Here is a 57,671-nt window from a genome sequence, read left to right as displayed (position 1 = left end):
TACCGGACCGGGGACCTGGTGCGGTGGGACACCGACGGCCTATTGCACTACGTCGGCCGCGCCGATGAGCAGGTCAAGATTCGCGGCTTCCGCATCGAACTCGGCGAAGTACAAACGGCTTTGGCGAGCCTCGACGGCGTGGAGCAGGCGGCGGTGATCGCCCGCGAGGACCGCAGCGGCGACAAGCGTCTCGTCGGGTACGTCACCGGGACGGCCGATCCCGCGGCGTTGCGCACCCAGCTGGCCGAGCACTTGCCGGCCCACGCTGTCCCTGCCGCCATCGTCGTGCTGTCCGCGCTGCCGGTGACGACCAACGGCAAGCTCGACGTCCGCGCGCTACCGGCGCCGGAATACCGGGCCGGCACCTACCGCGCGCCGGGCACTGCTACCGAGGCAGCGCTGGCCGCCAGCTACGGCGCGGTGCTCGGCGTCGAGCGCGTCGGTGTTGATGAGTCGTTCTTCGACCTTGGCGGCGACAGCATCTCGGCCATGCACCTGGTCGCGGCGGTCCGCGCGGACCTCGGCATCGAGCTGTCGGTGTCGGCCGTGTTCGAGACGCCCACCGTGCATGAACTGAGCGTGCGGCTGGCTGCGAGCTCCATGGACAGTGCGGCCGTACCCGAGATCGCTCCGATGCAGGTACTCAAGACCGGTACGGGCGTCCCACTGTTCTGCCTGCATGCGGTCAGCGGCGTCAGCTGGCCTTACCAGGTGCTCGGCGGCTACGTCGACGCCCCGATCATCGGCATCCAGCAACCCGCCACCGACCAACCGCGGTCCATCGGCGAGATGGCAGCGACGTACGCCGACCGGATTCAGGCCGAGCAGCCGTCGGGCCAGTACCACCTGCTCGGCTGGTCGTTCGGCGGTGTGGTGGCGCACGCGGTCGCGGTCGAGCTGCAGCGGCGCGGTGCCGTGGTCGCCCGGCTCGTACTGCTCGACGCCGAGCCGAGCCTGCGTGTGGCCAACCAGGCCGTCGACCGGGACCAGCTCATCGGTGTTGTGGACGACGGGCTGCTGGACCTGCTGGTGCACAACTTCGACACCAACGTGGCGCTGTACCGGGAGCACGAGGCCGGGCAGTTCCACGGTGATGTCGTGGTGGTCGCGGCCGTCCGGGACGACGCTGATCGCGGCACGTTCCTCGAGCAGAGCTGGCGCGGGCGGGTGATCGGCGACGTTGCCGTGCACGCGGTGGCGTGCGGCCACCATGAGATGCTGACCGTCGAAGCGCTTGCCGAGTACGGCGAGCATCTGGGCGGTGAGGCAACGTGAAGGTTCGGTCGGGCATGGGTGTGTTCACCGGGGCTTTCGAGCTGCTGGCGCGGCTGGTGCTGCGCCGGCCGTGGGCGGTGATCGGCGCCTGGCTGCTGCTCGTCGTGGCGCTGTCGGTGACCGTGCCGCCGTTGATGAAGCTGGCGAGCGACCGCAACCAGGAATTGCTGCCGGCCAACTCCGCGGTGATGGCGGCGACCCGGGACATGACGTCCGCGTTCCACGAACCCGGGATTCAGAACATCGCCCTGGTGGTGCTCACCGACGAGAGCGGGCTGACCAAAGCCGACGAAGACGTCTACCGCACCCTGGTCGACAGTCTGCATCGCGATACGCACGACGTCGTTATGGTGCAGGACTTCATCTCCCAGCCGCCGATGCGAGAGGTGTTGGCCAGCAAGGACAACAAGGCGTGGTTCATCCCCGTCGGCATCCGGGGCGAGCTCGGCTCACCGGAATCCAGTGAGGCGTACAAGCGCGTCGTCGGCATCGTCGACCACACCGTCGCGGGCTCCACCCTGACGGTCCACATGACGGGACTGACCGCCACTGTCGCCGAACGAGAACAACTCGGGTTGCGCGACCTGCGGGTCATCGAGACCGCCACGATCGTCATGGTGCTGCTGATTCTCTTTGTGGTGTACCGCAATATCGTCACCATCCTGGTGCCGCTGGCGACCATCACGCTGTCGCAGGCCGCCGCGACGCAGGGGGTGGCGGCCCTGGCGACCTGGGGCCTGCCCATCTCGCAGCAGACCGTCGTCTTCATGAGCGCCATGATGATCGGCGCCGGTGTGGACTACGCCGTCTTCCTGATCAGCCGCTACCACGAATACCTCAGGCAGGGACTGACTTCCGACGAGGCCGTCGCACGGGCGCTGACCGCCATCGGCAAGGTGATCGCGGCGTCCGCGGCCACCGTCGCGGTGACGTTCCTTGGCATGAGCTTCACCACCCTCAAGGTGTTCTCGACCACCGGGCCGGCGCTGGCCGTCACGATCGCGGTGGCGTTCCTGTCGTCGATCACGCTGTTGCCGGCGATCCTGACGCTGGTGGGACGGCGCGGCTGGGCTAGGCCGAGGAAAGAACTGACCAGCCGCTTCTGGCACCGGTCCGGGATCAACATCGTGCGGCGCCCGGTCGTGCATCTGGTCGGCAGCCTTGTGGTGCTGATCGCGCTGGCCGCCGGCGTGGCCTGGCTGCACACCAGCTACGACGCGCGCACCGCGCTGCCGGCCTCGGCCGAGAGCAACATCGGCATGGCCGCGATCGAACAGCATTTCCCGGCGAGTGTGACTGCACCGCAATACCTTTTCGTCCAGTCCCCGCATGATCTGCGGACCACCAAGGGGCTCGCCGACCTCGAACAGATGGCGCAGCGCGTCGCGCAGCTGCCCGATATCGCCGCGGTCCGCGGTGTCACCCGGCCGACCGGCGCCCCGCTGGAACAGGCCACGCTGAGCTTCCAGGCCGGCGAGATCGGCAACAAGCTCGCGGAGGCGACCAACAAGATCAACGGCAGCGTCGATCAACGACAGGCTCTGGTCGGCGGGGCCGGCAAGCTCGCCGACAGCCTGGCCACCGTGCGCGCCCAACTGACCAAGACCATGGGCGTGCTCGACAACCTGAACAAGAGCATGGCGAGCATCAAGGACCAGCTCGAGAGCTCGCAGGAATTCCAGGACGCGCAGCGGGAGATGGATGCCGTGCGCAATTCCGGCGACGTGCCGAACATCCCACCCAGGTCGGGCAGCCAGAACTTCCAGGACATGGTCGCGATGGCCGATGCCCTGCTGGCGCAGCGGAAGGACAACCCCGGCTGCGACAACGATCCGGATTGTGCGGGCCAGCGCGACCAGCTGCAGCGGCTGTCCGACGGCCTGCACAAGATGCAGCCCTCGTTGGACTCGGCGGCCAAAGCCCTTCGCTCCCTTGGCGGGAGCGGCGGGAGCGGTGCGAGCAGTAGCCCGGGTGGGATGAAGCAGAACATGGCGGCCCTGCAGGAGGGCGCCAACGCGCTGGCCGAGGGCAGCCGGAAGATCGCCGAAGGGCTGCGGGTCCTCGACGACCAGACCAAGCAATTGGGCGAGGGTCTGTCGCACGCCTCTGCGTTCCTGCTCGCGATGAAGCTGCACGCATCCGAGCCGGGCGCGGCGGGCTTCTACATCTCGCCGGAAATCCTGGGCAACGACAAATTCAAAGACCTGGCACGGGTTTTCATGTCGCCGGACGGGCATTCGGCGCGGTACCTGGTCGAGTCGACGCTGAACCCGTACGACACCAAGGCCATGGATCAGGTCAAGGCGATCCTCGCCGCCGCGCAAGGCTCGCAGGCGAATACGTCGCTCGCCGACGCGAAGATCGCGATGTCGGGCATGACCCCGTACTACGCGGAGCTGCGGGACTACTTCAACAAGGACCTGCGGTACATCGTGCTGATGACCGTCATCGTGGTCTTCCTGATTCTGGTATTGCTGCTGCGCGCCATCGTCGCACCGCTGTACCTCGTTGGCACCGTGATCCTTTCGTGCCTGTCGTCGCTCGGCATCGGGGTGATCGTGCTGCAGATCTTCGGCGGCCAGCCGATGGCGGCGAGCACACCGGGCATGGCGTTCATCGTGCTGGTGGCCGTCGGCGCGGACTACAACATGCTGCTGATCTCCCGTATCCGCGACGAATCCCCGAATGGCATCCGCTCGGGCGTCATCCGCACCGTCCGGAGCACCGGCAGCGTGATCACCTCTGCCGGAATGATTTTCGCCGCACCCATGTTCGCCATGCTGTTCAGCAGCATCGGCTCGATGGTGCAGGGCGGCTTCATCATCGGCGTCGGCCTGCTGATCGACACCCTGATCGTACGCACCGTCACCGTGCCGGCACTGGCCGTCCTGGTCGGCAAGTACAACTGGTGGCCGTCGCGCCGGACGGCTGCTACGCCGTAACGGTGAGCTCGACGCGGCCGTCGGTGCCGAGGGTTTCGCGTTCGGCCGTCACCGTCGTCTTGGCGACCAGCCGGACGCGGTCCGCCCGGAACAGGTCCTCGGAGTACTCGAACGCCTGACCGTCGGCGTCGCTGGTGACGCGCGTCATCGCCAACAGGGGAGTACGCGTGGGGATTTCGAGCCACGCGGCCTCACGCGGATTGGCGCTGACGACCTCGATGCTCTCGACCGACGATGCCGGGGCCAGGTTGTAACGGACCGCCAGAATGTCGTAGATCGAGCCACCGAGGGGCTGCTCCAGCAGGTCGGGCACCCGTTCGGCGAGCAGGTGCGCGCAGTCGACCGACAGCGGGAAACCGTCGGCGTACCGCAGCCGCTGCACGACGACGAGTTCGGTGTCGGGCTTGACGCCCAGGCGCTGTGCCTCGGTGGCGGTGGCACCGCGCAACGCCGTGGCGAGCACCCGGCTGCGGGTGGTGGAATGTCCGCCCTGCTTGAGCCGGTTCGGCAGGCCGGACAGTTCGGCGACATTGCGTTCGACGAGCACGGTCTTGATGAAGGTGCCGCCCGCGCGGCCGCCCCGTCGTTCCAGGATTCCGGCACGGCTCAGGGGAACCAGGGCACTGCGCAGCGTTGCACGGGACACGGCGAACCGCTCGGCCATCTCGCGTTCGGAGCCGAGGCGATCACCGGGCCGGAGGGCACCGGCATCGAGCATGCTGACGATACGGCGCCGCACATCCTCGGCGACCGGGCCGCCCTCGGACTCGTCCATGTGGTTCACCGTACCGACCGACTGTCAGCCCGCGAGGGCGTCCAGGGATTCGGGCAGGATTTGCCCGCCGTCGACAACGATGGACTGCCCGGTGATATAGCGGGCCTCGTCGGTGGCGAGGAACGCGGCGAGGTGGCCGATGTCTTCGGGGGTACCGAGCGTGCCGGCCGGGATGGACCGGGCCATGCCGGCGAGGTAGTCCTCGCCCATTTCCTGCAGTCCCTCGGTGAGGATGTTGCCGGGCAGCACGGCGTTGACAGTGATGCTCTTGGCGGCGAGTTCGATTGCGGCGGTGCGCATGAAGCCCAGTTGCGCGGCCTTGGAGGCGCCGTAGTGCGACCAGCCGGGGAACCCGGTGACCGGGCCGGTGATCGACGAGGTGATGACGACGCGTCCAGAGCCGCTCTTGGTCAGTGCGTCGAGGCAGGCCTGCACGCTGTAGACGGTGCCCTTGACGTTGACGTCGAGCACCGTGGCCAGGTCCTCGGGCGTCATGGTGGCCAGCGGTGCCTCGGGGAAGATGCCGGCGTTGGCGCACAGCACGTCGATGCCGCCGAAGGCGTCGACGGCGGCGGCGGCCATGGCCTGGCAGGACCGGGGATCGGCGACATCGACGGAGACGCCGATGACCTTGCCGGACCCGAGGCCGTCGAGGCCGGCGACAGCGGTGTCGAGGTCGTGCAGCGACCGGGCGGCGACCGCGACGTTGGCCCCGGCGGTGGCGAAGACGGCGGCGATGCCGTAGCCGATGCCCTTGGTGCCGCCGGTGACGATGACGTTCTTGTTGGTGAGATCGAACACGGGTTGTCCTTGTCGTCAGTGGATGAGAGTCGGTGCAGCGGCGGGAACGTCGACCCGGAACCAGGACGGGTCGGTGAGGTAGGCCTGCGCCAATTGCGCTGTGCCGGAGGCATATCGGCCGCCGAGGGTCTGTGCAGGCCCGGATTCGGGATGGGAGCCGATCCAGGCCGTGAGCATCAGGCGGCGCAACATGACGAAGGTGGGGATCTCGACGAGGTCGGTGGCGGGAATGTCGCGGACACTGCGGTAGCCCGACAGCCACTCGTCGACGATGCGCGCGGCGCCGGGGGAGTCCTCGACGAACGACACCACGGCACCGAGGTCGGCGAGGTACCACGACCAGCCGCAGTCGTCGAAGTCGATGACGGTGATCTTGCCGCCGTGCACCATCAGGTTCGACATCCTCAGGTCGGCGTGGACCAGCCCGAAGCGTTCGGGCCCCATGCCGTACTCGGTGAGCCGGTCGATGACCTTGCGTTCGGCTGCTTCGATGACGGCGGCGTCCTCGGCGGTCAGGGCCGGCGCGTCACGCCAGTTGCCCCACCGGCCGGCGGCGCCGAGCATGGTGTCGAGATCCCAGCGGAACCGCGTGAAGGTCTCCGGTCGCTGCCAGCGCTGGACGTGCTCGTGCAGTGTCGCGGTGATGGCGCCCAACTCGCTGAAGCTGATGTCGGAGGCGTCGTCCTCGGCGATGGTGCCCTCCACGAACGTGAACAGATCAACCAGACAGCTCTCGTCGCCGATCTGAGCCTCCACCACGCGGCGGCCGTCGGGAGCCGCGATCACCTGCGGCGTCGTGATGGACGAGTCGGTGCGCAGGCTCTCCATCCAGTCGAGTTCGGATTCGATGGCGGGCAGCGAGTGGTAGCCGGGTCGGTGCACGCGAAGGACCTGTCGCTCGTTCCCTGATTCCACGAGGAAGGTGCCGTTCTCCGAGTAGCTGAGTAGCGTGACGGTCGCCGCGTCGAGCCCGTAGTGCGGGAGCGCGGCACGCGCGAAGCGTTCGTAGTCGGCGGCGGCCATGTCGCTCATTGTGGCTCTCCTGAACTGGCGGTGTGGGCACGGTCACGTTTTGGTCTGGTCAGTTGTACCGCACTTCGAGCCGAAAGTGAACCAAATCCAAAAATTGGTAACGACAGGTTTACGCGCCGGAAACGCGGCAAAATTGGGGTATTGACCACGCTAAACCGGTCTGGTACCAATAGCGCTGTGCCGATGGCCTGGGGGTCCATTGGTCCACTGGATAGCTGAACTGCCGCTCGATAGAGCAGACCAAATAAACCAAAACCAGATCCGGATCGGTTGGCACCCATGAGTGAGATCGACGATTACCCACGAACTGCCCCAGTCACGGCGGCGCCGGATGGCGCCCCCGGAGTGCAGCGACTCAAACGCGACGCCGTCGGCTTGGTCGGCGTGCTTTTCATGGCGGTGGCCACTGCCGCCCCCATCACCGCGATGGTCGGCAACGTGCCCATCGCCATCGGATTCGGCAACGGCGCGGCGGCCCCCGCGGGGTACCTGATCGCGACGATCGTGCTGGGGCTGTTCTCCGTCGGCTACGCGGCGATGTCAAAGCACATCACCGCGACCGGCGCCTTCTACGGCTACATCTCCCACGGCCTCGGCCGGGTCGTTGGCCTGTCGGCCGGTTTCCTGACCATGCTGGCCTACGTCGTGTTCGAACCGGCTCTCGTCGGCATCTTCGCGTTCTTCTCCCGGGACCTGTTCACCTCGCTGTTCGGCGTCAAGCTGCCGTGGCTGATGTTCGCGGTGGCAATGATCGTCGCCAATGCCGTCCTGACCTACTTCGATGTCAACCTGGCCGCGAAAGTGCTTGGCGGGCTGCTGGTTACCGAGATCGTCATGCTGACCCTGATGGCCGGGTCCGTCGTGGTCAGCGGTGGCGGCCCGGAGGGTTGGTCGTTGGGCTCGCTCAACCCGATCAACGGGCTGAAGGGCCTCAATGCTGTCGTGCCGAATGTCAACGGCGTCGGCACCATGGCCGTGGTGGGGTCGGCGGGCGTCGGACTGTTCTTCGCGTTCTGGTCCTGGGTCGGTTTCGAATCCAGCGCCATGTACGGCGAGGAATCCAAGAACCCCAAGAAGATCATCCCCATCGCCATCATGTCGTCGGTGCTGGGCATCGGTGCCTTCTACGTCGTGGTGTCCTGGCTGGCGATCGTCGGCACCGGACCCGCCAAAGCCATTGCGCTGGCGCAGGATACGAACACGGCCGGTGAGATCTTCTTCGGTCCGGTGCGCGACCACCTCGGCGGGTGGGCGGTGACCATGTTCCAGATCCTGCTGGCCACCGGCTCCTACGCGTGCGGCATGGCCTTCCACAACTGCGCGGCGCGTTACATCTACGCGATCGGCCGCGAAGACATCATCCCCGGGACCGCGAAAACCGTTGGGCGCACGCACCACATCCACGGCTCGCCGCACGTCGCCAGCTTCGTGCAGAGTGGCCTGGCGCTGCTCATCGTCGTATGGTTCGCCGTCTCGGGCCGCGACCCTTACAGCGGGCTGTACGGCCTCGGCGCCCTCCTGGGCACCGCTGCCATCCTGATCGTGCAGGCGCTGGCGGCGTTCTCGGTGGTCTCGTACTTCCATGTGCGCAAACAACATCCGGAGACTGCGCACTGGTTCCGCACCTTGGTGGCGCCCGGACTGGGCGGTGTCGGGATGCTCTACGTGATCTACCTGCTGATCAAGAACGCGTCCTTCGCCGCCGGTACCGCCTCCGAAGACATCGTCTTCACCTCGATCCCGTACGTGGTCGGCACCACCGCCACCGTCGGAATCGTCATCGCCCTCGTGCTGCGGGCCCGATCCCCGCAGCGCTACGAACGGCTGGGCCGCGTCGTACTCGACGACGAACGCTGACGTCACACCCGCACCCATCGCAGATCGCTTCTATCGCAAGGACAACGAACATGGCTTTCTCCACAATCATGGACTCCAACAGCTACACGGGCGGGGAAGCGCTGGACCCCACCACCGATGCCATGGTGGAGAAGCGGCGTTCGACGCTGGGTCCGTCGTACCGGCTCTTCTACAGCCGGCCGGTGCACCTGGTGAAAGGCTCCGGCGCCCACCTGTTCGACGCCGAGGGCAACAAGTACCTCGACGCCTACAACAACGTGGCCAGCGTGGGGCACTGCAACCCGCGGGTGATCGAGGCGGTGACCCGCCAGATGTCGGAGCTGAACACCCACACCCGCTACCTGCACGGCGGCATTCTCGACTACTCCGAGCAGTTGCTCGCCACGTTCCCCGCAGAAATCTCGTCGATCATGTTCACCTGCACCGGATCTGAGGCCAACGACCTCGCCGTCCGGGTGGCCGAGCAGTACACCGGCGGGACCGGGATCATCGTCACCGAGGAGGCCTACCACGGCAACAGCGCGCTGATCTCGGCGATGTCGCCCTCGCTGGGCGTCGGGCTGCCGCTGGGCACCAATGTCCGCACCGTGCCGGCCCCGGACTCCTACCGGATCGATCCGGCGGAACTGGGCCGCTGGTTCGCCGACCAGGTCAGCGGCGCGATCGCCGACCTCGAACGGCACGGCCACAAGTTCAGTGCGCTGCTGCTGGATTCGATCTTCTCCTCCGACGGCATCTACGTGGACCCGACGGTGCTGGGGCCTGCAGTCGAGGTGGTCCACCGCGCCGGTGGCGTGTTCATCGCCGACGAAGTCCAGCCCGGTTTCTCCCGGACCGGAGAGGCGATGTGGGGTTTCCAGCGGCACGGCGTCGTGCCCGACCTGGTGACCATGGGCAAGCCCATGGGCAACGGCATTCCCGTCGCCGCGATGGCCGCCCGACCGGAGATTCTCGATGCCTTCGCGCGGGAGACCCCGTATTTCAACACCTTTGGCGGAAACCCGGTGTCGATGGCTGCGGCGCAGGCCGTCCTCGACGTCATCCAGGGTGACGGGCTCGCCGCGCACGCCGTCGAGGTCGGTGATCAACTGCGCGCCGAACTGCGCGCGCTGGCCAAGGACCACCCGTTCGTGGGTGACGTGCGTGGTACCGGGCTGTACACCGGCGTCGAGATCGTCACCGACCCCGACAGCAAGGAACACGACCGGGCCCAGGCGCAGCGCATCGTCGACTTGATGCGGGAAAACCGGGTTCTGATCTCTGTGTGCGGTGGACATGGCAACATCCTCAAAGTGCGCCCACCTCTTGTGTTCTCGATGTCGGACCTGGACTGGTTCATGACGGTGTTTTCCGCCGTGGCCAAGGAGGTCTCGTGAGCGCCTATCGCGAGGCGTTCGAGGCCGCTGCGCAGCGGCCCGACGACTTCTGGCTGACGGCCGCCGAGGCCATCGACTGGACCGTCCCGCCGACCCGAGCGCTCGACGATTCCGCGGCGCCGCACTACCGCTGGTTCCCCGACGGGCAGCTCAACACCTGCTACAACGCCCTCGACCGGCACGTCGAGGCCGGCAACGGGGACCGCACCGCGCTGATCTACGACTCGGCGATGGTTGGCGTGCAGCAGTCCTTCACGTACGCCGAGCTGCTCGACCGCGTGGCGCGCTTCGCCGGAGCGCTTGCCGCACAAGGCGTCACCAAGGGCGACCGCGTCGTGGTGTACATGCCGATGATTCCCGAGGCGGTCGTCGCGATGCTGGCCTGCGCCCGCATCGGCGCCGTCCACTCGGTGGTTTTCGGCGGGTTCGCGGCCAACGAGCTCGCGGCCCGCATCGACGACGCGCAGCCGGTGGCCCTGCTGACGGCTTCGGGCGGGCTGGAGCCGGGGCGGACGGTCGAGTACCTGCCCGCCGTCGCCAAGGCGCTGGCGTTGTCGTCTTCGGCGCCCGCGACGGTGATCGTGAAGAACCGCGGCGAGATCGCCGGTGCGGCCGCCGACTACCCGGGTTACCTGGACTGGGACGAGCTGGTGGCGGACGCCGCGCCGGTGGCTCCCGTGCCTGTCGCTGCCACCGACCCGCTCTACATCCTCTACACCTCCGGGACCACCGGGAAGCCCAAGGGCGTCGTGCGCGACAACGGTGGGCACGCCGTCGCGCTGGCCTGGTCGATGAAGAACGTCTACGACATCAGCGCCGGCCAGGTGATGTGGACCGCCTCGGACATCGGGTGGGTCGTCGGCAGCTCGTACATCGTCTACGGACCCCTGATCGCCGGCGCGACCACGGTGCTCTACGAAGGCAAGCCCGTCGGCACCCCCGACGCCGGTGCCTTCTGGCGAGTCATCGAACAGCACGGGGTGGCAGCGCTGTTCACCGCACCGACCGCACTGCGCGCCATCCGCAAAGCCGATCCGAACGCGTCGATGCTTGCGGGACATGATATTTCGACGTTGCACACGCTGTTCGTCGCGGGCGAACGCCTGGACCCCGACACCTACGAGTGGGCGTCGGAGGTCCTGCACTGCCCCGTGGTCGACCACTGGTGGCAGACCGAAACCGGCTGGGCCATCTGCGCCAACCTGCGCGGGCTCGAACCGATGCCCATCAAGGCCGGATCGCCGACCGTGCCGGTGCCCGGTTACCAGGTCGGCATCGTCGACGCCTCCGGTAACCCGGTCGCGTCCGGCGTCGAAGGCAACATCGTCATCAAGCTGCCGCTGCCGCCCGGCACCCTCGCCGGGTTGTGGCAGAACCCCAAGGGATTCGTGCAGTCCTACCTGACCGCGTTCCCCGGCTACTACCTGACGGGCGACTTCGGCTACGTCGACGACGACGGATATCTCACCGTGCTGGGCCGCACCGACGACGTCATCAACGTTGCGGGACACCGGCTTTCGACCGGAAGTATCGAGGCGGTCATCGCCGGGCACCGGGCTGTGGCCGAGTGCGCCGTCATCGGCATCCACGACGACCTCAAGGGGCAACGGCCGAGTGGCTACGTCGTGCTGAAAGCCGGCGCGGACATCGACGGCGCGGTACTGCAACAGGAACTCGCGGCGATGGTGCGCGACCAGATCGGGGCGGTCGCCACCTTCCGCGACGTCACCGTCGTCGGTGCCCTGCCCAAGACCCGGTCGGGGAAGATCCTGCGAAAGACCATGCGGCAGATCGCCGAAGGCGTCGACTACGTCGTCCCGTCCACCATCGAGGACAGCTCGGTGATCGACGCGCTGATCCCGGTGCTGCGGCCGAGCTGACAGCCCGCGGCGCCAGGTAAGTTGGCGGCAATGTGGGGTTCTGTGGCGGTGCTGGCGCTGCCGATCGCGTTCGATCCGGTGCGCCTCGGCGTCAACCTGTTGCTGATTTCCCGGCCGCGCCCGGCGCAGAACCTGCTGGTGTACTGGATCGGCTGCGTGACCGCGAGCGTCATGCTGCTGTTGCTTCCGCTGCTGGCGCTGCACGTCACCGATGTCGCCTGGGTGCACGACCTGGCCAACCCCCGGACCACCGCCAGCGCCACGATGCGGTACGTGCAAGTGTTTGTCGGGGTGGTGCTCCTGGCCATCGCGGCGGCGATGGCGGTGCGGATGGTGACGCGCAAGCGCGCTCCGGACGCGGACGTCTCGCCCATCTCAAAGTTGTTGCAGCGGGACCCGGACGCGCCTGCGCGGGGTGGATTTCTGGGACGCGCCCAAAGAGCCTGGGAGAGCGGGGCATTGTGGGTCGCGGCGGTGATCGGCTTCTGGGCCGGCCCGAACCCGTCGCTGGTGCTGTTCGCCCTCACGACCATCCTGGCGTCGGGCGCCGCGATCGGCACCCAGCTCGGCGTCGCGGTGGTGTTCATCGTGGTGAGCCTCGCGGTCGTCGAGGTGGTGCTGCTCTGCAACGTCGTCACCCCCGCGAAAACCCAAGCGGTGCTGCGAAAAGTGCACGATTGGGCACGTGGCTATCAGCAGCAGATCGTGGTGGCGATCATGACGCTCGTCGGCCTGGCGTTCGTCGCCAAGGGTGCGGGCTGGCTCGCCTAGTTGCACAGTGTCGACCCGAGGAGTACTACGGAGCGCGACAGAGGGTTGAAGGCGGCTCCAACTGGGAAAAGAGTGTGGATGACTGTTCACGAGGTCCACCACGACGGATATCCGACACATCGCCGAAAAGTTCGCTTCGACTGGTCGGACACGCCGCTGCACTGGGTCCCCGGAGACCCGTTCTCCACCCACATGCTCAACGTCTTGCATCTGATGTTGCCGGCCGGCGAGCGCTGGTTCATCCAGGTCGTCAACGAGGCGGAACCGCTGGTCGACGACCCAGAGATGAAAGCCGCCATAAAGCCGTTTGTTCAGCAAGAGGGCTGGCACGCCCAGGCACACCAGATGGTTCTTCAGCATCTGGCGGAGCAGGGCATCGACACCGTGCCGTTCACCGGCACGATGTCCACGGAACTGCCGACGCCGGGTGACAAACAGTCGCGATTGCCACGGGTATTCCAGCGCTGGTCCCTGTACCAGCGCTTGGCGGTTGCCGCGGCGCTGGAACCCTTCAACGCGGCGTTGGGTCAGTGGACGATCCAGAACCGCGGCCTCGATTACGCCGGAGCCGACCCGACCATGCTGGATCTGCTGCGCTGGCACGGGGCGGAGGAAATCGAACACCGTGCGCTGGTGTTCGACATCTATCAGTACCTGTGCGGCAACTACGCCATGAGGGCAGTGACCATGCTGCTCACCGCGCCCGGCTTCCTGTTCACGTGGCTGCGGGGAGTGCGGTATCTGATGGACGCGGACCCGACCATCTCAGCCAAGCCACGGTTTCGCGACTGGTTGCGAGCCTCCCGGGAGTATCGGGTACCGGGTCCGTGGTTGCTCATGGTGACGGTGCCGTTCCGCTACATCCGGCCGGGCTATCACCCCAGTAACGAGGCATCCACCCAGATGGCGATGGATTACTTGGCATACTCGCCGGTGGCGCGGGCCGCCCGCGAGCGGGCCGACGCCGCGTCGAGCGGCGACGACGGAGGTCAGTAGTCGAGCTGCGCGTCCAGATCGAATTCGTCGAGGGCTCGCGACACGATGTCCCGCAGCTCAGCTCTGGTGTTGGGCCGACCGGGAAGATACGCAGAGATTCTGATCGACATCTTCCCGCAGGCCCGCCCCGAGGACAGGAACAGTTGTCCACCCATGGCCTCGAGCAAGCCCTTCGTGATATCGGGCTCGACGGATCGCATGTACAGGTAGTCGGCGTCGGTGCCGTCGGGCCGGTTCGTCGCCGGCGGCATGTCGCCAACGTTGGAGCACGTGACGGGCAGGATGGCGCCGCCTGCCGCCATCGCACCGAACTTCCTGACCGCCCACTTCGGCGTTATCGACGCAAGTGCGGTCGGCGCCAGGGACTCGTCGTCGGGGTTCTCCATGGTCTCGAGCGTGGCGCGGGTGATCTTGGCGCGCAGCTCTGCGAGGTCCTTCGCCACGTGCGTGGGATCGACTGCGACGTCGACACTCGTCAGCGCATTGGCACGGGTATCGCCTTCGGCCCGAAGCGATATCACGAATCGCAAGGTGGCCGTTCCGTTCTCCTGAACGCGCCCGGTCTCGATCGCGAGTCTGCACGCGATTCCTGCCACCAGCGAATTACTGGTCCCACCAAGCGTTTTCGCGCGTTCGTCCCATTCCCTCAGGTCGATTTGTGCGGTGATACCGGGTACGTCGACCGCCTGATCGGCGTCGGTATCCGCGGGGGAGGCGGGTACTGTCCCGACCGGTGACCGGAGTTCGCCCCGTTCGCGCCGGGCCATTCGAGCCACGGCGGCCACCGCGTGCGCCATGTCAGGCAGATCCTTGACGGCTTGCCGCAGATCCGCACGCAGTGCGCGACTGCGGGGGCGCGATCCCCGGGGCAGATAACCCAGATCGTGTGTCGTGCCCTCGACAGCGTCGGCGACCGCCTGCCCGAAGGCGATGGCGTCGACGATGAGATGCGAAGCCACCAGACTCACCGCGGTTCCGCCGTCCTCGAGCGGGAGAACCCCGAGATGCCATCCGGGTCCCCACTCGGGATCAAGAGGCAGCCGCACCCGTTCGTCGGACCATGCGCTCACCTCAGCGCGAGTCCGTGCAGTGACGGCGAAATCGATGTCCGGCGACGCCTCGGCCTTGACCCAGCGATCCCGCGCGAACGGCACCGACGAACGCTCGATCCTGCGCCCCAGCAAGCCATGCCCGAGATTGCGGTGGAACCGCCGTAACCCGTCAACGTCGACGGCGCGGTCGTACAGCCACGTCATCTGCAGGATCGTGCCGTGACTCGCGCGCAGCGCGAGGAATGCCGCTTGATCGAGGTGGGCAAGCCTGTCGTCGACCACGTCACCGCCACGTGAGTCGGCGTGAGCGACCACGGGCACCGCGGGCGCAGCGCCATCGGTGAGCGAGCCGTCCAGATGGACGGCGAGTGCGGTAGGGGTGGGGTGGTCGAAGATGAGAGTGGGCGGCAGGGCCAGCCCGGTCACGGATTTGAGGCGGTTGCGTAGTTCGACGGCGGTCAGCGAGTCGAACCCCAGATCCTCGAAAGTGGCGTCGCGGTCGATGTCCTCGGGCGTGGGGCGGCCCAGGACCGCCGCCGCTTGCGCGCACACCAGCCCTGCCAGCAACTCGCGTTGCTCGCCCGGAGCCAATCCTTTCAGGCGTTGGGCCAGTGCCGATTTCGATTCGGAGGTGCCGACGGTGTCGTTGCTCAGTCGCCGCCGCGGGACGCGCACCAGCCCGCTGAACAACGCGGGCAGCCCGCCGCTGCGGGCCTTGGTGTTCAGCGCAGCCCGGTTCATGCGGGCGGTCACCGACACGGGATGATCGATCGTCAGCGCGTCGTCGAACAACTTCAGCGCCTGCCCGGGGTTCATTGCCACCAGCCCACTGCTGCTGATCCGGGCCAGGTCGCGGCCAGTCAGATGAGCGGTCATCCCGCTGGTCTGTTCCCACAAACCCCACGCCAGGGACGTGCCCGTCAACCCCATCGAGCGCCGGTAGGCGGCCAATCCGTCCAAGAATGCGTTCGCTGCTGCGTAATTGCCCTGACCCGGTGCGCCCACGGTGCCGGCGATCGACGAACACAACACGAACATCGACAAACCCAGATCACGGGTGGCCTCGTGCAGGTTCCATGCCGCATCGACCTTGGCCCGCAACACCGCATCCAGCCGGTCGGGGGTCAGCGAGGTGATCACCGTGTCGTCGAGCACCCCGGCGGCATGAATCACTCCGCGCAGCGGCGGGCAGCGGTGCGCCAACTGCGCCAACATCGTTGCCACTGCGTCCCGATCGGCCACGTCGCAGGCCAGCACCTCCACGTGAGCGCCGGTCCGTCCCAATTCGGCGGCCAGCGCAGCGGCCCCTTCGGCCCGGTCGCCGCGCCGACTGGCCAGCACCACGTGGCGCACCCCGTAGGCACTGACCAGGTGGCGGGCCAGCACCGCGCCGACCATCCCGGTGGCACCAGTGATCAGTACCGTGCCATGGGCCAGCTGGTCGGCCAGCACGGTAGGCATGGTCAGGACCACCTTGCCGATGTGGCGTGCCTGGCTGATGAACCGGTAAGCCTCTACGGCACAGCGCACGTCCCAGGTCGTGACGGGCAGCGGCTTGAGTACCTGAGTATCGAAGAGCTCCCGCACCTCGCGCAGCATCGCCTGCATCCGCTGCGGTGCTGTGTCCGAGAGATCGAACGCCTGGTACCGCACACCGGGATACCGGTCGGCGACCGCCTCCGCGTCGCGGATGTCGGTCTTGCCCATCTCGATGAAACGTCCACCGCGCACCAACAATCTCAGCGACGCATCCACGAACTCACCGGCCAGCGAGTCCAGCACCACATCGACTCCCCGGCCTCCGGTGACCGCCAGGAACTTGTCCTCGAAGTCGAGCGTGCGTGAATCGCCGATGTGGTCGTCGTCAAAACCCATGGCGCGCAGCGCATTCCACTTACCGCGGCTGGCGGTGACGAAGACTTCCGCCCCCCAGTGGCGAGCCAGCTGCACTGCCGCCATGCCCACCCCACCGGTACCGGCATGCACGAGCACCGACTCCCCGGCACAGATGCCGGCGAGATCCGACAAGCCGTACAGAGCTGTCAGAAACGCCACCGGCACTCCCGCGGCGTCGATGAACGACCAGCCCTGCGGCATCGTGGTGAGCAGTTGCTGGTCCACCACCGCCAACGGACCCGTGCCGGCCATCAAGCCCATCACGGGGTCACCGACCGCCACGCCTGAGACACCGGGGCCGGTCTCGACCACCACCCCTGCGCCTTCTGCACCCAGCACCGGGGCCTGACCGGGATACATCCCCAGTGCCGCCAGCACATCCCGGAAATTGACCCCAACCGCCGCCACTGTCACCCGCACCTGGCCCGCCTGCAGCGGAGCCTGCGCCTCGGGGCAGGCTCGAATCGCGAGATCCTCCAGCGTGCCGCCGGCGCCGACTGCCAACCGCCACGCCGACTCACCCGCCGGTAGCTCCAAAAGCGCAGGGGCCGAGGCCAACCGGGCGACGTGCACCTTGCCGGCCCGCACCACCAGTTGAGATTCCCCGACGGCAACCAGCGCCGCGGCTTCCACCGCCGTATCGGTGTCGAGCAGCATGATCCGGCCTGGGTGTTCGGCCTGCGCCGATCGCACCAGACCCCACACGGCCGCGGCGGGCAGATCGCCGACGGCCTCGCCGGCCAATCCCACCGCACCACGGGTCGACACCACCAACGTGCCCATCCGGTCTTCGGCCAACCAGTGCTGCAACACCTGTAGAGCGGCGTGGGTGGCGTCATGCACCGCGCCCACCACATCGTCACCGGCCGACTCGCACCGCCACACCACCACCTGTGCCCGGTCCGCACCGACACCGGCCCGGAAGTCTTCCCACGACTGCGCCGAGAGCTTGGTCTGGTCAATGATGTTGTGGTTCAGTGGTATTGGTGTCCAGGCTACTTCCAGCGGTCCTTCGTTCAAGCCGCCGGCCGCGGTGGGTAATTGCGCGGCAGTCATCGGACGGGTCGTCAGCGAGCGCACCGTCAGCACCGGCGAACCGGCACCATCGAATACCTCCACGGACATCTCATCGGGACCCGGTGCGGTGATGCGGGCCCGCACCCGCCCGGCGCCGCCGGCATGCAGCGACACACCCCGCCAGCAGAACGGCAGCATCGTCTGGGGGTTATCGACGGCAAGCCCAGTGGCGTGCAGCACCGCATCCAAGACAGCTGGATGGATCCCCATCTTGTCGACCTGCATGCCGGCCTCGGCGGGCGCGGCGACCTCGGCGAAGATCTCCGATCCGCGCCGCCAGAGCGCAACCAATCCCTGGAACGCCGGTCCGTACTCGTAGCCGCGTTCGGCCAACCGCCCGTAGCTGTCCGAGATGTCCACGGGCACCGCACCGGACGGCGGCCACACCGACAGTTCCGCGGGATGCTCCGCGGCGGGCACCACCAGCGTGCCCTCGGCATGCAGCACCCACTCCGTTTCGGAGTCATCGCGACGTGAATACACCGAGACCGCCCGGCTGCCCGTCTCCGTTGCAGCACCCACCACCACTTGGAGTTGAACCCCGGCGTCCTCGTCCAATACGAGCGGTGCGGCCAGCACCAGCTCCTCGATGGCTGCGCACCCCACCTCGTCGCCGGCCCGGATGACCAGTTCCACAAAACCGGTCCCGGGAAACAGCGCCACCCCGCCGACCACGTGGTCGGCCAACCACGGTTGATCTGCCAGGGACAACCGCCCGGTCAAGACCACCCCGCCAGAGTCGGGTCGCTCGAGCACCGCGCTCAACAGCGGATGATCTGCCTCGCCCAGACCCAGATCGGCCGTGTCGGCGGGCCCGGCGCCGGTCGGCGTCGTCCAGAAGCGCCGCCGCTGAAATGCGTACGTAGGCAACTCGATCCGGCGCCCACCCGACCCGGCGAACACCGCAGGCCACTGCACCGGCATACCGGTGGTGAACAACCGGGCCGCCCCGCCCAGCAGTGCAGCCACTTCCGGGCGACCTTTACCGAGCAGCGACACCACGACGGGATCGGCCGGCGACAGCGACTGTTCGATGGCGGCCGTCAGCCCGCTACCGGGACCAACCTCGACGAAGTGGGTTACTCCGTGTGCGTGCAGAGTGCGGACACCGTCGGCGAAACGTACGGCTTGGCGAATGTGCTTCCCCCAGTACTGCGCCGAGCCGAAATCGCTGTCGGCGTCGACCGCCTGGCCCGTCACGTTCGAGATCAGCGCAATCTGGGGCTCCCGTGGTTTTACCTGGGCCGTGATCCGCGCGAACTCCTCGAGCATCGGCTCCATCAACGGCGAGTGGAAGGCATGCGAGACCGCGAGTGGGTGCACTCGGAGGCCTCGGTCGGCCAGCCGCTGCGCGGTCGCGTTCACGGCGCTCTGTGCACCCGAGATGACGACGGATTCGGGCGCGTTGATCGCCGCGATCGCCGCCCCCTCTGCCAGTAGCGGCGCCACCTCGTGCTCGGCGCCACTGACCGCAGTCATGGCGCCACCGGCCGGCAGCGCTTGCATCAGCTGTCCCCGGGCCGCCACCAACATGGCCGCGTCGGACAGCGTGAACACCCCAGCGACGTACGCCGCTGAAAACTCGCCCACCGAATGGCCCATGACGTAGGTCGGGGTCACCCCCCAACTCCGCAGCACCGCGAACAACGCGACTTCCACCGCGAACAGCGCCGGCTGCGCGAATTCGGTCAGCTCGAGCAGGCCGCTGTCAGAGCCCCAGAGCACCTGGCGCAGCGGCAACCGCAGATGCCGGTCCAACTCATCGGCCACCGCGTCGAAAGCCTTGGCGAACACCGGCAATTGGTCATACAACTGCCGGCCCATCCCGAGGCATTGCGACCCCTGCCCGGGAAAAACCAGCACCGACTCTCCCGCCGCTCCGGCGCGACCGGTCACCACCGCCGCATGCGGCTCGCCGTCGGCCAACCCGGCCAATCCCGCCGCGAGCGCCTGACGGTCGGCACCCAGCACCACCGCGCGATGCTCGAACACCGAACGCCGCGCGAGCGAGTACCCGACGTCGATCGGATCGAGCCGCGGATCGGCTCGCAGCTGGGCCGACAATCGGGCCGCCTGCGCGGTCAGCGCCTCGGGCGATTTGGCTGAAAGCACCCACGGAATCACCGACAAGCCCGGCACCGTGGGGGATTCAGCTGCACCGAGCGGGCCTTGCTCCAAGATCACATGCGCGTTGGTGCCGCTGATGCCGAACGACGACACGCCCGCCCGGCGCGGATGCCCATCGAGCGGCCAGGCCCGGGCCTCGGTCAGCACCGACACCGCACCGCCGTCCCAGTCAACTCGAGGGGACGGCACATCCACGTGCAGCGTCGCCGGCATCACGCCGTGGCGCATCGCCTGCACCATCTTGATCACCCCGGCCACACCTGCGGCGGCCTGGGTGTGACCCATGTTCGATTTGATCGAGCCCACCCACAACGGCCGATCAGGCGGGCGATCTTGTCCGTAGGCGGCCAGAAGTGCTTGCGCCTCAATGGGATCGCCCAATGTGGTGCCCGTGCCGTGCCCCTCCACCACATCCACATCGGCTGCGGTCAATCGCGCGCTCGCCAGGGCCGCCCGAATCACCCGCTGCTGCGACGGCCCGTTGGGTGCGGTCAGACCATTGGAGGCGCCGTCCTGGTTGACCGCGCTGCCGCGCACCACCGCCAACACCGAGTGCCCCAACCGCTGGGCATCCGACAACCGTTCCAGCACCAGTACGCCGGCGCCCTCACCCCACGCCGTCCCGTCGGCGGCTCCCGCGAAGGCCTTACACCGACCATCCGGGGCCAGCCCCCGCTGCCGGCTGAACCCGACGAAAGTCTCCGGCGACGTCATCACCGTCACGCCACCGGCCAACGCCAGGCCGCATTCCCCCGACCGCAACGACTGCACCGCCCAGTGCAACGACACCAACGACGACGAACACGCAGTGTCCACCGATACCGCCGGCCCGTGTAGCCCGAACACATAAGAGACCCGGCCCGAGGCCACGCTCAACGCCGAGCCGGTCAGCCCATAGCCTTCCAACCTGTCGGTGCCCGCGGGGCCGTAGCGCTGCGCGAAGATTCCGGTGAAGACCCCGGTGGCTGATCCTTGCAACGATGCCGGGTCAATTCCGGCCTGCTCCAAGGCTTCCCACGAACATTCCAGCATCAACCGCTGTTGCGGATCCATTGCCAGCGCCTCACTGGGCGCGATGCCGAAAAACCCGGCGTCAAAGCCGGCGACGTCCTCCAGAAAGCCACCCCAGCGGGTATAGGTCTTGCCCGTCGCATCGGGGTCCGGGTCGAACAACCCGTTCACATCCCAACCCCGGTCGGTCGGAAACTCCGACACCACATCGCGAGCGCCCGCCACCATGTCCCACAGTCCCTGCGGCGTCTGCACCCCGCCGGGGAACCGGCACGCCATCCCCACGATGGCGACCGGCTCGTCGACCGCCGTCGGCGAGGGTGACGCTGTCGGGCTGTTCCCTTGGGACAGTTGCGTTTCCACATGCTGAGCCAGTTGTGAGATGGAGCCGTAGTCCCATCCAACCGTGTCCGACAGTCGCAGCCCGGTGACCGCTGCCAATCGATTACGAAGCTCGACCGTCATCTGCGAATTGAAGCCGAGTTCGGAAAAAGCGAGATCCCGATTCAGCGACTGTGGTTCGGGCACACCCAACATCGCCGCGACCTCGGCGCAAATCGAATCCGCCACCAGTCGGTGCTGTTCCCGCTGCAGCACCGCGAACCGCTCGCCGAGGGTCACGTCGCCGGTGTTCCGGTCGTTCGATGCGCGTTCGGGATTCGGCGCCGACGTCTCCGCGGTGGGCTCAGCGGTGGGCGCCTCCCAAATCGGCGGGACCGGGCTCTCGGCGCGAAGCACAGTGCGTCGGAGCTTGCCGGTCGGCGTTCGAGGGAGTTGCTCGACAACGGAAAATCGGTGTGGCACCTGGAAGGCGGACAACTGTAATAGCAGCCGCTGGTGGATTTCTCGGACGACAGCGTCGTCGATGACCGCATCTCCGGTCGGGACGAGGAATGCCTGCAGTGCCGAGACGCCGCTCGACTCGGTCACCGCGGCAACCGCGGCATGCGCGACTCGGTCGTCCTCGGTGATGAGTTGCTCAATCTCCCGCGGATTGATGTTGACGCCGCCGACGATCTCGGTGTCGTCCGCGCGGCAACGGTACGTAACCCATCCGTCGGCGTCGACAGTCACTCGGTCCCGCGTATTGAGCCAATCACCATCTCGCAGCAGAAGACCGGGCGGGCGGTTCCAGTAACCCGGCGATATCGATGGGCCGCTGACCCAGAGATCCCCCTCGATCCCGGGTCCGACGGCGGTGCCCTCGGGCGTGACAACCCGAATCTCATAGGGAGGAAGGACTTTTCCCAGGCTGCCGGGCCGCCAGTCCTCGATGGTGTTCGATACGAATGTCTGCCCGACCTCGGTCGAGCCGATTCCGTCGAGGATCGGGACACCGCCGAAGAAGTCCGTCATTCGCGCCGCGAGACGAACGTCGAGCGCCTCGCCCGCGGATACCACGCAGCGCAGCGAACGGAATGACTCCGGGGAGCAGGTATCGACAATTCGCGCGAAAAACGTTGGCACGGCGTACAGCACCGATGGGCTGAATGTCGCGCTCAGGTCGGCCGTCGCTTCCGCGGTCACCGGCCTCGGGTTGATGACCGCGGAACCACCTGTCGCAAGGGGGAACCAGACGGAATTCCCGAGACCGTACGCGAAATACATTGGTGCGCTGCACAGCCCGGCATCGTCGGAGGTGAGGTGCAGCGCTCGGTGGCACATGGCGTCGACGTAGGCCCACACGTCGCGGTGCCGGTGGATGGCGGCTTTCGGCGCGCCCGTCGTGCCGGACGTGTAGGTGGCGTAGGCGTGCGCAGCACCATCGACCTGCTCGTAGCCGGCCGGCTCGGCACCGACGGCGTCGGACACGAGCTCTGCGGACTCCGCGACGCTCGACTGCTGAAACCGGTCGAGCAGGGCGCCGGATGTGACGACAAGTGCCGGCTCCGTGTCGGTTTCGGCGAATGCGTGATCGGCGCGATTGAGCTCAGGGTTCACCAGAAACGCCAGGATGCCACGGCTGAGGCAGGCCAGTAGCACCTGTACCAGCTCCGGGGAATCCGGAAGACACAACAGGACGCGATCTCCACTGGACAGGCCCCGGTGCGACAACACCGTCCCGAGACGTGCGGCACCGTCGTGGATCTGGCCATGGGTCACGACGTTCGACGCCAGGTAGGCGGGCCGCTCACGCCACCCGGTATCCAACGCCCGCTTGGCCAACAGTTCTGCCAGATTTCCGTTCGGTACTCCGGCTCCGTCATTCGTCATGATGACGTGTCCTGGCAGAAGTCGAGGAAATACTCGGTGACGATGATGGCGGGACGTCCTCCGATGAGGATGCGATACCGGCGGCCAACGGTTTTCGGCGGCGCAGTCTGACGTGTCGCTGCGGCGAGCCAGTCGGGTGATTCCGCGATCCAGACGTCAGCCGGCTCCTTGAACGTTTCGAGGCGGCTGGCGGCCATGATCTCGCCGATGGGCGAATTCGTTGTCATCAGGTCTGCCGCAATTGAATCCGGTAGCAGATCAATGGCTATGAGTGACTCGGCCCCTACGAATCGGCGCCCCGAGTTCCGGCCATTGAGCAGGATGCGACGTTGCAGAATTCTGCTGTCTGGCAACTGCTCCCACTGCGCCAGTTCTCGCGAGTGAATCTGCTGAGCGATGATCTGCACGACGATCTCTTCGTCGGTGACGACTCCGAGAATCCGGGTGAGGGTGCCGTTCGTCGCGATGAGTATCCGCAGATCCCGATTGAGCTGGTGGATATCGTCACCAGCTAGAAAGCACTCAGTCATGTGGCCGTTCCTAGTCGTGGCTGTGCCCGCCCGCGTCTGCCGATCAAGAGGTGCGTCTAGGTTCCCTTCCGTCAGCCGGAACGCGACAAATGTGGCTGAGCTCGACCCTTGGACTTGGCTACGTGGTCGTATCTCGCCGTGCGGTTCATGATGCTCCACGACCGCGTGCGGCGCATAGCGAACTCGCGGGAATGAACCAGGGGGTACGACTTTCCGTGGACTGGAAGGGTTGCCTAACCATGCCGGCAATCCGCGGAATTTCGACGACGGACGGCGTGAAATCGGTATTGCGACACTGTCTTTCGTGTGGCTCGGGCAGACTCGGATGCTGCCGACCGCAGAAGTCAAGCATGCGGCGCGCCTCTCTGACGGGACAGTAGTGGCTCGTGTTTACCCGGCTGCCCGAACCGTGAAACCGTGTTTGCGCGCGTTGCCAGTCAGTTCACAGCAACGCCGCTGAGGCCCTTGGTGCAGGGGTCAGGCCCGACGGGGCGCGGCGAGGCGCTCGGTGCGGAGCAGGTCGACCTCGGGCAGTTCCAGGGGCGGCAGGTCGCCGACCACCTGGGCCAGCAGGTAGTCGGCCAGCTCCGGATTGCGGGCCAGGCATGGGCCGTGCAGGTAGGTGGCTACCACGCTGCCCTGCACGACACCGTCGTAGCCGGATCCCGCGCGGTTGCCGGCGCCCTTCTCCACGCGCGCCAACGGCTTGGCCAGGGGGCCGAGATCGGTTCCGCCGCGGTGGTTTTCGAAGCCGGTCAGTTTCTGGGTGAGGCCGTCGATCACCGGCACCGACGCCACTTCGCCGATGGTCCGCTCGGGCTGCGGTGAAGTCGTCACGTCCAGCAGACCGACGCCGTCGACGCGCTCACCCGACGATGTCTCGTACCAGTGTCCGAGCACCTGGATGGCGGCGCAGATCGCCAGTACCGGAGCGCCGCGCTCGACGGCGCGCTGCAGGCCCGGGTACTGCAGCAGGTGGCGGGTCGCCAGGCGCTGCGCGTAGTCCTCGGCGCCGCCGAGGGTGTAGAGGTCCATCGAATCCGGCACCGGGTCGTTGAGCGTGATCTCGACGATCTCGGCGTCAATTCCCCTGAGCCGCAAGCGCTGTCGCAGGACGACGGCATTGCCGCCGTCGCCGTAGGTGCCCATCACGTCGGGCAGGACGAGGCCGATCTGCACCGTACTCATGCCAGCTCCCGGTTCAGCTGCAGGAACGCCGTGTAGTTCGCGATGACCTCGACGTGTCCGGGCGGGCAGGACTTGATGGCGGCCAACGTGTCGTGCACCAGCGTGTGGTCGACGCCCGCGTAGCCCAGGCGCACCGCGAGATCGGTGCCGCGCTCGCCCGCCGACACGATGGGCGCCGGGAAGTCGACGAAATGCTCGAAGTTTACGTCCCACAGCCACGACAGGTCCTCGCCGTCGGGCACCTGGCCGTTCACTGAAATGACTGCTCCCGCAACATCACTGGAGACCATCGACAGCGCCTCCTGCCAGCCGGCGGGGTTCTTGGCCAGCAGCATGCGGACGGTGTGCTCGCCGACGTGCAGGGTCCGGTAGCGGCCGGCGACCTCATCGACCGTCGACACCGCGGCCACCGCGGCGGCCGGCGACGCACCCAGCGCGACCGCCGCAGCCACGGCCTGCGTCGCGTTGCCGCGGTTCACCGTGCCGGGCAGGGCCAGCGTCATGGGGGCGGTAAAGCCGTCCGGCCCATAGATGTTCGTCTCGTCATACCACCACTGCGGGGTCGGACGGGAAAAGTCGGTACCGGTCGAATGCCAGTGGCCGTTCTCGCGGACGATCACCTCGCCGCTGCGCGGACAGCTCACCGAGTCGTTGGACCAGCCGCCGCCGGCGGCGACCCAGACCACGTTGGGGCTGTCGTACGCGGCCGAGGTCACCAGGACGTCGTCACAGTTGGCCACGACGACGGCCTTGGGGTGGCGGGCCAACCCGGTGCGCAGCGTCCGCTCGATGTGGTTGATCTCGCCGACCCGGTCCAGCTGGTCGCGGGACAGGTTGAGCAACACGATCACCGACGGGTCCACCGCGTCCGAGACGTGCGGCACGTGCATCTCGTCGACCTCGAGCGCGGCGAGCGTCGCCTTGCGCGACCCGGCCAGCGCGGCGATCAGCCCGGCGTCCATGTTGGCGCCCTCGCTGTTGGAGGCCACCGGCCCGATGGTCGCCAGCGCGGCGGCAGTCATGCGCGTCGTCGTGGACTTGCCGTTGGTGCCGGTGACGACGACCGAGCGCCGCCCGGAACCCAGCTGTCCCAGGATCGACGGGTCCAGCTTCATGGCGACGAGCCCGCCGATCATGGCGCCGGCACCGCGGCCCGTCACGCGCGACGCCCAGCGGGCGGCGGCGCCCGCGCCCAGCGCGACGCGTCCTCGTGCGGTGATCATCCCGCGAATTCTAGGAGGACCGCCCCGGATGTGACGACACGTGTGAGGGCGCCCACTCGCGCTCCTATGGCAGACGGATGCTGGGCCGCCGCCGCACGATGCCGTCGTCGAGCATCTGCTGGAAGTGGTCGGTGACGGTCTGCTCGATGGGCCGGTACACCAGCCCGAGCTCGCTCTGGCTGCGGCTGGCGTCGAAGACCAGCGGGTAGCCGACGTTGGTGTCGACAAACTCGCGCGTCAACCCGATGACCGGCGCGACGACCTTCACGGCCACCTTGGGCACGTTCAGCCAGGGGAACGGGTACAGCACGCCGAACTTGCCGCGCAGGATCTGGCCGATCTCCAGCAGGCTCAGCGAGGCGGCGTTGACGAGGTAGCGGTCGTGCGCTGTGGGAGTGAAGCCGGCGCGCACATGGGCGTCTGCGACGTCGCGGACGTCCACCACACCCATGGTCAACTCCGGAGCGCCCGTCAGCATGGTGCCGTCGGCGAACTGCTTCATGGTGGCCAGGCTGGCCGAGTCGCTGGCGCTGGTCAGCGAGGGGCCGAGCACCAGGCCCGGATGGATGGTGACCAGGTCCCAGCGGTCCTGCGCCTTCTGGTACCGCCAGGCCTCTTGCTCGGCCACGGTCTTGGAGTACGAGTACGGCTGGTGGTCGACGCTGCTGGTGGTGTTCCACTGGTCCTCGGTGAAGACGCCGCCGGGCACGTCGCGTGATTCGCGGGCGTCGCCGTAGATGGCCACCACGCTGCTGGTCAGCACCACGCGCTTGACGCTCTCGGTGCGGTTTACCGAATCCAGCACGTTGCGGGTGCCTTCCAATGCGGGGCGCACGAGCGCCTCCTGCGCGTCGGTGACGCCCTGCAGCAGGAACGGCGACGCGGTGTGCATGACGAGCTCACAGCCCGCCATGGCCTCGTCGAAGCTGCCGCTATCGAGCAGGTCCGCCTTGAACAGCTTGAGCTTGCCGGGGTGGTCCGCCGACAGCTTGTGCAGGTGCTCCAGGCCGGTTGGCTTCTGCGGATTGCGCACCGTGCCATGCACGGTGTGGCCGGCTTCGAGGAGGTAGCGGACGATCCAGCTGCCGATGTACCCGCTGGCGCCCGTGACGAGTACCGGTGCGCCCGGGTCGATCGTGGTCATGCCCGTGACGATAACTCGGCCACCTCGTTGAGGGAGAGCATCGCCTGATTCGGGCGGCGACACGCTGCGGTGCCCGCCGAATCTGTCAGGGGGCCGTGCCATCCTTGCCACGTGGACGAAACCAACCTCGGCTGGGGCCGACCGGCCACCGAGCCGGGCGCGGGTTGGGCTGTCGTCGACGTCGAGACGTCGGGTTTCGATCCCGGGCACGCCCGCGTCATCAGCGTCGCGGCGCTGGCCTTGGGGGACGACGGGAACGTCGAGCACTCGTTCAGCAGCCTGCTCAATCCGGGCGTCGATCCCGGCCCCACACACGTGCACGGGCTGACCCCCGAGATGCTGGCCGGCCAGCCGACCTTCGGTGAGGTCGTCGGCGATCTGGCCGCCGTGCTGTCCGGCCGCACCCTGGTCGCCCACAATGCCGGCTTCGACTACGCCTTCCTGGCTGCCGAATGCGAGCGCGTCGGCGCCGTGCTGCCCGTCGACAACGTCATGTGCACCGTCGAGCTGACACGCCGCCTCAACCTGGGCACCGAGAACCTGCGTTTGGAGACCCTGGCGACGCACTACGGCGCGACGCAGATCCGCCCGCACGATGCCCTGGACGACGCCATGGTGCTGGCCCAAATCCTCAAGCCGGCTCTGGCCGCCGCGCGCGAGCACCGGCGTTGGCTGCCGATCCGCAACGTGGGCCGTAAGCGCTGGCCCAGCGGCGCCATCACCCACGACGAACTGCGGCCGCTGAAGGTCCTGGCGTCCCGGCTCCCGTGCGCCTATGCCAACCCCGGCCGGTTCGTGCCGGGACAGCCGCTGGTGCAGGGCATGCGAGTGGCGCTGTCGGGCGAGATGCTGCGCACTCACGAAGAAGCGATCGAGCGCATCGTGCACGCCGGACTGTCCTACTCCGACAGTGTCGATGCGCAGACCTCGCTGGTCATCTGCAACGACCCGGCGCCCGCGCAGGGCAAGGGCTACCAGGCCAGGGAGCTCGGCGTGCCGCTCGTCTCCGACGCGGACTTCATGGCGCTGCTCGGCCATGTGGTCGGCGGGTCGGACGTCGAGGAATTCGTCGACCGGACACCGGCCGGCGACCAGTTCATGTTGTTTTAGCGGTCACTCGCCTAAAAACTTTGGTCACTTTGTTTGCGCTGGTCACAGTAGGTAACTAGCGCCACATTTCCCGCAGTTTCCTGTCGGCGTCTCGAACTAATGTTCGAGTATGAGCATCGGCACGGCCACCCTCGTGGAGGAGGTCTACGCGGACCTCGACACGGCACAGGCCGGTGCCGCCGCGGTGGACTACACGACCTTGTCGGTGCCGGAGTTGTTGGCGTTGCAGTCGCACCGTGAACGTCTGGCGTGCGCGGCGGCCGCGGTCGATCACGCCATCGTGGCGGCGTTGCAAGCCCAGACCACCGCCCGCGAGATCGGGGCGAAAAACTGGGCCGAGGCCCTGCGCTTCCGGGACCGGCTCAGCAGCGAGGAGGCCCGCCGCCGGGTGCGGCACACCGAACTGCTGGGGCCGCGCTGGTCCCTGACCGGGGAGCTATTGCCGCCGCTGCGCCCGCATGTCGCTGCCGCCGTCGCCGAGGGCGCGATCAATGCTGATCATGTTGATGTCATCGAGTCGTTCTTCACGAAGCTGCCCACCTGGGCGGCACTGACCAGAGTCGACGATGCTGAGCAGGCGTTGGTGGCCGCGGCCCGCAATCTCACCCCTGAATCGCTGCGGTCGGTGGTCCGGCGCAAGCTCTACGAGTTGGATCAGGACGGCCCCGAACCCGACGACCGGGAACCGGACTGTGATCGCGACCGGGCGCTGGTGTTGTCCAAACAGCGACCCGACGGCAGCAGCGAGTTGCGTGGTGTCCTGACCCCGACCGCCCGCGCCGTCTACGAAGCGTTGATGGTCAAATACGCCGCGCCCGGCATGTGCAACCCCGCCGACCCGCAGCCCTGCACCTCCGGGACACCCACCCAAGAGCAGATCGACAATGATCAGCGCACCGCCGCGCAGCGTCAGCATGATGCCTGGGAAACCATCGGCCTGCTGCTGCTGTCCACCGATCTGGGTGAGCACAACGGTTTCCCGGTCACCATCGCGGCGAACTGCACCCTCGAGCAGCTCGAACAACGGGCCGGGGTCGCCGTGACGCACACCGGCAGCCAGCTCCCCGTCAAGGACCTGCTCAACCTGGCCGCCCACACCGGGGCGTCCTGCTACCTCACCGTCTTCGACAACCATGGTGATGTGCCGTTGTATTTGGGTCGGGCGCGGCGCACCGCCACCACCGGACAACGCCTGGCCCTGTTCACCCGGGATCTGAGCTGCACCCGCCCCGAGTGCACTGTCCCGGCCGCGGGCTGTCAGGCCCACCACATTCCCGGATGGACCCGCGACGGTCAGACCGACGTCACCACCATGGCCCTGGCCTGTGGCTGCGACAACCGCCTGGAAGACACCACCGGCTGGACCACCACCATGAAAAACGGCCGCCCCCACTGGACCCCACCACCACTGCTGGATGTCGGCCAACCAAGAACCAACCAATACTGGCACCCAACGCTGTACCCACCCGAGGGTGGAAGCGACGATGATGGCGAAAGTGACAGTCCGACAAACTGATTGGGCGCCGCGGACAGCGCGCGCCAAGTGGACCGCTGCCCGGCGTGGGCAGCCGGGTTCAGCCTGCGATGCGCCGGCTGAACGTGCCGTGGAACCCGATCGGCAGATGGTGCTCCAGGTGCGCGGTGGCCAACGGGCCGTCCTCGATGGTCTGGGCATCGAAGATCGCCAGTTGCGAACGGTGGCTCGGCAGATCGTGATTGAGCACCAGCAGCCAGCCGTCGTCCTCGGCAGCCGTGCGGGAGCGGGGCACGAACAGCGGCTCGCCGGTCTGGGCCAGGCCGAAATCGAAGGTGGTCCGCGTTCCTGCGGCATGGTCGAACTTGGTCACGGCGTTGTAGTGGCCGACGTCCTCCGTGGCTGCGGCGGCATACGTGAAATTGTGTTCGCGCGTTGACCGACGCCAGTCGTACTGCGGGAATTCCATTGGCGCACTTTCGGATAACACGGTCTCGGTCACCCGCCCGGACTTGCTGATCCGGAATCGGGACAGCTGCCCCGATGGCCATTGATCGATGGTCAGGTGAGCGCGCGGGTTGGTCGGATCCGCCGGTTCCTGCCAGGTCTTGCCCAGTTGCCCGAAGATGTCCGGGTCATCGAACCGGACGAACTCGACCACGGTGTCCGTGCCGTCTTCAAAAGCGTTGGTGACGTGAATGTGCGCCATCGGTTCGTGCTCGATGACGCGAGGTCTGGAGCCATCACGCGGAACGATGGCGAACCGCGTCGACCCGTTGCGGGCTTGGTAACTCAGGGATTGCTCCAGCGACCGGGTTCGCAGAAACGTAGGAATGTTGGGCCGCAACGGATCCAGGACGAACACCAGGTTGTGCTCGGTGAGGGCGAAGTCGTGATTCCAGACGAAGTCCCACAATGGAAGTGAATTGACCTCGGTATTCCGGCCTTTCGCGTCCACGCGATAGCACCGCAGCCGTGGGGTGGGCAAGAGGTCGAAGCCGAAGTTGAACACCTCGCCCGTGCGTGGATCCCATTTGGGATGGGCGGAGAACGCGCCGAGGTATCCGAAGCGATCGCCCTCAAAACGCTTGTACCCCAGGGTTTCCAGGCTGTCGGGATCGATCTTGTACGGCGGGCCGCCCTCCCACAGTGCGAGCAGGTCGCCGCAGATGTTGGCCATGTTGGTGTTGCCGGTGTTGGCCGGCGGTTGGAGATTGCCGCGCAGCGTGGGGGCGTTGGTGGTGATGCCGCGCTGGCTCATCTGGTTGCCGCTGCGGTACTGGCGCGTGCGGACGTAGCGGTTGGTGAAGCGGACGGTCTTACCGTCGAGCACGAACCGCGACACCATGCCGTCGCCGTCGAACATGGTCTTGAGGACGGTGTCGCCGACCTCGAACTTTCCGGGGCCGACGCGGAACAGGGTGCCCGTCAGGTCGGTCGGCAAGGTCCCGTCGACGCGTTTGACCTGGTAGTCCATTTCGTCATAGAGGGACTCGAACGGACGGCCGTGCAGTTGCTTGAGCGTGGGCTCTACGGTGGCGGTCATGCAAACCCCAATCTGAGGACGGATGTCCTCAGTTTCGTGTCGCACCCCGACGATGTCAAGGTTTCACGCCGAATGGCCACCTGTGACACGGAAGTCTCGGGAGTTCGTGCGATAGGTGGCCACTCGGCGGAGCGGGCGGTGAGCTATCCGCCGAAGAGCAGGTACAGCCCGGTGAACGTGTAGCCGACCATCACCAGCATCATCGCCAGCTGCCCGGTGAGCTGATGCCGCTTGGGCAGGATGCGCAGCGCACAGTCGTGGGCGGCGACGACGCCGGCGATGTGCCCGGCCACCACGAACAGCACCTTGGTCGTGGCCAGCACCGAAGGGTGCAGGGACAGTACGTAATAGACATGTGCGTCGTGCAGGCCGAGGAGCAGATAGACGGTCTGCTGGCCCTTCTCCGCGAGATAGGTCAGGTAGTGCGCGAACACATAGCCGATGACGATCGGAATGAGGGAGTGCGCCAGCAATCCCGGCAGCTGCCGGCGCCGCGCCCGGTCCACCCCGCCGGTGGCGCGGGCGGCGAGGCTGAACGACAGCGCGACCGTCGTGACAAACACAGCCAGCCCAACGGTTTTGAGTGCAGTGGCCTGCCAAGCGCCGTTGGTGTGCGCATCGACGAACTCCCGCCACGCCGGCGTCGCCGAGAAACTGTCGAAGGCCGTCGAGCCCAGCAGCACCGCGAGGACCGTCACTGTCGCGGGCCGGATGGGCAGCGTGGGCAGGTGGTTGAACGGATTGCCGATGGCGATCTGGCCATCGGCGTTGCGCCGCACCGGCGCGCACCGCGACGCCACGACGCTGTACACCTCGAACGGGTCGGCGTGCGAGCACCAGCGCGTGCCACACGCCATGGCCCCGGCCAGTGTCACCGCAAGGTAGGCCAGCAACCAGATACGCACGGCGCCAACGGAACCCGGGTCGGGACTGGCCAGCTCGAGCCAGACGAACGCGAACAGCCCGGCGGCCGCAGGCCAGTAGCCGAGGCGTGCGGGATACGCATCCCGGCTCAGTCGAAGCAGCCGGGCGATGGTCCGCACCGGAGACAGCACTCGCCACACCGGGCCGAAAAGCACTGACAGCGCGACGATTCCGACCCACAGCAGCACGTAGAACACGCCGGGTAGCGGGTTGCCGGATCCGGGCGGTCCGACGATCGACGCCACGATGACCCACCCCGCGAACGTCAGCGCCAGCAGGCCGACCGTCCACCGGGTGACGGGCGCGTCCACGGCCGTCGTCACCCAGCGCGGCAATGCCCGCCCCGGTGTCTCTGGATCGAACCGCGGCTTGCGCCAGGCCAGCGCCACCACCGCGAAGGTGAAGGTCAACGCCCACGCCGCGCCGATCAGGGCATAGGTCAGCGGGATCGGAAGATCACTGGATCCGCCCAGCCCGTGCGCCAGGACGGCCGAGGTCACTGCACCGTGATGGTGGCGACGGTCTTGTCCAGGTGATGCAGTTCGACGTCAACCTTGCCCGGCACGTCCACCGTGAACTGGAACTGCTGATCCTTCTCCGCCTTGATGGTGAAGGTGTGCTCGGGATTCGAATGCACGTGCAGCTGGTCGGCGGCGTCACTGTTGACGCGGACGATGATCGGCTGGCCCAGCTTGGCCTCCACCTGCTGGTTGAGCGGTGTCGCGGTGCCGCCGGCGATGGTCACGTCGATGTAGACGCGCGCGGGCGGGGCCTGCGGGTTGCTCAGTTGCGTTGTGGCCGTTGCCGAGGCGCTCGACGAGCCGCTGGGCGCCGTCTCCTTGTTGCTGCAGCCGGCGAGTGCCAGGGCCACGACGCCTGCCACGGCGAGGGTCTTCACAAACGTCACGCGGAACCGTCCTCATCGGTCGAAACTGCTGTCTCCGAATCGGTTTCGTCACCGTCGGAGCCGGCGTTGTCTTCTGCTCGTCGGTCCTTCATGGCCACCCAGGCCACGACCCCGGCGACGACGAACGCAGGGGCAAACGCCGGCAGTGCCAACAATAGCGAGTGATCGGCCAGATAGGTCACGGCTGTCCGACGGGTTCCTTCGTCTCGGCGGCGCTGAACTGCTCACGCGAATTGATCCGTCCTGCACCCCAACTCAGCAACGCGATCAGGATCAGCGAGCACACGAGCACGATCAGGGAGGCCGCGGAGTACAGCCACGACGGCACGTCGAGGTTGCGCTCACGCTGCAGGACCTGGATCTCCTCCATGAAGTCACGGGTGGTCGAGAGCGCCGGCGTCTCCTCGGCGCCGATGCCGGGGTCGGCGGGCAGGAAGATCGGGACAGCGGCCATGGTGCGTCCATCTTGCACGCGCAGCACCGTCTTCCAGGTGCCCCATACCGGGATCGGCCGCGTGGACCGGTAGTGGCCGGGGCCGACCTGCTGCAGGTGATCGACCACCAGGCCGCGGTCATGGGCGAGCTTGCCCTGCCACGCCATCAGGCTGACCCACTCGGGGTCGTCGCTGACCAGGTTGGTGGGCGTGATCTGGATATCGGCGTTCACCAGGCGCTGACCAGCCGGGCTCGGCGCCTCGGTGAGGGTGATCTGCGCCCGGGCGTGCTCCGGGACGGTGATGTTCAGGCCGTTGGCGACGGCGCCGCCGACGACCAGAACCGTCGCGACCACGACGGCGATACCGATCGAACGCGCGGGCAGGCGCTGGCCGGACAAGACGACGGCCAGCAGCGCGCCGCACATGCCCATACAGATGGCGACTGGTGTGGACATCGCCAGCGCCTCACCCCACATGCTGGTGGGCCACGGGGTGCGGAACACGGCATCGACCCAGAACGACTCCAGCCACATACCGACGGTGCCCACGCCCAGACCGGCCACGGCGCCGAACAGGATGGGGCGGTTGACCAGTGGGGTCAGCCCGATCAGCTCGACGACGATCGCGGAGCCGAGGTAGAGCGCACACCAGCTGTACGGGGAACCCAGGATGGGGCCGACGGCCAGCGCGACGAGCCCGCGGATGAACAACGCGAACGCGATGGCGCCGAAGGTGGAGTACCGGCCCAGTGTGAGCCGCGTGGCCACCAGCGACATGGCTGCTGCGCCGGCGATCAGCATGGGGTGCAGCACCAGCCGGAACTGTTCGACGCCGAAGTCGTATTCGACCGGGAACACCGACAGGCCGATCACCAGGCCGCCGAAGGCGAAGTACGGCAGCACCTTGTTGCGGGCGGGTGGTGCGTCGGCGCCCATCGCGATATCGCCCTCGCGCTCCAGCAGCAGCATGGCGACCAGGGACAGGCCCGCGCCGCCGATGAGCATCAAATGCGTTGGGCCCCAGAGGGTGACGTCCTGGCCGAAGATGCGGTGCCAGATGTCGTCGAGCGGGAAACCGATCAGCGCGTACAGGCCGCAACCGGCCATCAGGATGCCGCCGACGGGCGCGTACCAGGTTTTGGTGATCTTGATGGCGGCCGGGCCGGGCTTGTCGTACGGCAGGATGATCGCCAGCGATCCGGCGATGAACAGCAGGAACAGACCGACCAGGATGAAGTAGTGCGCCGGGTTGGCCAGCGGCCCGGCGTCGCGGCCCTTGCCGATGTGCAGGCTGACGTCCCAGATGAAGCCGAACATCGCGCAGATGATCGTCGAGATGAACAGCAGTGAGGGCAGGGCCACCCAGCTGGGCCGGTTCATCTTGTGGCCGGCCGCTTCGGCCAGGTCCTGCAGCCAGGTGATGCGGCGTTGCCGATGCAGATACCCGATCCACAACAGACCGGCGGTGATGATGCCGGTCGCGATGGACATCCCGAGAACCTGGTCGAGGGCCGCGCCCCCACCTTCGGTTCCGGCCGCGGCCACTACGGTGACCTGCTCGGCGAGCTGTGCTGCCATGTTCCACCCCGCTGTGTAGATGAAGCCTGAACCTTACTCGTCGGTAATGTTGCCAGAAGACGGTGTTTGAAACGGGAGTACGTCTTCCTTCCTCGGATTTTGACATCATGAGCCAGTCGGGGGGAGGGGTTGCACCAGATGGCTGACAACGGATCGGGCAGCGCGCCGGAGCGTAAGTACTCCGGCAGGTCCGCGGAGCAGCGGCGGGCCGATCGGCGACGGCTGCTGCTGGACGCGGCCGAAGCACTGTGGCGCGAGGGCGGACTGTCGGCCCTGAGCGTCCGGGCCGTCGCGGCGCGCGCCAAATTGACCGACCGCTACTTCTATGAGCAGTTCGCGGGGTTGGCCGCGCTCATCGGCGCGGTGATCGACGACGTGCTGGAGGGACCTTTCGCCGCGATGCTGGCCGGCGGGAGCGCGCCCGCGTCGGCGACCGTGCAGACCCGGCTGACGCTCGGCCTGGCGGGATTCATCGAGCACGCCGAGAGCGACCCACTGGCGGTGCGAATCTTCCTGACCGATGCCCGGCACATCGAATCGGTGGCCGCGCACATCCGGATCGCGCAACACCGCGTGGCCGCCGCAATCCTGGCTTTGCTGCTGCCCGACCGAGACGCCGACCAGGAGAGCTTCGACGCGGCGCTGTTCTGCGTCGGCGGAGTGGCCACCCTGATCAATGAGCGGCTCCTCGACGAGACGAAAACCGTTACCGCACACGACTTTGCGGAACAGGCGGTCAGCTGGTGCGCCCGGGTACTACGGGTGGCCGAGGCGCCGGGCGCGCCAGACTGACCGTTAGCCGCGCGCGGCCCGGTTGACGGCCGAGACGACGGCCCGCAGCGACGCCGTGGTGATCGACGGCGCGATGCCGACGCCCCACACCGTCTTGCCGCCGATCGATGCCTCGACGTAGGCCGCGGCCTGCGCTTCCTCGCCGGCTGACATGGCGTGCTCCGAGTAGTCCAGCACGTTGACGTGGAAGCCGACGGCGCCCAGCGCATCGGTGAAGGCCGCCAGCGGTCCGTTACCGGCGCCGACGATCTCGCGCTCTTCCCCGTCGATCTTGACGATGGCGGTGATGGTGTCGGTGCCGCCGTCCTCTTCGGACGCGTCGACCTTCTGCCGCATGCGCTCCAGCGGCGTGATGGGCGCCAGGTACTCCTCGTTGAAGACGTCCCACATGACCTTCGGGGAGACCTCGCCGCCCTCGCCGTCAGTGATCTTCTGGATGGCCTGGCTGAACTCCATCTGCAGCCGGCGCGGCAGCACCAGTCCGTGATCGGCCTTCATGATGTAGGCGACGCCGCCCTTGCCGGACTGCGAGTTCACCCGGATGACGGCCTCGTACGTGCGGCCGACGTCCTTCGGGTCGATGGGCAGGTAGGGCACCTGCCACAGGATGTCGTCGATGTCCTGATCGGCCTCGTCGGCGTCGACCTTCATCTGGTCCAGGCCCTTGTTGATGGCGTCCTGGTGGCTGCCCGAGAACGCCGTGTAGACCAGGTCACCGCCGTACGGGTGCCGCTCGGCCACCGGCAGCTGGTTGCAGTACTCGACCGTGCGACGAATCTCGTCGATGTTGGAGAAATCGATCTGCGGGTCGACACCGCGGCTGAACAGGTTCAGGCCCAGCGTCACCAGGCAGACGTTGCCAGTGCGCTCGCCATTGCCGAACAGGCAGCCCTCGATGCGGTCGGCGCCGGCCAGGTAGCCCAGCTCAGCGGCCGCGACGCCCTCGCCGCGGTCGTTGTGCGGGTGCAGACTCAGGATGATCGAGTCGCGCGGCGTCAGGTGCCGGTTCATCCACTCGATCGAGTCGGCGTAGACGTTGGGCGTGGCCATCTCGACGGTCGCCGGCAGGTTGACGATCAGCGGCCAGTCGGGAGTGGGCTGCACGATCTCGGCGACCGCGTTGCACACCTCGACGGCGTACTCCAGCTCGGTGCCGGTGTACGACTCGGGCGAGTACTCGAACCGCCACAGCGTGCCCGGGTACTTCTTGGCCTCCGCGACGCACAGCTTCGCGCCGTCGGTGGCGATCTTCTTGACGGCCTCGCGATCCGCGCGGAAGACCACGCGGCGCTGCAGGATCGACGTCGAGTTGTAGAAGTGCACGATGACGCGCGGGGCGCCGGCGCACGCCTCGAAGGTGCGCTCGATCAGCTCGGGCCGGCACTGCGTCAGCACCTGGATGGTGACGTCCTCGGGGATCGCGCCCTGCTCGATGATCTCGCGGACGAAGTCGAAGTCGGTCTGGCTGGCCGATGGGAAGCCGACCTCGATCTCCTTGTAGCCCATGCGGACCAGCAGGTCGAACATCCGGCGCTTGCGCTCCGGGCTCATCGGGTCGATCAGGGCCTGGTTGCCGTCGCGCAGGTCGACCGCACACCAACCGGGTGCGACGGTGGCGACCTTGTCGGGCCAGGTGCGGTCGGGCAGCTTGATGTTCTCGACCTCGTCGGCGAACGAGCGGTACCGGCTGACGGGCATCGACGAGTTGCGCTGGGTGTTCCAGGACGGCTGGCCTTCGCGGCGCGGGCCGGACGGGGTGCTGATGGCGCGTACCGACGAGAAGGAGTCGGCAGATGAATCGGGGGAGTAAGTGGTCACGGTTTTTTGCTCCGGTCTGTCTGGATGGGACCTGGAAGGTCAGGACCGGCGCATCTCAAACCCCCGCGACGGGAGGCCGGTCGGATCAGACCCCGTCGCGGCGTCCGAGGAGGAGCACCCGCGCGATAAACATCACTGGCGAGTTTACTCCGGTCCAGTAGTTCGCCAAAACCCGGTCGCGCTGTCCGGGGTCAACGTCCTGGCCAGCCGTAATGGGCACGGCGCTAGCTGTGCCGATACAGTTCGAGCGTGTTGACGAGATGGTTGTTGAGCCTGGACCGCAGCTGGAAGATCGGCATCGCGGTCGCGCTCGCCGTCGTCATCGGCCTGGTGGTGTGGCAGACCGAGTTCCGCGGGCCGACGCCGGAGTGCAAACCGGTGCGCGACATGCTCGATTACAACAAGGCCCAGGCCGTGCAGATCGAGTCGAAGATCGACAAGAACTCGGGCGGGGTCCCGACCATCGCCGAAGAGACGGCCTACCGGGCCTGGGCCGACGGTATGGCTGAGCGGGCGCAGAAGGTGACCGGCGACAAGGTCGCGGCCAACGCGGTGCAGTTGGCGACGCTGGCGTCGCAGTTCGCCTCGGCGCTGGACTCCTACCGGATCGCCGCGCAGGGCCGGGCGCCCGGCGCTCCCGCGCCGACCGAGGCCTACCAGCTGTCGGCGATCAACGTGCAGATCACCGATCAGATGAAGGCGCTGAGCGACGCCTGCCCGGCGCAGCGGAAGCTGACCGACCTCTTCTGACGCGGGCGAGAGTGACGAACGTCTCGCGCGTTGCAGGTCCGGCAGACGACCGGGCAACAAAAACGGCTTCGGCCCTCCCTTATCCTTGGAGCAGCATTGATGCGAATGCTTGCTGCCAATTCAGAGAAGGAAACGCGAACAGTGGCGCTCGTCGTCCAGAAGTACGGCGGATCCTCGGTGTCGAACGCCGAGCGGATCCGTCGAGTCGCCGAGCGGATCGTCGAAACCAAGAAGGCCGGCAATGACGTTGTCGTCGTGGTCTCGGCCATGGGCGACACCACCGATGATCTGCTGGATCTGGCCCGTCAGGTCTCCCCGGCGCCACCTGCCCGGGAGATGGACATGCTGCTCACCGCGGGTGAGCGCATCTCGAACGCGCTGGTCGCCATGGCCATCGAGTCCCTCGGCGCGCAGGCCCGGTCGTTCACCGGTTCGCAGGCCGGCGTGATCACCACCGGCACGCACGGCAACGCCAAGATCATCGACGTCACCCCGGGCCGCCTGCGCGACGCCCTCGACGACGGCCAGATCGTGCTGGTCGCCGGCTTCCAGGGTGTCAGCCAGGACAGCAAGGACGTCACCACGCTGGGCCGCGGTGGCTCGGACACCACCGCCGTGGCGCTGGCCGCCGCGCTGAACGCCGACGTCTGCGAGATTTACACCGACGTCGACGGCATCTTCACCGCCGACCCGCGCATCGTGCCGAATGCCCGTCGCCTGGACACCGTCTCCTTCGAGGAGATGCTGGAGATGGCGGCCTGCGGTGCCAAAGTGTTGATGCTGCGTTGCGTGGAATACGCCCGCCGCTACAACGTTCCGATTCACGTCCGGTCGTCGTACTCCGACAAGACCGGAACCATTGTCAAAGGATCGATCGAGGACATCCCCATGGAAGACGCAATCCTCACCGGAGTCGCCCACGACCGCAGCGAGGCGAAGGTCACCGTTGTCGGCGTCCCCGACGTTCCGGGATATGCCGCCAAGGTGTTCCGCGCGGTCGCCGATGCCGACGTGAACATCGACATGGTGCTGCAGAACATCTCGAAGGTGGAGGACGGCAAGACCGACATCACCTTCACCTGTTCGCGCGAGAACGGTCCGGGCGCCGTCGAGAAGCTGACTTCGCTCAAGGACGAGATCGGTTTCTCCCAGGTGTTGTACGACGATCACATCGGCAAGGTGTCGCTGGTCGGCGCCGGCATGCGCAGCCATCCCGGCGTCACCGCCAAGTTCTGCGAGACGCTGGCCGAGGTCGGCGTCAACATCGACCTCATCTCCACCTCCGAGATTCGAATCTCGGTGCTGGTCAAGGACACTGAGCTGGACAAGGCCGTCGCGGCGCTGCACGAGGCCTTCGGCTTCGCCGGCGAAGAAGAGGCCGTTGTGTACGGCGGGACAGGGCGTTAGTCATGGTGAACATCGGTGTGGTGGGCGCGACCGGCCAGGTCGGCCAGGTCATGCGCAGACTCCTCGAGGAGCGCGACTTTCCGGCGAGTTCCGTCCGGTTCTTCGCTTCGGCGCGGTCCGAGGGCAAGAAGCTGACGTTCCGCGGCCAGGAGATCGAGGTCGAGAACAGCGAGACCGCCGACCCGTCGGGTCTGGACATCGCGCTGTTCTCGGCGGGCGCGACCATGTCGCGGGTGCAGGCGCCGCGCTTCGCCGCCGCCGGAGCCATCGTCGTCGACAACTCATCGGCATGGCGCAAGGATCCCGATGTGCCGCTGGTGGTTTCGGAGGTCAACTTCGACCGCGACGTCCGCGGCAAGCAGCTGGTCAAGGGCATCATCGCCAACCCGAACTGCACCACCATGGCCGCCATGCCGGTGCTCAAGCCGCTGCACGACGAGGCCGGCCTGACCCGGCTCATCGTGTCGAGCTACCAGGCTGTGTCCGGTTCAGGGCTGGCCGGGGTCGACGAATTGGCCTCGCAGGCGCGCGCCGTGATCTCCGGTGCCGAGCAGCTGGTGCACGACGGATCCGCACTGGAGTTCCCGGCGCCCGTGAAATACGTTGCGCCCATTGCCTTCAACGTCATCCCGCTGGCCGGATCGCTCGTCGATGACGGCTCGGGCGAGACCGACGAGGATCAGAAGCTGCGCAACGAGAGCCGCAAGATCCTCGGCATCCCGGAGCTTCTGGTCAGCGGAACCTGCGTACGCGTGCCGGTGTTCACCGGGCACTCGCTGTCGATCAATGCCGAGTTCGCGCAGCCGATTTCGGTGGAGCGGGCCCGCGAGCTGCTGGCCGACGCGGCCGGTGTTTCGCTGGTCGACGTGCCGACGCCGCTGGCTGCCGCCGGCGCCGACGACTCGCTGGTGGGCCGTATCCGCCAGGACCCGGGCGTGCCCGACGGTCGTGGCCTCGCGCTGTTCGTCTCGGGTGACAACCTGCGAAAGGGCGCGGCGCTCAACACAGTTCAGATCGCCGAACTGCTCGCTGCACGCTGATCTTGCGCGCGCTCGCGGCCATTGCGTCGATCTCGACGTTGCTGGCGGCGTTCGGGGTCGCTGCGGCGCAGGCTGATCCGCCTGCGCCGGTGCCGACTCCGGTGCTCAAACCGCTGACGGTCGGCGAGGTGACGCGCATCGGTCCGGTGGCCGGAACCGGTACACCGACAGCCGATTACGGCATCGGGGCGACCGATCTGTGCGAGTTCATGGAGTTCCCCAGCGGCATCCTGCAGATCTGTGGCGACAGCTTCGCGGGACAGGGCGTCGGATTCGGCGGCTGGTTTGCGCCCGTCGCGCTGCACGTCGAGACCGACTCCATCAACTCACCCGACGGACTTCGGTACCGCGGCGTCACGGGCGTCGACAAGCCGCTGCTGGCTGACGCCAAAGTTCCTGGCACATCTCAACTTCCGGCCGGGGTGGTGAGCATCAACCGGGAGAACTACCTGTTGATCACCACCACGCGCGACCTGAAGCCGGCGAGTTCGCGACTGGTCAAGGCCGACCCGGCGCGCGGGTCCTGGCCGACGGTGCCGGGGTCCGTGCGGCCGGCCGGCTACGCCGGGGGAGCGCAGAGCCAGATCACGGGCTACTACGACCCGGTGCCCACCGCCGACTCGCCGCGCGGCTGGGTGTACATCGTCGCCAACAACTTTGACCGCAGCAGCGCGCCCTTCCTGTACCGGGCCACGCCGCAGTCGTTCACCGACCGGTCCAGCTGGCAGGGTTGGTCCGCCGCCGCCGGCTGGGGCAAGCCGCCAACCCCGTTGTGGGGCAACCTGATCGGTGAGATGAGCATGAAGCAGGTCGACGGCAAGACGGTGCTGTCCTACTTCAACAGCAGCACCGGCAACATGGAGGTCCGGGTCGCGAATGCAACGACCGAGCTCGGCTCCGCGCCGGTCACGACCGTCGTCGTCGCCGGCGGCTGGCCGGAGCAGGCCGACGAACTTCCTGTGCCGCAAGACAATCAGCTGGCCCAGCCGTACGGCGGCTACATCTCGCCGGGCTCGACGCTCGACGAACTGCGCATCCTGGTCAGCCAGTGGAACACCAAGCCGCGCGACACCGCGCCGTACCGGGTCATCCAGTTCGCGGTGAATCCGGTGAAGCCGTAGGCGACCGTCAGCGCAGCGCCAAGTCGATTCCGGCGCTGTCGAACACGTCGAGCAGCCCGCTCCAGGTGGCCGAATCCAAGGCCTTCTTGGCTTTTGAGCTGTCGGTCAGTACGAAACGGAACGGCTCGTCGTCCGGGGTGCCGAAGCCGCCGCCGAGACAGTCGGCCAGCGCGTCGAGATTGCTGCCGAAATAGCCATCGGTGCCGTTGACCGCGTGGCCCAGCTCGGTGAAAAGGTCTGCGCGGGAATGGATTCGCGCACCCCGCACGGTGAAGGTCTTCACGCTCCTCCGATCTGGCAGAACGTCTCGTAGTGATCGCCGGTGTAGTAGAACTCCGGTGGGTTGGCCGGCGGTTCACCGCCGGTAATGACGCGCCGGGCACCGCGAGTCTTCGCACCTGGAGTCGGCACGGTGTACTCGTGGTAGTAACCGCGCTGCTGGTTGGGCAGCCGACGTTCGAAATTGCCGAACACGATGCCGTCGCGCGAGTACGGGAACGGCCCGCCGCGGTGGATCAGGTCGACGGTGGTGCCGGCCTCGGCCGGCAGCGACGACAGCTGACAGACGGGCAGCCCGGACTTGCTCCGGGTCGTCGTCGAAGGCCCTGCGGGCGGCGCGTGCGAGGCCGCCGTCGGAGCCGGCCCGGTGAGCACCGCCGACTGCCTGGTACACGCCGGGGTGAGGGTCAGCAGCAACGCGGTGCCGCAGGCGAGGGCCGCGGCGCGCACGGTGGTTCTGGACATCGCACCTTTTCTGCCGCGTTCTGATATCGGAGCTTCGGCCGGCCCCCAAAGCCCGGCCGACGCTCCGGTACACAGCCCACGCTACCGCGCCGCGAGCCTCATAGCTGATTCTTACGCGCAACCCAGCCACCGCAGTGGTTGACGGACGGATCATCGATGACATGAGTGACGAAACCCCTAAAGAAACGCCAGAGACGCCGGATACCCCGACGGACTCGTTCCCGCCCGTAGCAACGGCTACCGCAGTGGCCGCGCCGCCCGCCGAGCACAAGCCGAGCAAGCTCAACAAGGTGCTGGCTTGGGTCGGCATCGTCGCCGGCATCGTGTTCATCGTCGCGACGATCTTCTTCTCCGGCTTCATCCTCGGCGCGCACTCCGGCGGTGGCCACCACGGCTGGCACAAGCACCACCGCGGCCATGACATGTCGGAATTCCGCGAGGGGCACGACGGGCCGCGCGGTGGTGGCATGTGGCATCCGATGTTCCCCGGTGGCCCCGGCTGGCAGGGACCCAGCGGAGGCTGGCAGGGCCCCGGCGGCCAAGGCCCAGGCGGCCCCGGTGGGCAGGGCCCCGGCGGTCCCGGCCAGCCCGGCCCGGCCCAGCCCGGTCGCTGACCTCAGCCTGCATCAAGCGACAGGCCGTGCCCGATCAGGGTGCGGCCTGTCGTGCGTTCGGGCCCGCTGCCGGTGACTGGCATCATCGAAACCATGACTGCGCGCCCGATCTGGTTCACAGCCTGCGTCACCGCTGCACTCGCCCTGGCGCCGGTCGCGGCCGCCAGACCGTCGGACCCCGGCGTGGTGTCGTACGCGGTCCTCGGCAAGGGCTCGGTCGGCAATGTGGTCGGCGCCCCGATGGGCTGGGAGTCCACCTTCACCGCGCCCTACCAGGGCTTCTTCGTCGACCTCCCGGTGTGCAACAACTGGGGCGACATCGGGCTGCCCGAGGTGTACGGCGACCCCGACCTGGCGTCGTTCAACGGAGCCGTAGCGCAGACGACGGCCACCGACGACAGGCACTCGGCCAAGCAGGCGGTGGGCGTCTTCGCCACGCCCGAGGCCGCGGCACGGGCGTTCCACCGGGTCGTCGACCGGACCGTCGGATGTTCGGGGCAGACCACCGCGATGCACCTCGAGGACGGCCGGACCGAGGTCTGGAGCTTCGCGGGCGCACAGGCCGGCCCGACCGACGTCGCCTGGGTCAAGCAGGAGGCAGACACCGATCGACGCTGTTTCGTGCAGACCCGGCTGCGGGAGAACGTTCTGCTGCAGGCGAAAGTCTGCCAATCCGGCAACGCCGGTCCTGCGGTCAACGTACTGGCCGGGGCCATGCAGAACGCCTTGGGGCAATGACGGTGGCCGGGGCGAGTCAGGCCGCGCAGAGATATTGCGCAGATTTTTGTCGGTACCTCATGGCATCGTCGGACGAACACTAGGGAACACCAACCAACGGATGCGGGGGTCGACCCGGATCTCGGAAGGGGATGTTCAGATGGGCACCGCTACCGCCGTGCGTCGACCGCACGCCGAATACCCCGAGTTGTCCAGCGCGTACGGCGCCGCCTTACTGGCCGGCGGCGGGTGCTTGCGGGACGGGCCGGTGGGCCGCGTCGGCCTCGAAATCGAGGCGCACTGCTTCGAACTGTCCGACGTGACGCGGCGGCCAGGGTGGGATGAACTGAGCGAAGCCGTGGCAGCCGTTCCGCAGCTGCCCGGCGGCAGCGTGATCACCATGGAACCCGGCGGCGCCATCGAACTGTCAGGACCGCCGCTGGACGGCGCCGGGGCCGCGATCGCGGCCATGCAGGCCGATCAGACCGTGCTGCGGGAATCGTTGCGGCGCCGCGGACTGGGCTTGCTGCCGCTCGGCGTGGACCCGCTCCGTCCGCAGGCCCGGGTGAACCCCGGCGGTCGCTATCGGGCCATGGAGGCGTTCTTCGCGGCCGGTGGGACGGGTGCGGCCGGGGCGGCGATGATGACCTCGACCGCCTCGCTGCAGATCAATATCGACGCCGGCCCGCGTGACGGTTGGGCTGACCGCGTCCGGCTGGCCCACGCCCTGGGTCCGACCATGATCGCCGTGTCGGCGAGTTCGCCCATGCTGGGCGGTGAGTTCACCGGATGGCAGAGCACCCGCCAGCGGATCTGGGGACAGCTCGACACCGCGCGCTGCGGGCCGATCCTCGGCGCCAGCGGTGACGATCCCGCCAGCGACTGGGCGCGCTATGCGCTCAAAGCGCCGGTGATGCTCGTGCACACGCCCGAGGCGGAACCGGTCACCGAATGGGTGCCGTTCGCGGATTGGGCGGACGGGCGCACGCTGCTCGGCGGGCGCCGGCCGACCGAGGCCGACCTGGACTACCACCTGACGACGCTGTTCCCGCCGGTTCGGCCGCGACGCTGGCTGGAGATCCGCTACCTCGACGCCCTGTCCGACGACCTGTGGCCGGCAGTGGTGTTCGCCTTGGTGTCCTTGCTCGACGATGCCCGGCTGTCGCAGATCGCTTGGGAGGCAACAGAATCGGTGGCCACCGCGTGGGATCAGGCGGCGCGGGTGGGGCTGGCCGATCCGCGGCTGCGGGCCGCGGCGGTGCAGTGCGTGCAAGCGGCTGCCGAGGTTGCGCCGGCTGATATGGCGGGCTCGATGGACCGGCTGCTGCGGCAGGTGACGCAGGGGCGTAGTGCGGCCGACGATTTTGCGGACCAGGTCGTCGCGCACGGAATCGATTCGGCGATCACCGGGTTGGCACTTGATGATCGGCTGAAAGGTGGGGTGTGAGTACGCGCGAGCTGTTGGCCCGAGGGCTGACCCGAGCCCGGGACCGGACTCTGGCCCTGGTCGAGTTCGACGATGCCGAACTGCTGCGCCAGTACGACCCGCTGATGAGCCCGCTGGTGTGGGATCTCGCGCACATCGGCCAGCAGGAGGAACTGTGGCTGCTGCGCGGCGGCGACCCGAATCGCCCCGGCCTGCTGCCGCCGGACGTCGACAGCCTGTACGACGCATTCGTGCATTCTCGCGCCAGCAGGGTGTCCCTGCCGCTGCTACCGCCGACCGACGCGCGCGCCTTCTGCCGCACCATCCGGTCCAAAGCCCTTGACGCTCTTGACCGGCTGCCCGACGAGGCCGGCGCCGAATTTCCGTTCGCTCTGGTCATCAGTCACGAGAACCAGCACGACGAGACCATGCTGCAGGCCCTGAGTCTGCGCAGCGGCCCACCGCTGTTGGGGCCGGGCGCTGTTTTGCCGCAGGGGCGCGCCGGGGTGGCGGGCACGTCGGTGCTGGTGCCCGGCGGACCGTTCGTGCTCGGTGTCGACGCATCGGCTGAGCCCTTCGCGCTCGACAACGAGGGCCCGGCGCACGTCGTCGATGTGCCGTCGTTCCGGATCGGCCGGGTGCCGGTCACCAACGCCGAATGGCGCGAATTCGTCGCCGACGGTGGTTATCGACAGGCGCGCTGGTGGTCCGCCGCCGGCTGGGAGCATCGGCAGCAGGCGGGCCTGGTCGCGCCGCAGTTCTGGAGTGCAGACTGCGCTACGCGAGTCCGGTTCGGTCATGTCGAGGAACTGCCCGCCGACGAACCCGTGCAGCATGTCAGCTTCTACGAAGCCGAGGCCTACGCCGCCTGGGCCGGTGCGCGGCTGCCCAGCGAGGTCGAGTGGGAGAAGGCCTGCGTCTGGGATCCCGCGGCGGGCGCGCGGCGCCGATATCCCTGGGGCGCAAGCGAACCCGACGTGAACCGGGCCAATCTCGACGGCGCCGCGCTGCGGCCGGCGCCGGTGGGGGCATACCCGGACAGCGCGTCGGCCTACGGCGTCGAGCAGATGTTGGGCGACGTGTGGGAATGGACCACGTCCCCGCTGCGGCCCTGGCCGGGATTCACCCCCATGATCTACGACCGGTACTCGCAGCCGTTCTTCGAAGGCACCGGCAGCGGTGACTACCGGGTCCTGCGCGGGGGTTCCTGGGCGGTGGCGGGCGACATCCTGCGGCCCAGCTTCCGTAACTGGGACCACCCGATCCGCCGGCAGATTTTCTCCGGCGTGCGGCTGGCCTGGTCGGTGACCGACTGATGTGTCGTCATCTCGGCTGGCTCGGTGACCCCGTCTCGGTGTCGTCACTGATCTTGGAACCTGCGAATGGCCTGCTGGTGCAGTCCTATTCGCCTCGACGGCAGAAGCACGGATTGCTCAACGCCGATGGCTGGGGAGTCGGCTTCTTCGATGGCGCGACGCCGCGCCGCTGGCGCAGTGCCTCGCCCTTGTGGGGCGATGCGTCACTGGCGTCGGTGGCGCCGGCGTTGCGCAGCGGGTGTGTGGTGGCCGCCGTCCGCTCGGCCACGGTCGGGATGCCCATCGAGCCGTCGGCGTCGGCGCCGTTCACCGACGGCGAGTGGCTGTTGTCGCACAACGGCGTCGTCGACCGGGCGGTGCTGCCGGTGTCACGGTCCGCTGAATCGACGGTGGACAGCGCGATCTTGGCCGCCCATATCTTCGCCGAAGGACTGGACAACCTGGCGGACACCGTGCGCAAGGTCGGGGAGTCCGACCCGTCGGCGCGGCTGAACATCCTGGTGGCCAACGGTTCTCGGATGCTGGCCACCGTGTGGGGCGACACGCTGTCGGTGTTGCGCCGACCCGATGGCGTGGTGCTGGCCAGCGAGCCCTATGACGACCACCCGGACTGGCAGGACATCCCGGACCGTCATCTCGTCGAGGTGACGGCCGCCGGTGTCGAGGTGACGGCACTGGCATGAACTGGAGAGGACCACAATGACACCGAGCAAGACGGCACCGCTGCTGACGAACCATCTCGCCGCCGACTGGGCACCTCGTGCCCTGCGGCGCGATGTCCGTGACGGCCTGTCGCAGTCGCCGAAATCCTTGCCGCCCAAGTGGTTCTATGATGCCGTCGGCAGTGACCTGTTCGATCAGATCACCCGGCTGCCCGAGTACTATCCGACCCGCACCGAGGCGCACATCCTGCATGAGGCGGCCGGTGCGATCGTGTCGGCATCCGGTGCGGACACGCTGGTCGAGCTGGGCAGTGGGACGTCGGAAAAGACGCGCATCCTGCTCGACGCCTTCCGGGACGCCGACGCACTGCGCCGATTCGTGGCGTTCGACGTCGACGAGAACGTCCTCAGCGCGGCGCTCACCCAGCTGTCCGACGAGTATGACGGTGTCGAGATCAGCGGGGTGCGAGGCGATTTCGAGCAGCACCTGGGCGAGCTGCCCGTCGTGGGCCGCCGGCTGATCGTGTTCCTCGGGTCGACGATCGGTAACTTGACGGCCGGTCCCCGCGCGGAGTTCCTCGCGAGCCTGGCCGAGGCGATGCGACCGGGCGACACGCTGCTGCTCGGCACCGACCTAGTGAAGGACACCGCCCGATTGGTCGCGGCCTACGACGACAGCGCCGGGGTCACCGCGCAGTTCAACCGCAATGTGCTGGCGGTGGTGAACCGAGAGCTGGACGCTGATTTCGATCTCGACGGCTTCGAACATGTGGCACGATGGAACACCGAATACGAGCGTATCGAAATGTGGCTGAGGTCCGTTGCCGCGCAACGGATTCAGATACGCGAGTTGGGTCTGTCGGTGGAGTTCGAGGCGGGTGAGGAGATGTTGACCGAGGTGTCGTGCAAGTTCCGCCCCGAGGGCGTCGCGGCTGAGTTGGCGGCTGCCGGGCTGCGTCAGACCGACTGGTGGACCGATCCCGCAGGGGACTTCGGGCTGTCGCTGGCGGTCAAGCCGGACCTGCGGACGTGAGCGAGGCCGATCCCACCGTCGCGCGCCTGTGGCGTGCTGCCCGGCCCAAACCGCTGGGCCTGCATTTCGACAACGCCGCCTGCTCGCGGCAGAGCTTCGCTGTCATCGACGCCGCCGCCCAGCACGCCAGACTGGAAGCGCAGGTCGGCGGTTATGTCGCAGCCGAGTCCGCGGAACCTGTCCTGCAAGCCGGGCGGGCTGCGGTGGCCGCGCTGACCGGGATGTCCGCCGGTGACGTCGTGTTCACCACCGGGTCGTCCAATGCACTCAATCTGCTGCTCAGCAGTTGGGATGGCGATAAGACCATTGCCTGCCTACCGGGCGAGTACGGCCCCAACCTGGTGGTGATGGAAGCCAACGGATTCACCGTCCGCGAGCTACCGGTCGACGAACAAGGGCGGCTCGACGTCGAGGTGGCCGTCGCGCTCCTGCAGAGCGATCCGCCGGCCCTGGCCCATCTGACGGCGCTCGGCAGTCACCGCGGCGTGGCACAGCCGTTGTCCGAGTTCGTGCTGGCGTGCCACGCGATCGGGGTGCCGGTGGCGGTGGACGCGGCACAGGCGCTGGGCCATCTGGACTGCGCGGTGTCAGCTGACGTCATCTACGCATCGTCGCGCAAGTGGCTGGCCGGGCCGCGCGGGGTCGGCGTGCTGGTGATCAGTTCGTCTGTGTCGCACCGGCTTCGGCCGCGCATCCCGCTGCCGGAATGGGGCACACCGTTGCCGGTACTGAAAAGACTTGACCTCGGTGAGGCCAATGTGGCTGCCCGCGTGGCTTTTTCAACGGCACTCGAGGAACACCTGGTGGCCGGGCCGGAACTGGTGCGGGCACGGTTGGCCGAGGTAGGTCGGCTCACGCGGACCGCGCTGGCGGCCCTGCCCGGTTGGCGGGTGGTCGAGAATGTCGACGAGCTCACGGCCATCACCACGTTGGAGCCGACGCGTGGCGCCGACCCGAATGCCGTGCGCGCCAAGCTGATTGCCGACCATGGCATCGTCACGACGGTGGCAGGGATCGACCGGGCACCGTTCGAGCTGAAGATTCCGGTGCTGCGGGTATCACCGCACGTCGACGTCACCGGCGAAGAACTGGAGTCCTTCGCCGGTGCGCTGGCTGCCGCGTCGACCTGACGGTCAAGCCTTGTGTGCCGTGAGCAGGAACGCCGGCATCTTCATGCGGCCCTTCTCGTCGAGGGCGTGCGGCGGCATTTCGAATGTGGGCTGCCCGGGACCAGCGGGCACTCGGCCAGGCATCCTGGCGTGGATGAACGCCGGCCGGATTTCGTCGATCGTCCAGTACTTGCCGACGGCCGCACGCAGCTCGTCCTCGGTGACCTCGTTCGGCTTCTGTTCTGCTTCGGCGGGGAACGCGCCCTTGGCGAACACGAGGATGTAGTACTTGGCGCCCGACGCGGCGGCGCGGAACACGGACTGCTGATAACCGTCGCGGCCCTCCACCGGAATGGAGTGGAACAACGTCGAATCCATGATGGTGTCGAACCGGCCGTCGAACCCGGTGAACGACGTGATGTCGTCCTGGACGAACGTGACGTTGGTCAGATTCCGTTCGGCGGCAGCTTTTTTCGCTGCGGCCACTGCGGTGGGCGTGAGTTCGATGCCGACCACGGTGTAACCGTCCGCGGCCAGCGCGAGTGACAGTTCGGCGTAGCCGCAGCCGGCGTCGAGTACCTCGCCGGTGACCTTGCCTGCGGCGATCAATGCGGCCAGCTCAGGCTGCGGTTCGCCGATGTTCCACGGCGGCGGCCCATCGAATTCGCCTTCTTCACGGTATGCGCTGTCCCAGTCCATCACTTCGTTGGAGGAGTCCGTCATGGGTTCCAACGTACGCGGACCTACCTGCGAGTGGCGATGGCGATCTGCGGCGTGCACAGGCCGCCGCGCAACTCGATGTCGACGCCGGCTCGATCGGCCAGCGCCCGCAGCGCAGCGGGGCTGTAGGCCCGCAGCGAGCTGATGACGCCGTCATGCACGAACGGCACGAACGGGGCCAGCGGCAGCATGGCGGCCAGCCGCATCACATGCAGGGGAGCCGGCGGCCGGGGCAGGTCGATGATGAGCAACTTGTCCGCCACGCGGGTGCCCTCGGCGAGCACCCGGACCGCGGCGGACGGGGGCAGATGGTGGAACGACAACGCGAAAACGGCCAGGGCGTAAGCACTGTCGGCCGCGTCGATGGCCGTCGCATCCATGTCGCGCACCGTCACCCGCGGATCGGAACCCAGGTCCCCTGCGGTGATGGCGGCAACCGAATCCGGCTCCAGATCGGTGACCGTCAGGATTGCCGTGGGGTGCATCTCCAGCACCTTCTTCGACAGCCCGCCGTGGCCGGCCCCGAGCTCGAGGATGCGCGGGTCCGGGACGTCGGCGACTTCTTCCATCGCGATGTGGGCGAAGCGCTCATGGAGGCCGAACCAGTTGCCGGTGAGCTCCAGAGCGCGGACGACGCTGCGCTTGACGGCGGGGTCGACGTCGTCGCGGTCGAGATACTCAGGCAGGTCGGTCTGCAACGCCCGATCGAGGCACGACGCCTGCGGGCCGCCGCGCGGCATGCGATCGATGTCGGTGCTCATCCGAGCGCGGCTGTCAGCGAGGCGGGTACCTCGATGTCGGCCACCGCGAGGTTCTCCTCCAGGTGCGCGACAGAGGACGTGCCGGGGATCAGCAGCATGTTGGGCGCCGCCGCCAATGTCCAGGCCAACGCGACCTGCGCGGGAGTCCGGCCGAGTTCGCGTGCGGCCTGGCGGATTTCGGGGTGACCGAGCACGGGGTTCTCCGGATTGAACGCCGATCCCAGCGGGAAGAACGGGACGAACGCGATGCCGCGCGCGGCGCAGGCGTCCAGCACGGACTGCGAGGAGCGGTCGAGCAGGTTGTAGGCGTTCTGCACACACGCGATGTCGGTGCGCTGCAGCGCGAGCTCCAGGTGTTCGAGCGAGATGCTGCTCAGGCCGATGCCGTCGATCAATCCCTCGTCTCGGGCGGCGATCATGGTGGTGAGCTGGCGGTCGAACAGGTCGCGGTCGACCTCGCCCGGTGCGCTGGGATCGCCGTCGGGGCCCATCACCCGCAGATTCACCGCTGCCAGCCGGTCTGTGCCGAGGGTTGCGAGGTTCTGCTCGATGGCAGCCCGCAGCTCGTCGGGCTGTTGTGCCGGCAACCAGTTGCCGGTCTGGTCGCGGCGGGCGCCGACCTTGCTGACCAGAGCGAGGCCCTGCGGATAAGGGTGCAGGGCCTCGCGGATCAGCTGGTTGGCCACGTCGGGGCCATAGAACTGCGCGGTGTCGATGTGATTGACGCCGAGCTCCACCGCGCGTCGCAGCACGGCGATCGCCTGGTCACGGTCGCGCGGTGGACCGAAGACGCCGGGCCCGGGCAGCTGCATGGCCCCGAATCCGACCCGGTGGACCTGATACTGACCGAGCGCGTACGTCGTCATGTAGCCAGGCTAACGCTAGTCGGACTCGCCGAGAATCTGGTAGATCTCGCGGCGGGCGTTGTTGACGATGTCCAGGATGCGTTGCTGCTGTTCGGCATTCGCGGAATGCACCGACTGAGCAACCGCGCCGAACAACTGGCCGAGCGCGTTGCGCAGGTTCATGGCGGCGGGATCGGCACCCTCGGTGATCTCTTCCCAGGGGGCGGTCTCGATCGCGTCGGCGGCCGTGCGGCCGTCGTCGGTCAGCTCGAAAGTCTTTTTGCTGCCATGACTTTCGGCGGGCTTGATCAGACCCTCGTCCTCCAGGAGTTGAAGGGTGGGGTAGATCGAGCCGGGGCTGGGCTTCCACAAGCCGTCGCTGCGCGCGGCGATCTCCTGGGTCATCTCGTAGCCGTGCATCGGCCGCTCGGTGAGCAGCTTGAGGATGGCGGCGCGAACGTCGCCACGCCGGCTGCGGCCACTGGGACGTCCTCGGCCGCCATGACGTCGTCCGCGGGGACCGCCCGGTCCGAAGGGACCCGCGCCGAAGCCGGGGCCGAAGCCGGGACCAAAACCGAATCCGGGGCCGCCGAAGCCCGGGCCGAAGCCAAAGCCGGGGCCGCCCTCGCCGCGGTGTTCCCGCACGTGGTCACGGAACTGTTCGCGCATGTCCCTGCGGGTTGCGCGGCGCTCGTCGTGCCGGGCGCGCCGGTCAGCGGGGCCGACGAACGGTGAACGATCGCCGGGCGCGAAACCGAAGCCGCCGCCGTGCGATGGGTGATTGAAAGGGCCGCCGTCGAACGGGCGGCCAGGTGGAGTGAATGGGGTGTCCATAGATGTGTTCTTCTTTCGAGAGGGAGGCACCTAGCGTGCCTCCGATGCATTAACGATATATCGGAAACTATCGGAAGGCAACAGTTCGGGCTGTGATGTACGTCGATGCCTGCCCGTCCGCTGAGAGTTCACCGCGCGCAGCCCGCACCGGCGCGGCCGCGATTAGGGTGTGGCGATGGCGGTGAAGTGGCTGGACGATCCCGAGGATCATGACTACGACGCGGCGGCCGACTACCTGACCATGCTGGGTTCCAAGGACGAGGTGGCCAAGGTGGTCGCAGCGCTCAAGACCGCGAAGACGACGACGCGAAAAGCGAAGGACATCCTGCGCGCGGCACAACTGCCGTTGCTGCCGGAGACGAACGCCCATGTGCGGGCCGACTTGGGCAAGATCAGCGACGGCAAGAAGCTCTCGCCGATTCTGTTGGTACGCGGCGATGTTCACAGCGGGGCGCCACTGCAGATCGGCGATGGCTACCACCGGGTGTGCGCCAGCTATCTGACCGACGAGAACACCGGCATCCCGTGCCGGCTCGTGTCGTGGCAGTCCTGACCACGGCGTTGACCGGCTGACCGATGGGCGATTTCGGATTCCATGCCCTGGCGCTGCTGGCCGTCATCGGACTGGTGGGGCCGCTGCTGGCGGCGGTGCCGAAGCTGCGGGTGCCGGTGATCGTCGGCGAACTCGTGGCCGGAATCGTCATGGGACGGACCGGGTTCGGCATCGTCGACGCGGACAACCCGACGTTCGTGCTACTGGCAGACATCGGGTTCGCGCTGGTGATGTTCATCGTCGGCACGCATGTGCCGGTGCGCGACCAGTCATTGCGCGGGGACCTGCCCAAAGCGCTGCTGCGGGTGATCATGGTGGGTGCCTTCGCGGCGGTGTTCGGTGTCGTCATCGCGCATCTCTTCGGCACCGGGCACGCCCCGCTGTATGCGGTACTCATGGCCTCGTCGTCGGCCGCGCTGGCGCTGCCCGTCATCCAGTCGCTGGGTCTGACGGGGCCTCCGGTGCTGTCCGTTACCGCCCAGATCGCGATCGCCGACGCCGCGTCGATTGTGTTGTTGCCGTTGGCCATCAACCCGGCCGGTGCTGCGCGTGCGGCCGTGGGGGCGCTGGCGATCGCCGCGTGCGCGGTCCTGCTCTACTTCTTTTTGCAGTACGAAGCCAAGCGCGGATGGCTCAAGCGGATGCACAAGTACTCGCACAGCCGGCACCTGGCGCTGGAACTGAGGATCAGCCTGATCGTGCTGTTCGGCCTGGCGGCGCTGGCGAAGTCGACGCACGTCTCGATCATGCTCGCGGGTTTTGCGCTGGGACTGTGCCTTTCTGCGGTCGGCGAGCCCCGACGGCTGGCGCGCCAACTGTTCGGCATCACCGAGGGGTTCTTCGCGCCGTTGTTCTTCGTCTGGCTCGGCGCGTCATTGCAGGTGCGGGAACTCGGGGAGCATCCGGATCTGATCGGGCTCGGCGTGGCGTTGGGCGTGGGGGCGGTGCTTGCGCATCTCAGTGGCCGGCTGTTCGGGCAACCGCTGTCGCTCGGGGTCCTGGCGGCTGCGCAATTGGGTGTTCCGGTGGCTGCTGCCACGTTGGGCACCCAGCAGCACCTGCTGAGTCCGGGGGAGCCGTCGGCGCTGATTCTGGGCGCATTGTTGACCGTCGTGGCGACGTCCGTTGCCGGCGGCGTCGCCAAGCGTCGGCAAACTGCCGCTGCCTGAATTTCGCCACGCCGTAAGGCTCGACGCACCGTCTCAGTATGTGGACTCGAGGCCGGCGTCGAGCGTTCCCGGAATGTTGCTCGCGGCTATGAATGACGCATACGAAAATTACGCGTAGCGAAATTTGCTGAAGTCGCAATTTATCGATGGCTGGCATTTGCGGTCCGCCACTCAATTGTGGGTGTGACGTGGGTCTCGTCCTGCTGTGAAGTGGCGGCGACGTCGTCCATTCGAATTTGGGTGGTCCTGCTGGCCAAATTTGCTGATTCTATAGCACGTCTAAGTTGCCTGTTAGAACAGCAATCTAACGTGATTGACAATTTCCTGATCGATCGATTTTGGTTAGCTGGGAAATGTGTGTGTTCGTCAAAAACACCCATTTACTAGGGGTAAGTTTCTGCGTCACACGGGTGTCGCGATAACTGGGAGGATTCGAATGCAGCTCACCATGAAGCCGTATCTCACTGCGGGCGTTGCTCTCGCGGGGGCGAGTGTGATTGCTGTGGCGCCGATGGTGCCGCAAACGGCAACACACCTGCCGGCAGTTCCTCACGTGCAGGTATCCGACGTGCACCTGACAGCCTTGGTCAACCCCATCGTGGCGCTGGGGAACATCTACAACGCCCTCGCCGAGACGGTCGGGCAAACCAGCTACATGGTGGAGACCAGCGTGAATCCGCTGGTGCGCCAGGTGGTGCTCGATGCGAACTACGGCGTGCAACAGGGCATGCAGTTGATCGGCAACATCACCGGCGCGACGTTCACCCTCGGTGGCGCGTTGCCGGGCACTCTCGTCAACGTGCTGGGGAACCTCGGCACGCTCAACGTCAACGGCGCCATCGACTCGCTGGTGGGTGGTCTGCTTCCCGGCGGACTGCAGTTGATCACCGGCATCAACGGCCCGGTGCAGAACATCCTGCAGCAACCGTTGGCAGTGGGTGAGGCATTGGTTCCCGCGGTGCTTGATTCGGTCACCGCATTGGTCGCCGGCCTGGCGATTTCGACAGTCGGAATTGGTTGCGGTTCCTGCCTCGGAACAACTCCGGTGGTTCAGCAGGTGGTCAAGAGCGTGACGGGAATTCTGCAGTCGGTACTCACCCTGAATCCGGGCACGATCTACAACGGTGTGCTCAACAATGTGGTGAGCCTCGTGCAGAACATTCAGAAGAATGTCACGGATTTTGAAACCGGCACCGTGCCGTACATCGTGAATCGGATCATCACGGCGCTGAACGTGAACCCGAATGCTCCTGGTGGCGTCACCGTTCCTCTTGCCGCCGCGCCGGTTGCGGCACTGGCGGCGGGCACGGCGGCCGAGACCTCGAAGACGGCGACGGACACCTCGGCGGCAGACCCGGCTCCGGCGACGACCAAGAAGGCGGCCACGGCCACTGCGGCGACCTCGACCGAGGCGGCACCGGCCACCGACGCGGCGAAGGACACCTCGGCGAAGGACACCTCCACCAAGGAAGCCGACGCCAAGGCCGCTGATGGCAAGGCCACCGACACGAAGGACGCCGACAAGAAGGACGCCGACGCCAAGTCTGCTGACGCCACGGGCACCGACACCAAGGGTGCGACCAAGGATGCGGACGCCAAGGGTGCGACCAAGGATGCCGATGCCAAGGGCACTGACACCAAGGGCACCGACAAGGTGACGACGCCCAAGGATGGTGCGCCCAAGACCAAGAAGGCGCAGAACCCCGTGTCAAAGGTGGCGAAGTCGATCACCAACGCGATCAAGGGTGCCACCAAGGCTCCCAAGGGCAAGACCGGCAGCAGCAAGTAACCGACTAGCGAACTGTGGCCCCAACGCCGAAAGGTGTTGGGGCCACAGTACGTTCAGCGACTATTGCCGGCCGCGGAAGGCAGCGGCGACGATCGCTGCGGCGACCAGTGCCAGCGCTGCGGCGGTCGCCGCGGTGGCGCCGATCCCCGAATCGAAGGCGACGCGCGCCGACTCCATCAGGTGGTTGCCGAGCTCGGTCGGCAGGGTCCGGGCCACCGAGATGGCGCCGCCGATGCTCTCCCCGGCGTCGGCCGACTGACCGGGTGAAAGTGCCCCGGGCAGTTCGACGTTCGCGCGATAGAACGCGGTGAACATGGTGCCCAGCCCGGCGGTACCGATCACCGCACCCAACTCGTAGGCGGTCTCCGACACCGCTGACGCCGCGCCGGCCTTCTCAGGCGGCACCGACGCCACGATGGTGTCGTTCGAGATCGTCTGCGACACACCGACACCCAGCTCGAGCACGGTGAATGACGCGATGACCCCGACCATGGTCAGGTCGTGGCGGAACATCAGGATCAACAGGAAGCCGGCGGCCACCAGGAGCAGGCCGGTCACCATCAGCGTCTGCGGCGCGAACCGCTTGGCCAGCCGCACCACGCCGATGCCCGCGATCGTCGAGGCCGCCGCGCCCGGCAGCATGACCAGCGCAGCGGTCAGCGGGTCGAGCCCGAGTACCAGCTGCAGGTGCTGCGAGACGAAGAACAGGAACCCGATGAGGCCGACCATCGACAGGAAGTTGGCCAGGATCGACGCCGTGAAGGGGCCGTGACCGAACAGTCGCATGTCGAGAATCGGTGTCGCACTGCTGTTCTGCCGACGCACGAACCAGATGCCCGCGGCGACGCCGAGGGCGACGGCGGCGAGCGTCAGAGCCGAGATGCCGTCGTGCGCGGCGGTCTTGATCGCCCACACCACCGGCAGCATGGCCGCCAGCGACAGCAGCACGCTGAGCGCGTCGACCGGGCCCGGGTTCGGGTCCCGCGATTCGGGCACCAGTTTGGGCGCCAGCACCAGCAGCGGCAGCAGGATCGGCACGGCGATCATGAAGACCGCGCCCCAGTGGAAGTGCTGCAGCAGCAGGCCGCCGACGATCGGGCCGAGGGCCGAGCCGGCCGCGAAGCACGACGCCCAGATGGCGATGGCGAGCCGGCGCGACGTGGCTTCGGTGAAGATGTTGCGGATCAGCGACAGCGTCGACGGCATCAGCATGGCGCCGAAGACACCGAGCGCGGCACGAGCGGCCACCAGGTAGCCGGCGCTGGGCGCGAACGCCGCGGCGGCCGAGATGACGGCGAACCCGACGGCG

General features: G+C 67.4%; 44 protein-coding genes and 1 pseudogene (2 of these 45 running past the window's edge). 24 read left to right on the top strand and 21 right to left on the bottom strand.

Annotated elements, in window-relative coordinates; genetic code table 11:
• Positions 1–1,275: the final stretch of a non-ribosomal peptide synthase/polyketide synthase gene (locus AC1U2B_RS05415; RefSeq protein WP_480215968.1), read on the top strand. The gene continues 29,748 nt to the left of window position 1, outside the view; 1,275 of the gene's 31,023 nt are visible here — the last part of the coding sequence; its start codon lies beyond the left edge, outside the window; its stop codon occupies positions 1,273–1,275.
• Entirely contained in the window at positions 1,272–4,217 is a 2,946-nt protein-coding gene (locus AC1U2B_RS05410; protein ID WP_480215967.1) for an MMPL/RND family transporter, read from the top strand. The genes AC1U2B_RS05415 and AC1U2B_RS05410 overlap by 4 nt, the downstream gene beginning before the upstream one ends.
• Here AC1U2B_RS05410 and AC1U2B_RS05405 read toward each other — a convergent pair.
• Genes AC1U2B_RS05405 through AC1U2B_RS05395 form a run of 3 tightly spaced genes read right to left on the bottom strand, consistent with a single transcriptional unit; the run spans position 4,207 to position 6,825 of the window.
• Positions 4,207–4,992, bottom strand: coding sequence for a GntR family transcriptional regulator (locus AC1U2B_RS05405; RefSeq protein ID WP_071286518.1), 786 nt, complete (start codon positions 4,990–4,992; stop codon positions 4,207–4,209). The two genes, AC1U2B_RS05410 and AC1U2B_RS05405, sit on opposite strands and share 11 nt — an antisense overlap.
• A gap of 24 nt (positions 4,993–5,016) precedes the next feature.
• Entirely contained in the window at positions 5,017–5,793 is a 777-nt protein-coding gene (gene fabG, locus AC1U2B_RS05400; RefSeq protein ID WP_480215966.1) for a 3-oxoacyl-ACP reductase FabG, read from the bottom strand.
• Between the two features lie 15 nt (positions 5,794–5,808).
• Positions 5,809–6,825 (bottom strand): phosphotransferase enzyme family protein, encoded by a 1,017-nt coding sequence (locus AC1U2B_RS05395; RefSeq protein WP_480215965.1) that lies wholly within the window; start codon positions 6,823–6,825, stop codon positions 5,809–5,811.
• A gap of 279 nt (positions 6,826–7,104) precedes the next feature.
• Here AC1U2B_RS05395 and AC1U2B_RS05390 point away from each other — a divergent pair, with 279 nt between their 5' ends.
• The 5 genes from AC1U2B_RS05390 (at position 7,105) to AC1U2B_RS05370 (ending at position 13,705) form a co-directional block, all read left to right on the top strand.
• Positions 7,105–8,682 carry an APC family permease gene (locus AC1U2B_RS05390; RefSeq protein ID WP_480215964.1) on the top strand — a complete coding sequence of 526 codons (1,578 nt, stop codon included), beginning with the start codon at positions 7,105–7,107 and terminating at the stop codon, positions 8,680–8,682.
• Between the two features lie 50 nt (positions 8,683–8,732).
• The gene (locus AC1U2B_RS05385) at positions 8,733–10,058 is read left to right on the top strand and encodes an aspartate aminotransferase family protein (protein WP_480215963.1); all 1,326 of its coding nucleotides are present in this window, start codon (positions 8,733–8,735) and stop codon (positions 10,056–10,058) included.
• Complete coding sequence (locus AC1U2B_RS05380) at positions 10,055–11,938, top strand: propionyl-CoA synthetase (RefSeq protein ID WP_480215962.1); 1,884 nt, start codon at positions 10,055–10,057, stop codon at positions 11,936–11,938. Before AC1U2B_RS05385 ends, AC1U2B_RS05380 begins: the two co-directional genes overlap by 4 nt.
• Before the next feature lie 30 nt (positions 11,939–11,968).
• On the top strand, positions 11,969–12,709 hold the full coding sequence (locus AC1U2B_RS05375; RefSeq protein ID WP_480215961.1) for a GAP family protein: 741 nt from the start codon (positions 11,969–11,971) through the stop codon (positions 12,707–12,709).
• A 78-nt stretch (positions 12,710–12,787) separates the two neighbouring features.
• Positions 12,788–13,705: a metal-dependent hydrolase gene (locus tag AC1U2B_RS05370; RefSeq protein ID WP_480215960.1), complete on the top strand. Its 918-nt coding sequence runs from the start codon at positions 12,788–12,790 to the stop codon at positions 13,703–13,705.
• A gap of 1,406 nt (positions 13,706–15,111) precedes the next feature.
• Here the strand turns inward: AC1U2B_RS05370 and AC1U2B_RS05365 are convergent.
• The 5 genes and pseudogenes from AC1U2B_RS05365 to AC1U2B_RS05345 all read right to left on the bottom strand — a co-directional run.
• A pseudogene (locus AC1U2B_RS05365) lies at positions 15,112–23,082 on the bottom strand (SDR family NAD(P)-dependent oxidoreductase); the annotation flags it as partial.
• Complete coding sequence (locus AC1U2B_RS05360; protein ID WP_480215959.1) at positions 23,079–23,771, bottom strand: chorismate--pyruvate lyase family protein; 693 nt, start codon at positions 23,769–23,771, stop codon at positions 23,079–23,081. The gene AC1U2B_RS05360 and the pseudogene AC1U2B_RS05365, both read right to left, overlap by 4 nt.
• A 318-nt stretch (positions 23,772–24,089) precedes the next feature.
• Positions 24,090–24,800, bottom strand: coding sequence for a type 1 glutamine amidotransferase (locus AC1U2B_RS05355; RefSeq protein WP_480215958.1), 711 nt, complete (start codon positions 24,798–24,800; stop codon positions 24,090–24,092).
• Entirely contained in the window at positions 24,797–26,023 is a 1,227-nt protein-coding gene (locus AC1U2B_RS05350; RefSeq protein ID WP_480215957.1) for a MurT ligase domain-containing protein, read from the bottom strand. The genes AC1U2B_RS05355 and AC1U2B_RS05350 overlap by 4 nt, the downstream gene beginning before the upstream one ends.
• A gap of 64 nt (positions 26,024–26,087) precedes the next feature.
• The gene (locus tag AC1U2B_RS05345) at positions 26,088–27,167 is read right to left on the bottom strand and encodes an SDR family oxidoreductase (RefSeq protein ID WP_480215956.1); all 1,080 of its coding nucleotides are present in this window, start codon (positions 27,165–27,167) and stop codon (positions 26,088–26,090) included.
• 111 nt (positions 27,168–27,278) lie between these two features.
• On the opposite strand from AC1U2B_RS05345, the gene AC1U2B_RS05340 reads away from it, so the two are divergent.
• Entirely contained in the window at positions 27,279–28,277 is a 999-nt protein-coding gene (locus AC1U2B_RS05340) for a DEDDh family exonuclease (protein ID WP_480215955.1), read from the top strand.
• 109 nt (positions 28,278–28,386) lie between these two features.
• Positions 28,387–29,793, top strand: coding sequence for an HNH endonuclease signature motif containing protein (locus tag AC1U2B_RS05335; protein WP_480215954.1), 1,407 nt, complete (start codon positions 28,387–28,389; stop codon positions 29,791–29,793).
• Positions 29,794–29,851: 58 nt separating this feature from the next.
• Here AC1U2B_RS05335 and AC1U2B_RS05330 read toward each other — a convergent pair whose 3' ends face one another.
• The 5 genes from AC1U2B_RS05330 to AC1U2B_RS05310 all read right to left on the bottom strand — a co-directional run bounded on the left by AC1U2B_RS05330 (position 29,852) and on the right by AC1U2B_RS05310 (position 35,142).
• On the bottom strand, positions 29,852–31,297 hold the full coding sequence (locus tag AC1U2B_RS05330) for a carotenoid oxygenase family protein (RefSeq protein WP_480215953.1): 1,446 nt from the start codon (positions 31,295–31,297) through the stop codon (positions 29,852–29,854).
• A 143-nt stretch (positions 31,298–31,440) separates the two neighbouring features.
• Entirely contained in the window at positions 31,441–32,721 is a 1,281-nt protein-coding gene (locus tag AC1U2B_RS05325; RefSeq protein ID WP_480215952.1) for a hypothetical protein, read from the bottom strand.
• The gene (locus tag AC1U2B_RS05320; protein WP_260935768.1) at positions 32,718–33,128 is read right to left on the bottom strand and encodes a hypothetical protein; all 411 of its coding nucleotides are present in this window, start codon (positions 33,126–33,128) and stop codon (positions 32,718–32,720) included. Before AC1U2B_RS05320 ends, AC1U2B_RS05325 begins: the two co-directional genes overlap by 4 nt.
• The gene (locus AC1U2B_RS05315; RefSeq protein ID WP_480215951.1) at positions 33,125–33,310 is read right to left on the bottom strand and encodes a hypothetical protein; all 186 of its coding nucleotides are present in this window, start codon (positions 33,308–33,310) and stop codon (positions 33,125–33,127) included. The genes AC1U2B_RS05320 and AC1U2B_RS05315 overlap by 4 nt, the downstream gene beginning before the upstream one ends.
• Positions 33,307–35,142 (bottom strand): hypothetical protein, encoded by a 1,836-nt coding sequence (locus AC1U2B_RS05310; protein ID WP_480215950.1) that lies wholly within the window; start codon positions 35,140–35,142, stop codon positions 33,307–33,309. Before AC1U2B_RS05310 ends, AC1U2B_RS05315 begins: the two co-directional genes overlap by 4 nt.
• A gap of 138 nt (positions 35,143–35,280) precedes the next feature.
• Between AC1U2B_RS05310 and AC1U2B_RS05305 the strand changes: the two genes are divergently transcribed.
• Complete coding sequence (locus tag AC1U2B_RS05305) at positions 35,281–35,934, top strand: TetR/AcrR family transcriptional regulator (RefSeq protein WP_480215949.1); 654 nt, start codon at positions 35,281–35,283, stop codon at positions 35,932–35,934.
• Between the two features lie 3 nt (positions 35,935–35,937).
• On the opposite strand, the gene leuA is transcribed toward AC1U2B_RS05305, so the two are convergent.
• Positions 35,938–37,752, bottom strand: coding sequence for a 2-isopropylmalate synthase (leuA, locus tag AC1U2B_RS05300; protein ID WP_480215948.1), 1,815 nt, complete (start codon positions 37,750–37,752; stop codon positions 35,938–35,940).
• 249 nt (positions 37,753–38,001) lie between these two features.
• Between leuA and AC1U2B_RS05295 the strand changes: the two genes are divergently transcribed.
• The 4 genes from AC1U2B_RS05295 to AC1U2B_RS05280 all read left to right on the top strand — a co-directional run bounded on the left by AC1U2B_RS05295 (position 38,002) and on the right by AC1U2B_RS05280 (position 42,070).
• A complete protein-coding gene (locus AC1U2B_RS05295; RefSeq protein WP_260935787.1) occupies positions 38,002–38,502 on the top strand; it encodes a hypothetical protein in 501 nt (166 codons plus the stop codon).
• 141 nt (positions 38,503–38,643) lie between these two features.
• Complete coding sequence (locus AC1U2B_RS05290; protein WP_260935790.1) at positions 38,644–39,909, top strand: aspartate kinase; 1,266 nt, start codon at positions 38,644–38,646, stop codon at positions 39,907–39,909.
• Positions 39,910–39,911: 2 nt separating this feature from the next.
• Positions 39,912–40,949, top strand: a complete 1,038-nt coding sequence (locus AC1U2B_RS05285) for an aspartate-semialdehyde dehydrogenase (protein WP_480215947.1) — start codon at positions 39,912–39,914, stop codon at positions 40,947–40,949.
• Positions 40,950–40,978: 29 nt separating this feature from the next.
• Positions 40,979–42,070: a DUF4185 domain-containing protein gene (locus AC1U2B_RS05280; RefSeq protein WP_480216072.1), complete on the top strand. Its 1,092-nt coding sequence runs from the start codon at positions 40,979–40,981 to the stop codon at positions 42,068–42,070.
• A 7-nt stretch (positions 42,071–42,077) separates the two neighbouring features.
• Here the strand turns inward: AC1U2B_RS05280 and AC1U2B_RS05275 are convergent, their stop codons facing one another.
• Positions 42,078–42,353 (bottom strand): barstar family protein, encoded by a 276-nt coding sequence (locus AC1U2B_RS05275; protein ID WP_480215946.1) that lies wholly within the window; start codon positions 42,351–42,353, stop codon positions 42,078–42,080.
• Positions 42,350–42,814, bottom strand: coding sequence for a guanyl-specific ribonuclease (locus AC1U2B_RS05270; RefSeq protein ID WP_480215945.1), 465 nt, complete (start codon positions 42,812–42,814; stop codon positions 42,350–42,352). The genes AC1U2B_RS05275 and AC1U2B_RS05270 overlap by 4 nt, the downstream gene beginning before the upstream one ends.
• Positions 42,815–42,975: 161 nt before the next feature.
• On the opposite strand from AC1U2B_RS05270, the gene AC1U2B_RS05265 reads away from it, so the two are divergent.
• From AC1U2B_RS05265 to egtE, 7 genes are all read left to right on the top strand, one after another.
• Positions 42,976–43,428 carry a hypothetical protein gene (locus tag AC1U2B_RS05265; RefSeq protein WP_480215944.1) on the top strand — a complete coding sequence of 151 codons (453 nt, stop codon included), beginning with the start codon at positions 42,976–42,978 and terminating at the stop codon, positions 43,426–43,428.
• 93 nt (positions 43,429–43,521) lie between these two features.
• Complete coding sequence (locus AC1U2B_RS05260) at positions 43,522–44,166, top strand: sensor domain-containing protein (RefSeq protein ID WP_480215943.1); 645 nt, start codon at positions 43,522–43,524, stop codon at positions 44,164–44,166.
• Between the two features lie 139 nt (positions 44,167–44,305).
• Complete coding sequence (egtA, locus tag AC1U2B_RS05255; RefSeq protein ID WP_480215942.1) at positions 44,306–45,592, top strand: ergothioneine biosynthesis glutamate--cysteine ligase EgtA; 1,287 nt, start codon at positions 44,306–44,308, stop codon at positions 45,590–45,592.
• A complete protein-coding gene (egtB, locus tag AC1U2B_RS05250) occupies positions 45,589–46,887 on the top strand; it encodes an ergothioneine biosynthesis protein EgtB (RefSeq protein WP_480215941.1) in 1,299 nt (432 codons plus the stop codon). The genes egtA and egtB overlap by 4 nt, the downstream gene beginning before the upstream one ends.
• A complete protein-coding gene (egtC, locus tag AC1U2B_RS05245) occupies positions 46,887–47,570 on the top strand; it encodes an ergothioneine biosynthesis protein EgtC (protein WP_480215940.1) in 684 nt (227 codons plus the stop codon). The genes egtB and egtC overlap by 1 nt, the downstream gene beginning before the upstream one ends.
• A gap of 16 nt (positions 47,571–47,586) precedes the next feature.
• On the top strand, positions 47,587–48,582 hold the full coding sequence (gene egtD, locus AC1U2B_RS05240) for an L-histidine N(alpha)-methyltransferase (protein WP_480215939.1): 996 nt from the start codon (positions 47,587–47,589) through the stop codon (positions 48,580–48,582).
• Complete coding sequence (gene egtE, locus AC1U2B_RS05235; protein WP_480215938.1) at positions 48,579–49,712, top strand: ergothioneine biosynthesis PLP-dependent enzyme EgtE; 1,134 nt, start codon at positions 48,579–48,581, stop codon at positions 49,710–49,712. The genes egtD and egtE overlap by 4 nt, the downstream gene beginning before the upstream one ends.
• A 3-nt stretch (positions 49,713–49,715) precedes the next feature.
• Here egtE and AC1U2B_RS05230 read toward each other — a convergent pair whose 3' ends face one another.
• From AC1U2B_RS05230 to AC1U2B_RS05215, 4 genes are read right to left on the bottom strand one after another with little or no spacing between them, the layout of a single operon-like run.
• Positions 49,716–50,414: a class I SAM-dependent methyltransferase gene (locus AC1U2B_RS05230; protein WP_480215937.1), complete on the bottom strand. Its 699-nt coding sequence runs from the start codon at positions 50,412–50,414 to the stop codon at positions 49,716–49,718.
• Positions 50,415–50,434: 20 nt separating this feature from the next.
• A complete protein-coding gene (locus tag AC1U2B_RS05225) occupies positions 50,435–51,172 on the bottom strand; it encodes a class I SAM-dependent methyltransferase (protein WP_480215936.1) in 738 nt (245 codons plus the stop codon).
• Positions 51,169–52,038 carry an oxidoreductase gene (locus AC1U2B_RS05220; RefSeq protein WP_480215935.1) on the bottom strand — a complete coding sequence of 290 codons (870 nt, stop codon included), beginning with the start codon at positions 52,036–52,038 and terminating at the stop codon, positions 51,169–51,171. Before AC1U2B_RS05220 ends, AC1U2B_RS05225 begins: the two co-directional genes overlap by 4 nt.
• A 15-nt stretch (positions 52,039–52,053) precedes the next feature.
• Positions 52,054–52,851: a PadR family transcriptional regulator gene (locus AC1U2B_RS05215; RefSeq protein WP_043985010.1), complete on the bottom strand. Its 798-nt coding sequence runs from the start codon at positions 52,849–52,851 to the stop codon at positions 52,054–52,056.
• Between the two features lie 175 nt (positions 52,852–53,026).
• Between AC1U2B_RS05215 and AC1U2B_RS05210 the strand changes: the two genes are divergently transcribed.
• The 3 genes from AC1U2B_RS05210 to AC1U2B_RS05200 all read left to right on the top strand — a co-directional run bounded on the left by AC1U2B_RS05210 (position 53,027) and on the right by AC1U2B_RS05200 (position 56,362).
• A complete protein-coding gene (locus AC1U2B_RS05210; protein WP_480215934.1) occupies positions 53,027–53,404 on the top strand; it encodes a hypothetical protein in 378 nt (125 codons plus the stop codon).
• Positions 53,405–53,427: 23 nt separating this feature from the next.
• Positions 53,428–54,573: a cation:proton antiporter gene (locus tag AC1U2B_RS05205; protein WP_480215933.1), complete on the top strand. Its 1,146-nt coding sequence runs from the start codon at positions 53,428–53,430 to the stop codon at positions 54,571–54,573.
• A 436-nt stretch (positions 54,574–55,009) separates the two neighbouring features.
• Positions 55,010–56,362 (top strand): hypothetical protein, encoded by a 1,353-nt coding sequence (locus AC1U2B_RS05200; protein WP_480215932.1) that lies wholly within the window; start codon positions 55,010–55,012, stop codon positions 56,360–56,362.
• Positions 56,363–56,422: 60 nt separating this feature from the next.
• Here AC1U2B_RS05200 and lfrA read toward each other — a convergent pair whose 3' ends face one another.
• Positions 56,423–57,671 carry the 3' portion of an efflux MFS transporter LfrA gene (gene lfrA / locus AC1U2B_RS05195; RefSeq protein WP_480215931.1) on the bottom strand. 272 nt of this gene lie beyond the right edge of the window, so only the last 1,249 of its 1,521 coding nucleotides appear in the window; its start codon lies beyond the right edge, outside the window; the stop codon is at positions 56,423–56,425.

This window comes from Mycolicibacterium sp. P4_G11 (assembly GCF_056555145.1).
Note: the sequence above shows the minus strand (reverse complement) of the source record. Positions and strands in the feature narration are given on the sequence as shown.

Excerpts from the sequence above, each read along its gene's own strand:
- AC1U2B_RS05220 (WP_480215935.1), bottom strand. The coding sequence starts at position 52,038 with ATGACGACGTACGCGCTCGGTCAGTATCAGGTCCACCGGGTCGGATTC.
- egtD (WP_480215939.1), top strand. The coding sequence starts at position 47,587 with ATGACACCGAGCAAGACGGCACCGCTGCTGACGAACCATCTCGCCGCC.
- AC1U2B_RS05345 (WP_480215956.1), bottom strand. The coding sequence starts at position 27,167 with ATGACCACGATCGACCCGGGCGCACCGGTACTCGTCACGGGCGCCAGC.
- AC1U2B_RS05200 (WP_480215932.1), top strand. The coding sequence starts at position 55,010 with ATGCAGCTCACCATGAAGCCGTATCTCACTGCGGGCGTTGCTCTCGCG.
- egtC (WP_480215940.1), top strand. The coding sequence starts at position 46,887 with ATGTGTCGTCATCTCGGCTGGCTCGGTGACCCCGTCTCGGTGTCGTCA.
- AC1U2B_RS05225 (WP_480215936.1), bottom strand. The coding sequence starts at position 51,172 with ATGAGCACCGACATCGATCGCATGCCGCGCGGCGGCCCGCAGGCGTCG.
- AC1U2B_RS05355 (WP_480215958.1), bottom strand. The coding sequence starts at position 24,800 with ATGAGTACGGTGCAGATCGGCCTCGTCCTGCCCGACGTGATGGGCACC.
- AC1U2B_RS05405 (WP_071286518.1), bottom strand. The coding sequence starts at position 4,992 with ATGGACGAGTCCGAGGGCGGCCCGGTCGCCGAGGATGTGCGGCGCCGT.
- AC1U2B_RS05205 (WP_480215933.1), top strand. The coding sequence starts at position 53,428 with ATGGGCGATTTCGGATTCCATGCCCTGGCGCTGCTGGCCGTCATCGGA.
- AC1U2B_RS05385 (WP_480215963.1), top strand. The coding sequence starts at position 8,733 with ATGGCTTTCTCCACAATCATGGACTCCAACAGCTACACGGGCGGGGAA.
- AC1U2B_RS05260 (WP_480215943.1), top strand. The coding sequence starts at position 43,522 with ATGACTGCGCGCCCGATCTGGTTCACAGCCTGCGTCACCGCTGCACTC.
- AC1U2B_RS05350 (WP_480215957.1), bottom strand. The coding sequence starts at position 26,023 with ATGATCACCGCACGAGGACGCGTCGCGCTGGGCGCGGGCGCCGCCGCC.
- AC1U2B_RS05370 (WP_480215960.1), top strand. The coding sequence starts at position 12,788 with ATGACTGTTCACGAGGTCCACCACGACGGATATCCGACACATCGCCGA.
- AC1U2B_RS05305 (WP_480215949.1), top strand. The coding sequence starts at position 35,281 with ATGGCTGACAACGGATCGGGCAGCGCGCCGGAGCGTAAGTACTCCGGC.
- AC1U2B_RS05270 (WP_480215945.1), bottom strand. The coding sequence starts at position 42,814 with ATGTCCAGAACCACCGTGCGCGCCGCGGCCCTCGCCTGCGGCACCGCG.
- AC1U2B_RS05210 (WP_480215934.1), top strand. The coding sequence starts at position 53,027 with ATGGCGGTGAAGTGGCTGGACGATCCCGAGGATCATGACTACGACGCG.
- AC1U2B_RS05330 (WP_480215953.1), bottom strand. The coding sequence starts at position 31,297 with ATGACCGCCACCGTAGAGCCCACGCTCAAGCAACTGCACGGCCGTCCG.
- AC1U2B_RS05215 (WP_043985010.1), bottom strand. The coding sequence starts at position 52,851 with ATGGACACCCCATTCACTCCACCTGGCCGCCCGTTCGACGGCGGCCCT.
- AC1U2B_RS05230 (WP_480215937.1), bottom strand. The coding sequence starts at position 50,414 with ATGACGGACTCCTCCAACGAAGTGATGGACTGGGACAGCGCATACCGT.
- AC1U2B_RS05310 (WP_480215950.1), bottom strand. The coding sequence starts at position 35,142 with ATGGCAGCACAGCTCGCCGAGCAGGTCACCGTAGTGGCCGCGGCCGGA.
- AC1U2B_RS05375 (WP_480215961.1), top strand. The coding sequence starts at position 11,969 with ATGTGGGGTTCTGTGGCGGTGCTGGCGCTGCCGATCGCGTTCGATCCG.
- AC1U2B_RS05265 (WP_480215944.1), top strand. The coding sequence starts at position 42,976 with ATGAGTGACGAAACCCCTAAAGAAACGCCAGAGACGCCGGATACCCCG.
- AC1U2B_RS05395 (WP_480215965.1), bottom strand. The coding sequence starts at position 6,825 with ATGAGCGACATGGCCGCCGCCGACTACGAACGCTTCGCGCGTGCCGCG.
- AC1U2B_RS05390 (WP_480215964.1), top strand. The coding sequence starts at position 7,105 with ATGAGTGAGATCGACGATTACCCACGAACTGCCCCAGTCACGGCGGCG.
- AC1U2B_RS05335 (WP_480215954.1), top strand. The coding sequence starts at position 28,387 with ATGAGCATCGGCACGGCCACCCTCGTGGAGGAGGTCTACGCGGACCTC.
- AC1U2B_RS05285 (WP_480215947.1), top strand. The coding sequence starts at position 39,912 with ATGGTGAACATCGGTGTGGTGGGCGCGACCGGCCAGGTCGGCCAGGTC.
- egtA (WP_480215942.1), top strand. The coding sequence starts at position 44,306 with ATGGGCACCGCTACCGCCGTGCGTCGACCGCACGCCGAATACCCCGAG.